Origin of the sequence: Paenibacillus chitinolyticus NBRC 15660 (genome assembly GCF_000739915.1) — a bacterium.
GTDB lineage: Bacteria > Bacillota > Bacilli > Paenibacillales > NBRC-103111 > Paenibacillus_F > Paenibacillus_F chitinolyticus.
Genome location: NZ_BBJT01000024.1, coordinates 1 through 42,910 on the forward strand (window position 1 = coordinate 1; position 42,910 = coordinate 42,910).

General features: G+C 54.6%; 41 protein-coding genes, 3 pseudogenes and 1 riboswitch. Of the genes and pseudogenes, 22 read left to right on the plus strand and 22 right to left on the minus strand.

Going from position 1 to position 42,910, the window contains the following annotated elements:
* Positions 1-158: 158 nt before the first annotated feature.
* A pseudogene (locus PCH01S_RS31575) lies at positions 159-311 on the minus strand (spore germination protein GerPB); the annotation flags it as partial.
* Complete coding sequence (locus tag PCH01S_RS28540; RefSeq protein ID WP_042235725.1) at positions 308-535, minus strand: spore germination protein; 228 nt, start codon at positions 533-535, stop codon at positions 308-310. The pseudogene PCH01S_RS31575 and the gene PCH01S_RS28540, both read right to left, overlap by 4 nt.
* 154 nt (positions 536-689) lie before the next feature.
* Between PCH01S_RS28540 and PCH01S_RS28545 the strand changes: the two genes are divergently transcribed.
* Positions 690-1,187, plus strand: a complete 498-nt coding sequence (locus PCH01S_RS28545) for an Hsp20/alpha crystallin family protein (RefSeq protein ID WP_042235728.1) — start codon at positions 690-692, stop codon at positions 1,185-1,187.
* 247 nt (positions 1,188-1,434) lie between these two features.
* Here the strand turns inward: PCH01S_RS28545 and PCH01S_RS28550 are convergent, their stop codons facing one another.
* Together PCH01S_RS28550 and PCH01S_RS28555 are read right to left on the minus strand one after the other, a co-directional pair.
* Positions 1,435-2,802, minus strand: a complete 1,368-nt coding sequence (locus tag PCH01S_RS28550) for a sensor histidine kinase (RefSeq protein WP_042235729.1) — start codon at positions 2,800-2,802, stop codon at positions 1,435-1,437.
* Entirely contained in the window at positions 2,792-3,493 is a 702-nt protein-coding gene (locus PCH01S_RS28555; protein WP_042235733.1) for a response regulator transcription factor, read from the minus strand. Before PCH01S_RS28555 ends, PCH01S_RS28550 begins: the two co-directional genes overlap by 11 nt.
* 232 nt (positions 3,494-3,725) lie before the next feature.
* Between PCH01S_RS28555 and PCH01S_RS28560 the strand changes: the two genes are divergently transcribed.
* The 4 genes from PCH01S_RS28560 to PCH01S_RS28575 all read left to right on the plus strand — a co-directional run bounded on the left by PCH01S_RS28560 (position 3,726) and on the right by PCH01S_RS28575 (position 8,409).
* Positions 3,726-4,295, plus strand: coding sequence for a TetR/AcrR family transcriptional regulator (locus PCH01S_RS28560; RefSeq protein WP_042235735.1), 570 nt, complete (start codon positions 3,726-3,728; stop codon positions 4,293-4,295).
* A 66-nt stretch (positions 4,296-4,361) separates the two neighbouring features.
* Positions 4,362-5,651 (plus strand): HlyD family secretion protein, encoded by a 1,290-nt coding sequence (locus PCH01S_RS28565; RefSeq protein WP_042235738.1) that lies wholly within the window; start codon positions 4,362-4,364, stop codon positions 5,649-5,651.
* Positions 5,632-6,858: an ABC transporter permease gene (locus PCH01S_RS28570; protein ID WP_042235741.1), complete on the plus strand. Its 1,227-nt coding sequence runs from the start codon at positions 5,632-5,634 to the stop codon at positions 6,856-6,858. Before PCH01S_RS28565 ends, PCH01S_RS28570 begins: the two co-directional genes overlap by 20 nt.
* A gap of 177 nt (positions 6,859-7,035) precedes the next feature.
* Positions 7,036-8,409 (plus strand): TolC family protein, encoded by a 1,374-nt coding sequence (locus PCH01S_RS28575; protein ID WP_042235744.1) that lies wholly within the window; start codon positions 7,036-7,038, stop codon positions 8,407-8,409.
* A 173-nt stretch (positions 8,410-8,582) separates the two neighbouring features.
* On the opposite strand, the gene PCH01S_RS28580 is transcribed toward PCH01S_RS28575, so the two are convergent.
* Positions 8,583-9,320, minus strand: a complete 738-nt coding sequence (locus PCH01S_RS28580) for an SDR family NAD(P)-dependent oxidoreductase (protein ID WP_042235746.1) — start codon at positions 9,318-9,320, stop codon at positions 8,583-8,585.
* 165 nt (positions 9,321-9,485) lie between these two features.
* Here PCH01S_RS28580 and PCH01S_RS28585 point away from each other — a divergent pair, with 165 nt between their 5' ends.
* Positions 9,486-10,343: a LysR family transcriptional regulator gene (locus PCH01S_RS28585; RefSeq protein ID WP_042235750.1), complete on the plus strand. Its 858-nt coding sequence runs from the start codon at positions 9,486-9,488 to the stop codon at positions 10,341-10,343.
* A gap of 313 nt (positions 10,344-10,656) precedes the next feature.
* Here the strand turns inward: PCH01S_RS28585 and PCH01S_RS28590 are convergent, their stop codons facing one another.
* On the minus strand, positions 10,657-11,241 hold the full coding sequence (locus PCH01S_RS28590) for a TetR/AcrR family transcriptional regulator (RefSeq protein WP_042235819.1): 585 nt from the start codon (positions 11,239-11,241) through the stop codon (positions 10,657-10,659).
* Between the two features lie 310 nt (positions 11,242-11,551).
* Between PCH01S_RS28590 and PCH01S_RS28595 the strand changes: the two genes are divergently transcribed.
* Together PCH01S_RS28595 and PCH01S_RS28600 are read left to right on the plus strand one after the other, a co-directional pair.
* Positions 11,552-12,454 (plus strand): SDR family oxidoreductase, encoded by a 903-nt coding sequence (locus tag PCH01S_RS28595; RefSeq protein ID WP_042235752.1) that lies wholly within the window; start codon positions 11,552-11,554, stop codon positions 12,452-12,454.
* 378 nt (positions 12,455-12,832) lie between these two features.
* Positions 12,833-13,240: a GNAT family N-acetyltransferase gene (locus PCH01S_RS28600; RefSeq protein WP_042235755.1), complete on the plus strand. Its 408-nt coding sequence runs from the start codon at positions 12,833-12,835 to the stop codon at positions 13,238-13,240.
* A 165-nt stretch (positions 13,241-13,405) separates the two neighbouring features.
* On the opposite strand, the gene nrdF is transcribed toward PCH01S_RS28600, so the two are convergent.
* The 8 genes from nrdF to PCH01S_RS28640 form a co-directional block, all read right to left on the minus strand.
* Complete coding sequence (gene nrdF / locus PCH01S_RS28605; RefSeq protein ID WP_042235758.1) at positions 13,406-14,365, minus strand: class 1b ribonucleoside-diphosphate reductase subunit beta; 960 nt, start codon at positions 14,363-14,365, stop codon at positions 13,406-13,408.
* 223 nt (positions 14,366-14,588) lie between these two features.
* Positions 14,589-16,673 (minus strand): class 1b ribonucleoside-diphosphate reductase subunit alpha, encoded by a 2,085-nt coding sequence (nrdE, locus tag PCH01S_RS28610; RefSeq protein ID WP_042235761.1) that lies wholly within the window; start codon positions 16,671-16,673, stop codon positions 14,589-14,591.
* Entirely contained in the window at positions 16,660-17,019 is a 360-nt protein-coding gene (gene nrdI / locus PCH01S_RS28615) for a class Ib ribonucleoside-diphosphate reductase assembly flavoprotein NrdI (RefSeq protein WP_009676335.1), read from the minus strand. The genes nrdE and nrdI overlap by 14 nt, the downstream gene beginning before the upstream one ends.
* 289 nt (positions 17,020-17,308) lie before the next feature.
* Positions 17,309-17,504: riboswitch (cobalamin riboswitch) on the minus strand.
* A 296-nt stretch (positions 17,505-17,800) separates the two neighbouring features.
* The gene (locus PCH01S_RS28620) at positions 17,801-18,352 is read right to left on the minus strand and encodes a hypothetical protein (RefSeq protein WP_042235763.1); all 552 of its coding nucleotides are present in this window, start codon (positions 18,350-18,352) and stop codon (positions 17,801-17,803) included.
* A gap of 96 nt (positions 18,353-18,448) precedes the next feature.
* On the minus strand, positions 18,449-18,862 hold the full coding sequence (locus PCH01S_RS29435) for a hypothetical protein (RefSeq protein ID WP_053228802.1): 414 nt from the start codon (positions 18,860-18,862) through the stop codon (positions 18,449-18,451).
* Positions 18,863-19,051: 189 nt separating this feature from the next.
* Complete coding sequence (locus PCH01S_RS28630; protein WP_042235765.1) at positions 19,052-21,148, minus strand: hypothetical protein; 2,097 nt, start codon at positions 21,146-21,148, stop codon at positions 19,052-19,054.
* 167 nt (positions 21,149-21,315) lie between these two features.
* Positions 21,316-22,269, minus strand: coding sequence for an aldolase catalytic domain-containing protein (locus PCH01S_RS28635; protein WP_042235768.1), 954 nt, complete (start codon positions 22,267-22,269; stop codon positions 21,316-21,318).
* A gap of 198 nt (positions 22,270-22,467) precedes the next feature.
* Positions 22,468-22,782, minus strand: a complete 315-nt coding sequence (locus PCH01S_RS28640; RefSeq protein WP_042235770.1) for a membrane protein — start codon at positions 22,780-22,782, stop codon at positions 22,468-22,470.
* A 132-nt stretch (positions 22,783-22,914) separates the two neighbouring features.
* Here PCH01S_RS28640 and PCH01S_RS28645 point away from each other — a divergent pair, with 132 nt between their 5' ends.
* The 3 genes from PCH01S_RS28645 to PCH01S_RS28655 all read left to right on the plus strand — a co-directional run bounded on the left by PCH01S_RS28645 (position 22,915) and on the right by PCH01S_RS28655 (position 25,430).
* Entirely contained in the window at positions 22,915-23,613 is a 699-nt protein-coding gene (locus PCH01S_RS28645) for an ABC transporter ATP-binding protein (RefSeq protein ID WP_042235773.1), read from the plus strand.
* A 19-nt stretch (positions 23,614-23,632) separates the two neighbouring features.
* Positions 23,633-24,847 (plus strand): ABC transporter permease, encoded by a 1,215-nt coding sequence (locus tag PCH01S_RS28650; RefSeq protein WP_241688923.1) that lies wholly within the window; start codon positions 23,633-23,635, stop codon positions 24,845-24,847.
* A 97-nt stretch (positions 24,848-24,944) separates the two neighbouring features.
* On the plus strand, positions 24,945-25,430 hold the full coding sequence (locus tag PCH01S_RS28655) for a hypothetical protein (protein ID WP_042235779.1): 486 nt from the start codon (positions 24,945-24,947) through the stop codon (positions 25,428-25,430).
* Between the two features lie 294 nt (positions 25,431-25,724).
* Here PCH01S_RS28655 and PCH01S_RS31020 read toward each other — a convergent pair whose 3' ends face one another.
* The 7 genes from PCH01S_RS31020 to PCH01S_RS28690 all read right to left on the minus strand — a co-directional run bounded on the left by PCH01S_RS31020 (position 25,725) and on the right by PCH01S_RS28690 (position 32,982).
* A complete protein-coding gene (locus tag PCH01S_RS31020; RefSeq protein WP_053228803.1) occupies positions 25,725-26,051 on the minus strand; it encodes a DUF3139 domain-containing protein in 327 nt (108 codons plus the stop codon).
* 184 nt (positions 26,052-26,235) lie between these two features.
* On the minus strand, positions 26,236-27,510 hold the full coding sequence (locus tag PCH01S_RS28665; protein WP_042235782.1) for a BaiN/RdsA family NAD(P)/FAD-dependent oxidoreductase: 1,275 nt from the start codon (positions 27,508-27,510) through the stop codon (positions 26,236-26,238).
* A 107-nt stretch (positions 27,511-27,617) separates the two neighbouring features.
* Positions 27,618-28,715 carry a GerAB/ArcD/ProY family transporter gene (locus tag PCH01S_RS28670; protein ID WP_042235784.1) on the minus strand — a complete coding sequence of 366 codons (1,098 nt, stop codon included), beginning with the start codon at positions 28,713-28,715 and terminating at the stop codon, positions 27,618-27,620.
* Positions 28,716-28,828: 113 nt separating this feature from the next.
* Complete coding sequence (locus PCH01S_RS28675; protein WP_042235786.1) at positions 28,829-29,035, minus strand: hypothetical protein; 207 nt, start codon at positions 29,033-29,035, stop codon at positions 28,829-28,831.
* A 2-nt stretch (positions 29,036-29,037) separates the two neighbouring features.
* Positions 29,038-30,234, minus strand: coding sequence for a Ger(x)C family spore germination protein (locus PCH01S_RS28680; protein ID WP_042235788.1), 1,197 nt, complete (start codon positions 30,232-30,234; stop codon positions 29,038-29,040).
* 15 nt (positions 30,235-30,249) lie between these two features.
* A complete protein-coding gene (locus PCH01S_RS28685; protein ID WP_053228804.1) occupies positions 30,250-31,812 on the minus strand; it encodes a spore germination protein in 1,563 nt (520 codons plus the stop codon).
* Positions 31,813-31,914: 102 nt separating this feature from the next.
* Complete coding sequence (locus PCH01S_RS28690; protein ID WP_042235791.1) at positions 31,915-32,982, minus strand: metallophosphoesterase family protein; 1,068 nt, start codon at positions 32,980-32,982, stop codon at positions 31,915-31,917.
* A gap of 225 nt (positions 32,983-33,207) precedes the next feature.
* Here PCH01S_RS28690 and PCH01S_RS28695 point away from each other — a divergent pair, with 225 nt between their 5' ends.
* The 10 genes and pseudogenes from PCH01S_RS28695 (at position 33,208) to acpS (ending at position 40,677) form a co-directional block, all read left to right on the plus strand.
* Entirely contained in the window at positions 33,208-33,501 is a 294-nt protein-coding gene (locus tag PCH01S_RS28695) for a LiaF transmembrane domain-containing protein (RefSeq protein WP_042235794.1), read from the plus strand.
* 35 nt (positions 33,502-33,536) lie between these two features.
* Positions 33,537-34,199, plus strand: a complete 663-nt coding sequence (locus tag PCH01S_RS28700) for a PspA/IM30 family protein (RefSeq protein WP_042235798.1) — start codon at positions 33,537-33,539, stop codon at positions 34,197-34,199.
* Between the two features lie 3 nt (positions 34,200-34,202).
* Positions 34,203-34,718: a PspC domain-containing protein gene (locus tag PCH01S_RS28705; RefSeq protein ID WP_042235801.1), complete on the plus strand. Its 516-nt coding sequence runs from the start codon at positions 34,203-34,205 to the stop codon at positions 34,716-34,718.
* A 2-nt stretch (positions 34,719-34,720) separates the two neighbouring features.
* A complete protein-coding gene (locus PCH01S_RS28710; RefSeq protein ID WP_009676348.1) occupies positions 34,721-35,419 on the plus strand; it encodes a PspA/IM30 family protein in 699 nt (232 codons plus the stop codon).
* 273 nt (positions 35,420-35,692) lie between these two features.
* Complete coding sequence (locus PCH01S_RS31580) at positions 35,693-35,821, plus strand: hypothetical protein (RefSeq protein ID WP_255246872.1); 129 nt, start codon at positions 35,693-35,695, stop codon at positions 35,819-35,821.
* 126 nt (positions 35,822-35,947) lie between these two features.
* On the plus strand, positions 35,948-36,382 hold the full coding sequence (locus PCH01S_RS28715; protein WP_042235804.1) for a BrxA/BrxB family bacilliredoxin: 435 nt from the start codon (positions 35,948-35,950) through the stop codon (positions 36,380-36,382).
* Between the two features lie 469 nt (positions 36,383-36,851).
* Positions 36,852-38,831: pseudogene (locus tag PCH01S_RS28720) on the plus strand (glycosyl hydrolase family 18 protein); the annotation flags it as partial.
* 27 nt (positions 38,832-38,858) lie between these two features.
* Positions 38,859-39,137, plus strand: a pseudogene (locus tag PCH01S_RS31800) (cellulose binding domain-containing protein); the annotation flags it as partial.
* A gap of 131 nt (positions 39,138-39,268) precedes the next feature.
* Positions 39,269-40,078, plus strand: a complete 810-nt coding sequence (gene nadE / locus PCH01S_RS28725) for an ammonia-dependent NAD(+) synthetase (protein ID WP_042235810.1) — start codon at positions 39,269-39,271, stop codon at positions 40,076-40,078.
* A gap of 212 nt (positions 40,079-40,290) precedes the next feature.
* Positions 40,291-40,677, plus strand: a complete 387-nt coding sequence (acpS, locus tag PCH01S_RS28730) for a holo-ACP synthase (protein WP_042235813.1) — start codon at positions 40,291-40,293, stop codon at positions 40,675-40,677.
* A gap of 449 nt (positions 40,678-41,126) precedes the next feature.
* Here acpS and PCH01S_RS28735 read toward each other — a convergent pair whose 3' ends face one another.
* Complete coding sequence (locus tag PCH01S_RS28735; RefSeq protein ID WP_042235814.1) at positions 41,127-41,681, minus strand: hypothetical protein; 555 nt, start codon at positions 41,679-41,681, stop codon at positions 41,127-41,129.
* Positions 41,682-41,977: 296 nt separating this feature from the next.
* Between PCH01S_RS28735 and mutY the strand changes: the two genes are divergently transcribed.
* The coding region (gene mutY / locus PCH01S_RS28740; RefSeq protein WP_255246873.1) for an A/G-specific adenine glycosylase at positions 41,978-42,910 on the plus strand (933 nt) is incomplete at its 3' end.

The following is a 42,910-nucleotide window of genomic DNA, read 5'->3' on the forward strand; positions in this document are numbered from 1 at the left end:
GCCTCCGCAGCGCCGATGGAGCCGGGACCCGGCGCCGGCTTGCCGGGCGCGCCCTGCCCGGCTGAACCGGCTGCCGTACCGGCCTCGCCGGCTTCCGCTGCCCCGGGCAGGCCCCCGCCTGCGGCCCCGCCGAAGCCGGCGAGGGGGCCTTTGCCGATTTCCGGAACGGGGCCGGTGAAGCCGCCCGTGTTGTACTGGTTCGAGAGCGCACGGATGCTGCCTGCGCTCCCGACCTGCAGAACGGAGGAGTTGGACACGGCATCGACCCGGAGCTGATGGATCGTAATCGTCTGGTGTATGGTCCAGTTCATGCCGTCGCCGTTTTATTTGCCTCGGCTTCGATGGCATCGCTGTCGTTCGTATTCGTGGCGCTGACGGCATTAAATACATGCGGCAAATCACCTGTATTAAAAGAACCTGCTCCTGCATAGCTTTTTGAACTGCTGTTTGGCGATATGACCAGGCAGTCCCCGAATTGAACGACAGAGCTGGGGCCTACGGTCAGTATTTTCACGTTTCCGACGATGGCCGGCATAGGCGTTCTCCTTTGCTGCGTCTTCTTTTATAGCTTATGTAGGGTAGCGCCCAGATGTTCATATTCCTTTCCCCGATTTAACGGATTCCGCAAAGAATGTTCACCACCGGGCGGTCTCCGTTCATATAATGCAGAAGAAGCGGGGGGAGCTGCGATGAATCAGCCGGACATGAATAAATGGCTTAAATGGGAGCATGTCGAAAAATTTCTCGATCAGCCCCAGAAATACATTGAGAATATCAAATGGATCGAAGGGTTCGTGCGCGACGTTTTCGACCGTACAATGCCGCCGCCCCAGATGAACGCGGACATTCAGCAGACGCAGCCCAGGTCCCAGCAGAAGGGCAAGCAGCAAACATCGTCCCAGCAGCCGAGGGAGAGCGTGAACGGCGATACGTTCGAAACGCATACGGACGTATTCGTCCGGTTAAAAATTCCGAAAAGCGAAGATCCGCGTTCGCTGCAGGTCATGGTGAAAACCAGCCACGTCAAAATTCTCGGGCTGACGGATGAACCGAGAAAACTCATTAAACTGCCCAGCCCGGTTTTGCCGAAAACGGCGAAGGCCACTTACAAGGAGGGCGTTCTGCAAATACAGGTGCGCAGGCGCAAGTATAAAGACAACTATCATGAAGCGTATATCGAGTATTGAAATGAAAAAGAAACCGGCCTTCAGCGGCCGGTTTCTTTTTATTGCGCTGGAGAGAGTGCCTTAGACCGGGACTCTTGTCTTCCGGCGGGAAGCGGTGGAACGAAAGAAGCGGAGGGGCGATCGCCCAAGAGGGGCTGGCCGGAAAACGTACCGCTCGCGATCGGAAGAAAGAAGGGGCCGTCCCACTGGTTTTGCGTCTCTAGGCGATGGTCCAAAAGCGGTTGGCCCGGTTCTCTCTCGGGCTTTCTTAATCCTTCGGCAGCCTGACATGAACTTCGGTGCCGATATCCGGCTCGCTTTGGATCTTGAGGGTTCCGGCATGGAGCTTGACGATGTTCTCGGCGATGGCGAGCCCCAGTCCGACGCCTCCGTTCTTGCGGCTGCGCGCTTTATCGACGCGGTAAAACCGGTTGAACAGCTGCGGGATGTCGTCCTTCTCGATGCCGATCCCTTTGTCCACGACGGAGATCTGCAGGTGACGGGGCTGCTCCCGGACGATGATGTTGATCGGCAGCTGGCTGTACTTAATCGCGTTGTCGAGCAGAATGATCAGCAGCTGACGGATTTTCTCGGGGTCGCCTTTCATCTTCAGAGGGGTGTCTTCTTCGGGAAGATCCAGACGCACCTCGCGGTCGAACGTCAGCTGAATGGACGCGGCCGTGGCCTGGACCAGGGGGCGCAGCTCGAATTCCTGCCATTCGGTCCGCTGCCGTTCGTCGGAATCCGCAAGAGTGAGCAGGCTCTTCGTCATTTCCCTCAGCCGGACCGATTCGCTCAGAATCGCTTCGATGGCTTCTTCGCGAATCTGGGGATCGTTGCTGGCCCAGCGCTTGAGCAGCCTCGCATAGCTCTCGATAATCGTGAGCGGGGTGCGCAGTTCATGGGAAGCATCCGCCAGGAACTGTTTCTGCTGCTCGAAATGCTGCTCCAGCCGGCCGATCATTTCATTGAAAGTCTGGCCGAGCTGAGCGATCTCGTCTTTTTTGCGCGTGGATTGGATTTCCAGCCGCCTGAATGTTCCGCTCCGTTCAATGCTTTCCATCGTCTGGGCCAGCCTGTGAATGGGGTTGAACACCAGACTCGCGTAGATATACCCGATGATAACGGATAGGACAAGCGCACCGAGCGTCGTATAAAAAAGAGCGAGAAACAGCACCTGCACGTTATCGTTCAGGGTGACCAGCTTGCGGGCGATTTCCAGCGAAGCGATCTGGCGCTCGTTTTCCATAACGGGCACTTGCACATACAGACAGAAGCCGTTGTCTGTGGAAACGAGCTTAGAGACGGTGCCTGTCGCGGGTATGAATTTGGCGGGACGCTGGAGGAGCGTTTCGTCCGTGTAGATTTCTTTTTGCACCGTGGAGTCCGGTCCGATGAGCCGGATCAGTTCGTTGGCTACGAGAAAGTCTTTGAGCAGAAAAGGATTTTCCCAATATTCAGGATGCTGCACCACATTTTCTTGAAGCAGCAGCTTGGCCGCTTTGCGTTCGATATTTTGAGTTTCATTGCGCGAATTGTTTTCGATAAAAAGATAGTAAATGAAGAAGTTGACGCCCAGAAGAATCAGAAAGAGCAGGGAAGTCTGAAGCAGAGCGAACCGCAGCTTAAGACTCATCGGGGCCACTTCCTTTTATGAGATAACCGACGCCGCGGATCGTATGGATCAGCTTGCCGGGGAAATTTTTTTCGAGCTTCTGCCGCAAATAACGGATGTAGACGTCCACAATGTTCGTATCGCCTACAAAATCGTAGCCCCATACATCGGAAATGATATCTTCCCGGGATTTCACTTCCCCCTTGTGCTGGAGCAGGTACTGGAGCAGATCGAACTCCTTGGGAGTAAGTTCGACGGATTTCCCCATGCGGGTAACCTCGCGGCTCTTCAGGTTCATGAGAATATCTTCCGCCTGAAGAATCTGATCGTTCTCCGCCTGGCTCTGCTGAGTCGTCAGCCGGAGCAGGTTGCGAATGCGGGCGAGCAGCTCTTCGATGGCGAACGGCTTCGTCACGTAGTCGTTCGCTCCCTGGTCCAGGCCGCTTACTCTGTCGGGCACCGCGTCCCTTGCGGTCAGGAGGATGACGGGGACCGCGGACTGCTGCCGCAGGCGGCGCAGCACTTCCAGCCCGCTCAGCTCGGGGAGCATGATGTCGAGCAGGATGAGATCCCACGGCTCCGCCAGAGCCATGTCGAGACCCTTGCGCCCGTCCTCGGCCAGGCTGACCTCGTAGCCCTCATGCTGCAGCTCCAGCTGCAGGACGCGTGCAATTTTACTCTCGTCTTCCACCAACAAAATTTTGCTGCTCATCCCGCACCTCCGCTTTTACAGATAGTGTTTGTGGAGGGGGCGGTTTCCATACGGAACAGATGAAAATTGAACGGCAATCCGGCAAAGGTTGAAAAAAGAGGCCCGTTTTTAGACAAAAGGGCTAAAATGTAAGGCTGTTTGGCCGGGGGGACCCGTTGATTTTGCCCCGTAAAGATGATATTGTTTTGACTACAGAACTAAAATAGGATTTTGGTCAAAACGGAGGTGCCGAATGGATCAGCGGCGCGAAAACATTCTCGATGCGGCGAAAAAATCGTTTGCTTTGTTCGGATACAAAGGAACGACGGTCGATCAGATCGCCAAAATCGCCAGCGTTGGGAAGGGAACGCTGTACCTGTATTTTGAGACAAAAGAAGATTTGCTAAACGAGATTGTCAAATCCCTGATCGCCGAGATGAGAAAACTGGCCGACGCCAGCATTTCCAAGGGCGGCACGATCATGGAGAAGCTGCATTCCGCTACATACAGCATTCTGGTTTACCGGAAGGAGCACGAGCTGCTGCTGAAATTGTCGCAGGAGGTGGCCCAGTTCGGTACGCCGGCGTCTCAGCACGCTCTGCGCGAGATCGAGGAAGGCGTCATCGGCTACATCAAGCAGCATCTGGAGATCGCCGTCGCGAACGGAAGCATCAAGCCGTGCGATCCCGAGATTACCGCGTTCGTGCTGGTGCGTATGTACCTGGTCCTGCTCGTCGACTGGGAAAGAAAGCATCCGCCTCTTACCAACGAGCAGATTTCGGATCTAATCCAGCTTTATATGATGGACGGAATCGCCCTCTAAGGGCGGTTTGTCCGTTTACACCCTAAATTATGAACTAGAGAAAGTATCCTGGGAGGGAAATGTTAGATGAAGTTTGTTAGACCTGTTGTATACGTAGTGATGGCCGGATTGATCGGCGGGGGAACTTTCCTGCTGTCTTCCAAAGAGGCCCTGAGCAGCACCCAGAACCGTCCGGCAAACCTGCCGACCGCTTATATCGAAGCAAATCAGGTGGCCGCGAGCTTTAAAGCCGGCGGCCGCGTGACTGAAATTCTCGTCAAAGAAGGGGACACCGTGAAGAAAGGCCAGGTGCTGGCCCGGATTCAAAGCCAGGAAATCGAGGCGAAAGTAGCCCAGGCCAAAGCGGCCGTAGCGCTCTCCCAAGGGAAAATCGCCGAAGCGAAGGGCGCGGAAGCGACAGCCCAGGCGAAAAAACAGCAGGGTCAGGAAGCGGTGACGCTTACCGCGGAAACGGCCGAGAAACAAGTGAAACAGGCCGAAGCGGTCGTGAAAGCCGCGCAGACGAAGGTGGACGCCTTGAAGAACGGGGCGAGACCGGAAGAGAAAAAGCAGGCGGAGATTCAGCTGAACGCAACCAAAGAGGTTTTCCAGACAGCGGAAGAAAGCTACAACCGTGTTAAAAAAATGAAGGAAGAGGGACTCGTCGCCCAGACGGACGTGGATAAAGCGAAAGTCAGCTACGAAGAAGCCAAAGCCAAATACGAAGTGGCGCAGCAGCAGTACGCGCTTGCCCAGCAGGGGCCGCGCGTGGAGGAAATCCAGGCCGCGGAGGCGCAGGTGGAACAGGCCAAAGCGGCCGTCGAGCTGGCTAAGGCGAACATGGATCAGGTGAAGATCCGCCAAGGTGACGTGAACGCCGCTCAGGCGTCGATCCAGCAGGCGCAGGGCGCCGTCAAATCCGCCCAGTCCGGACAGCAGCAGGCCCAAGCGGCCCAAAGCGAAGCCGAGACTTACCTGAGCTACACCGAACTGCTTGCTCCTTCCGACGGCATCATCATTTCCCAATCCGCTCAACTGGGCGAAATGGTAGGCTCCGGCTTCCCGGTGTTCACGATGGAAACTTCCGCGGACACGAAATGGGCGCGTTTCTATCTGAAAGAAACGGACGCGGCCGGTCTGAAAACGGGCGATACCGTGACCGTAAAAGTGACGGCTAACGGCGCCGCCGTGACCGGCAAAGTAAGCACGGTCGCTCCGGCCGCGGACTTCGCCGTGAAGAAAGCGACGCAGAACGCGTCCGATACCGATATCCGCTCGTTCGGCGTGAAAGTCGAGCTTTCTCAACTGCCGGAATCGGTTCTGACGGGAATGACCGTACAATGGGAAGGAAAAGCGGGTGATACCGTTGCCCCTTAAAGTCGGAAGCGTGATCGCCGAGGAATGGCGGCAAATTTTCAAGGACCGCCGGTTGATGGCGATTCTGTTCCTCGTGCCGATCCTTTACACAACCTTATTCGGATCGATTTATATCCAGCATAAAGTAACCGAAATGCAGACCGTCGTCTTCGACGAGGACAACAGCCAGCTCAGCCGCCAGATCGTGCAGGCGTTCGACCAGAGCGAAACGTTCCGGGTCGTGAACGCCTACCATTCGGAGGCGGAAGTGACGGAAGCCATCTCCCGCGGAGAAGCGAAGGTCGGGGTCATTATCCCGAAAGAATTCGAAGCCCGCATTAAACACGGCGATGTGCAGCCGGTCATGACGCTGATCGACGGCGCGAACATGATGATCTCCAACTCCGCGACGCGCGCGGCCAATGAGATCGTGACCACGTACAGCTACGGCGTCAGCGGCAAGAAGCTCCAGCAGCAGGGCCTTCAGGATGAACAGGTCAGCTCGACGTTCTCCGCCGTCCCGTTCCGCTACCGGGTGCTTTACAATCCGACGTTCAACTACAGCGATTTTATGATTTTCGGTCTGGCGGGCGCGATTTTACAGCAGGTGCTTCTGCTCGGCATCGCTTTGACCATCACCCGCGATAAGGAAAAAGGGATCTGGAGCCGTTTTGCGGAGTGGAAAAAGATGCCGTGGCGCCTCGCTTACGCGAAATCGGTCCCCTATTTTATCATCGGCATGCTGAATGCGGTCGTGGTGTTCACGATCATGCTGTTCGGCTTCGACCTTCCGATGCGCGGACAAATTCTGATGGCCATGCTGCTCTCGGCCTGCTTCAACTTTGCGGTGCTCGGCATCGGGTATTTCATCTCCCTGTTCTCGAGCGCGCAGCTCGGCTCCACTCAGATTGCGATGCTGATCGCGGTGCCGTCGTTCATGCTGTCCGGCTATACATGGCCGTTTGAAGCGATGCCGAAGGCGTTGAGCATCCTCGGCCATCTGCTGCCGCTTACTTACTTCCTGGAGGGCGTCCGCCACGTGTTCGTCAAAGGCAATGGCTACGACGTCATCGTCAAGGACTGCATCGCGCTTGTTCTGACGGGACTCATCACTTACTTTGCGGCATTCCTGCTCACCCGGTTCGCCATGTTCCGCAAGCAGACGGATGAGCCGGCTTCGGCCGGGCTGCCTGCTGTCCAGCAGGAGAGCACCTCCCTTACGGTGTAAGAGCCCTGTTCGACCGACACAGTGCCAAACAGCGTTTCACCGGCGCGCGAAAGCCATGCTTGTACAGTGCCAGCGCGCCGTTTACATAGTTTCAGTCATCAGCATCAGCGCTTTTGTTCCCATGTCCCTCAGCCTGCGTTTAGTTCTTATCATACCTTGGAAAAGAAGGGATTTTCGATGAAAAAAATCATAGCTACGCTGACGGCGTCCGCTTTTGTATTCGGCATGATGCCGGCCGCATGGGCGGCGGATACCCATTCGCCTTACTACGAAATCAAAGACGGCAACCTTGTTCAACTTCACGCGACAACCGATAAGCCTCTCAATAAAGATGAGATACGCCTGCCCGCGCTGGAGAAAGTCAGCAAGCTGACCCTGGACACCGTGCTGGAATGGACGCTTAACAACTCCTACAATATGAAATTGCTCTACCTGAAAACAGCCGCGCTCGGCAGCAAAAGCAGCGATCTCAAGAATCAGAGCGAAAACCTGTACGGAGGCAGCTTCGAAGGCTACAAGCTTCCGGCTTCCCCGCAGGATTACATGACGCCAGAGGCGATGAAGAAATACCAGATCGATCCGACCAAAGCGACTCCGGACAGCTTCTTCTGGATCGGTCCGGTTGTCGAAACCAACACGGTGCTGAACAAAGTCATCGAAGGGCAGGGGCAGATGGTTAATGGCATTAACCAGATTTTGCAGGCCCAGCGCGAACAGATGAAAACAACCTCGCATCAGCTCGACACGGACATGTGGAACAACCTGCTCCAGACCGACGAAGCGATTGAAGGCATCAAGCTTCAGGTGACGGCGCAGTACGTGCAGCTTCTCGGCTCCAAGAAGCAAATCGCCCTCATGCACGAGTACAAAGGTGTGGCGGAGAAAGAGATGAAACGCGCCCAGGTGCTGAGCGACGCGGGTCTCGCTTCTCCCGAGGACGTGGAAACCGCCCGCAAAGCGGTGAACAAAATCGGTGACGATATTCAAACCCTGGAGAACAACTACCGCCTAGGCCTCGTGCAGTTGTGCTTCGATATCGGCGTTGAATACACGCCGGACCTGCTGCTCGAAGAGCCTGCCGCCGTATCCGAAAATGTGCAGCCGGTTGTGAAGAAAGATACCGAAACGCTGCTCGCCAATTCTTTTAAGCTGAAAATGGATCACAACGGCATCGACGAAGCCATCTGGCAGCAGCAGAATACCGTGACCAAGAATACGTACGGCGGCCAGTATCAGAGCGTCAACACGGGAATCGCTTATCAGAAACAGGAACAGACGAAAGCCGAGCTGGTCAAAAAGATCTACGCGACTTACAGCGATGCCGAGAACGCTTATCAGATCGTGCTGAACGAGCAGCGCAACCTGAAAGACGCGCAGGCCGATGTCGCCAAAATGAAAATCCGCTACGAGAACGGGTTTGTCTCCAAGCATGATTTCGATAAATTTTCTTTTAAACTTCAACAGGCTCAAACCACGCTGGAGGGAGCCAGACTGAAATACTTCGCCTTGGTACGCAAGGCCGAAGCGATGGATAGAGGATTTATCTCGTAAAAGGCCTGTATTTCGAAAGTTTATGCAGACTGAATGTATATGGACTTTATTATTAGGCGAATGAATAAGAGAGACCGGTCCTTGGATCGGTCTCTTTTTTTGATAGCAACATTAAAAAAACCGTTGATCCTGTTATGGTCAACGGTCTGTTTTACACTTGCGAATAATAACTCTCAACCTTGATTTTCATTAACATTTTTACTTGCAGCGACTGCACACTCAAAACGATCTCTAGTGATATTGAGTTGGTATATTTTTTCTGCTACATCACTCGCAACAACTCTTTCATCCAGATGGAAACCTGCGGGAAGATCTGTTCGCTCCTTCTCTTTTTCTAGATCCGTATACAACGGAGGATTATGCAAAGGGAAATATCCAACAAATACACCATTTCCCTTTAATTCATTGTGTAAATGTTCGGAAAGAAGTCTCAGGGCCGCCTGGGGAGCTCCAATAGCAGCCGTATAAGGAAACGGATATCTATCAGACTGACCACTCGTATACAAAATAGATCCCTTTGATTCTTTAACATAAGGAAGGGCAGCTTGAGCAGATTTCAAGGCACTGACTACACGCATATTTAGAAATTCCGTTATAAGTTCAGTTGAAATCTCTGTTGCAGGTACATATGCCTTGCCTAGCGGTCCCGGGACATTATAAAATAACACATCAATTCCTGACATCTTATCGGCCAATAGTTTAATTGCTCTCTCTATTTGTTTGGGGTCATATGCGTCAGCGGGTTCGAAATAAGTATCTATTCCTTCAGCTGATAATTCAGCCGCCATTTCTTCAATTTGTTCTTGTCCTCTGCGAATTAACCCTACGGAGTACCCTTCTTTACCGAAACGTCGAGCTGTTTCAAGTCCGACTCCCTGTCCTGCACCTACAATGATAATATTTTTATTCATTTTATTTCTTCCTTTCCTAACAGTAATTAAATTTTATCCTTACAAAAAAAATTGTCTTGCATTGTTTTTCATATATCCATTGTAGTAGATCCATATATATTTGTATAATTGAAATGATTGAAGATTTGATTCAAAATAATTGAATCATAAGGAAGTGTAGACTACATGGAAATACGTCATTTATTAACATTCAAGACTGTTGTAGAAAAAGGCGGGTTTAAAAAGGCTGCTGAATATCTCGGATATGCTCAATCTTCTATAACCACTCATATTAAAGACTTAGAAAATGAAGTAGGTGCACCCCTATTTGATCGGATTGGTAAAAAAGTAATTTTGACTCACTATGGACAGCAGTTCCTTCCGTATGCCATAAAAATTATCGAATTGCATACTCAGGCTTTAAATATGGATGAAGAACCTATCGGCAATCTTAAAATCGGTATATCTGAATTGTTGACCGTTCAACGTATTCCCTCCATTTTGTTAGAATACAAAAAATTGTACCCCAAAGTTAATATTTCTCTTAAATCACTTGACCACTGTGATATTAGTTCTAATCTGCAAAATGGAGATATTGATATGGCATTGATTTTAGAAAAGGAAGATTGGCCTCTGCCTGAGCTCCATTGTGAAAAATTAAAAAGAGAAGAAATGGTTTTGATTAGCTCTCTCGAAAATAAAGAAGACTTAAAAACAATTCTTTATACAGAGGAAAGCTGCTGCTACAAATCTTTATTCGAAAACTATTTAGAAAGTAAACATATAGAGGTAGAACAAATTCTAAAATTTCAAAGTATTGAGGCCATAAAACAATGTGTCATTGGTGGTCTAGGCTGCTCATTGGTTCCTTACTTTTCTGTAAGAGAAGAAATAGAAGGAAATAAAATAAAGGGTGAAAGGGTGAGCCATGAACTTAATGCAAACATGTCCACCTACTTGGTCTATCACAAGGATAAATGGATCTCTCCCGCTATGCGTAGTATGATCACTCTGATCAGGACCCATGTTAAAACCTGGAGTTAACGTTCTATTTTACAAATACAGGGGAGCATTATTATCAAGCGTTTTTGACTTATTTCACCCTTAAAAAGCAAAAGAACCCTCATAAATTAATATACGGCTCCATTATTTTGTATTGGCAGCTGATAAATAAAATGCAGCGCGCATCCTAACGGATACGCGCTGCATTTTATTTATAAACTCATGTAGTCGGTTCTCTGAAGCCCTGTTTAACCCAAAAACAAGGGTTTTGCAGTGATCTCTCATCGTGCGTCTTTCTTCGTTTAACGTTCGGCTATGAAATTTTGGAGGCGCCGTCGCCGGGATGAGCCTTCGTTCACCGGGACTGTCGAGCCTGGAGGCCGTGAATAAAATTCTCGGCCAGCTCCCGCGGGACAAGTTGAGCGGGATCGCGTCCGCTCAAGATCCAGAAGAAGCTCGGTCCGATCAGCAAGGCAGTGGCCTGTTCGAGCGGGACTGGCAGCGTATCCTTCCCGAGCGCGCGCTCGATCACGACACGAGCGCTATCGCCGAGCGGGTCTTTCGCGGAGAGCAGCTCCGCCACGACGGAGTCATGCTGCGCTTCACCCAGGAGTGCCCGATAGGCGGCACCGGCCAGTGAGTGCGCGAGGAAGCGCAGAAGTGCTTCCAGGTAGGCCGTGATGTCGTCTAAAGGATCTCCCGAGAGACTAATCGCAAGCTCCTCCTCTGCATCGGCTGCGCTGGCCTCAAACAGGATCTCCGCTTTGTGTGACCACCATCGATACACGGTCTGTCTGGACACTCCGGCCCTCTCGGAAATGCCCTTCATCGTCATTGCCGCATACCCGACCTCGAACAAGAGGTCGTCAACTGCATTTAGAATAGCCGTCCTCGCTTGCTCGTTTCGGGGACGGCCGACGGGATTATGTTCTTTATTCATGTCACAATTATACAAGGGGACGTTGTTTCTTGTCCATTTTCTGATTATATGTGACTAATCCAAAGCCGTCGCCTTCACCTCGTCTGCGGCCCTGTTCGCCGGAGCTGTAAGCCCTCTTATCGCTAAGACGGCATTCACACAAGACTTTCTTCAAAAAAAAATTACTGGACACCATGCACCGTTTATAGTAAATTAAGTCACACGATGTCTCGTAATTAAAGAGGACGGATGTCGTCTCGTATTCTGAGGATGCGAGTTACCGCAAAAAATAGGCCGCAGCCCACAGAAGGGCTGCAAGGAGGTAACACGAATGAATGTATTTGTCACTGGAGCAACAGGGTGGATCGGATCGGTCACCGTAGATGAGCTGCTGAAAGCTGGACACAAGGTCGTCGGGTTGGTCCGTTCGGACGTCTCTGCTGCGTCGCTCGAGGCGAAAGGCGCGAAGGTTCTGCGCGGGGACCTCGATGATCTCGACTCCCTCCGCCGCGGGGCGTCCGATGCGGAGGCTGTCATTCACCTGGCGAACAAGCACGACTTTGCAAATCCGGCGGAGTCTGACCGTGCTGAGCGGGCTGCAGTCGAAACCCTTGCTGAGGCGCTGGTCGGTACCAACCGGCCTTTCATGGTCGCGACTGGATTGTCCGGCCTGTATCAGGGGCGGCCGATACTGGAGACGGACCCGTCGCCTGACGTGAGCCCGGACTCTCACCGAGGCGGTGCTGAGAACCTCGCTCTCGACTACGTTGATCGCGGAGTGCGGACTATGATCATCCGGTTCGCACCGACGGTTCACGGGGCCGGAGACTGGGGCTTTGTCAAATTCCTGGTGAGCGCTGCACGCAAACATGGCGTGTCCGGGTACATCGATGACGGCTCCCACGCATGGTCCGCGGTGCACCGTTCCGATGCCGCCAAGCTCATCCGGCTTGGAATCGAGAAAGCACCGGCCGGAGCACGCCTGCATGCCGTCGCAGAGGAAACCATCTCCACCCGGGCGATCGCCGAAGCCATCGGACGCGCTCTTGATATCCCGGTGGTGACGATCGCGCCGGAGGATGCAGTTGCGCACTTCGGTTTTGTCGGCAGTTTTTTCAAACTATCCATGAACGGCTCCAGCGAACGCACCCGTGAACTGCTCGAATGGGCGCCCGCCGGGCCGACTCTAATTGATGACATCTTGGCCGGTGCGTACAAGGAAGCCGGGAAATAAGGTGCGATCCACAGAACCAGGCCTGCTGCCCTGAACCCGTCACGGCAGCAGGGCCTGGTTCTGGCTTGCGTGTAGGCGTGTACCATCTTGGTCGTGGACCTTGTCGCCGCCATCCATTTGGCGGTTCCGAAACCCCTGCCTCCTTTACCACCGGAGCCATTCCCACGCTGCAGGTTGCGAGCGTCGTGACGCTCATGGCAGGTTTCCTCATCTTAGCGGCAGCATTCCAGGCGCACCGACGGGAGCGGAGCTCAGCCACTGTGGGCTCTGGAGCCCCCCGATTGATAAATACGAGCAGAGGAAATCGGAGTTGTATAAATATACATTATAATGCATGATTAATCTGTTGGATGTATACAAGTACCGGAGGTGAGAGCGATGACCTTTAAGATCCGCACGGATCTGCCGGCGAAAGCCGCTTATTACGAGCTGTTCCAATCGACAGGATGGGATGGGGACGGAATCTGGACGGAAGACATGCTGCACGAAGCGGTCCGGAACAGCTGGTACGTCGTTACGGTCTATAAGGGCGACAGGCTGGTAGCGTCAGGTCGTATGGTTTCGGACGGAGTTATTCAGTGTATCCTATGCGAAATGATGGTGCTGCCGGATTATCGGAATCGGGGCCTCGGCAGCCAAATCATGGATCATCTTTTGGACTACTGCAAGTCAAAAGGAATCCGCTGGGTCCAGCTTGCCTGCGCGAAAGGGAAGCAGGGCTTCTATGAACGCTACGGATTTCGCGAGCGGCCGGCCGATGCTCCGGGAATGGGCCTGTTCCTCTAACCGGCCATACGCTGCGAACAGCGAGCGCCCTCATCCGGCACAACCGCAGCCGGACGCAAAAAGACGCACAAAATTGTCTCCAATTTTGTACGTCTTTTTCGTTTAGGCGGCCGCTTATGCGGTCCGTCCTGCTCGGCCGGATGCCGGAGGCCGGAGGCGGCGGTCTTACAGCCCTTCGAAGCTGAAATCGTCGTCGCTAAGCGGTTCGACGCGGAGGGCGCGGACGTAGCCGTTGCCTTTTTTCGAGAAAAAGTCATGCTGCTTCGTCTGTGTCCGGATGCCGTTCAGAACGACCGGATGAACCGGCTCTTCCGGGAAATAAGGATCGCGTCCGAGGTTCATCAGCGCTTTGTTGGCGTTGTAGCGCACATAACGCAGCACATCGTCCTGCAGGCCGAGCGGAGTGTACAGCTCTTCCGTATAGAGCTTCTCGATCTCGTACAGCTCCAGAAGCAGCTTGATCTGCTCCTCGGCGGCTTCCTGCTGATCCGCTTCGCTCAGAGACGCGAACAGCTCCTGCGCCAGCGTGCCGACGTATAGGCCGTGGATGCTTTCGTCGCGCAGAATGAGGTCAATGATCTCGCCGCTGTTCGTCATTTTGCCTTGTCCCGCCAAATAGAGCGGGTAGAAGAAGCCGCTGTAGAACAGGTAGCTTTCGAGATAAACGGAAGCCGTCATCGCCAGATACAGGTCTTTCTCGGATTGGATGCTGTTGTAGTAGCGGTTAATGAGATCCGCTTTCTGCTGCAGGCGTCCGTTCTCTTCGACCCAGCGGAAAATGCCGTCGATCTCTTCGTTGCTCGCCAGCGTCGTGAAAATGCTGCTGTAGGACTTCGCATGGATCTGCTCCATCATGCCCATGAACGACAGCACGGCTTTGCGCTGGAGGCCGTCCATGTGCTCGACGAGTCTCGGCATGCCGACTCCGCCTTGAAGGGTATCCAGCAGCGTCAGGCCGCCCAGAACCTTCTTGTAGACGTCCTGCTCGTCCGGACTCATCTCGATCCAGACCATTTTATCGTCGGAAAGGGGAATTTCTTCTTCGGTCCAGAACTGCATTACGTTCTGCTGCCAAAACGACCAGGTGTAATCATCGTCGGGTTTATTCCAATTGACGGCTTTCATCGTTTTCTCTCCTTTGGATGGGGCGCGCTGCAAATCCGGCATCAGTCGCTGCCGTGCCTAACCATAGGCAGCTTTATACGGGGCTGACAAGTTCCGGCCCTGCATAAAGCTGCTTATCGGGATAGCGCCATACGGATGATTTGCGGCCTGCGCGGAGCGTTTTTACGCTCCTGTCGCGCAGCCGGTTTCTTTTACACGAATCTATACTTAACCTGGCCCTCTCTTAAACGGAGCAGCTCAGGCATTCTTCCATGGTCAACCGCTTAGTGCGGGTGTAGTAGAGCGATTTCAGGCCTTTTTTGGCGGCGTACAGGTAGTTGCGGGCCAGCTCGCGGGTCGAGATGTCGCTGTTTACGTGCAGCACCGTTGAAATTCCTTGATCCACGTGCTCCTGGATTTCCGCGATAAGATCAATGATCTTGAACGGGTCCATCCGGTAAGCCGACTTGTAGAAGAACATGTTCTCCTTGGACAGGTAAGGCATCGGATAGTAAGTCGTCGAGTTCGCATACGTGCGTGTCTCGATCTGATCGACGATCGGCATCACGCTGGAAGTCGCGTTTTGCACGTACGAGATGCTCTGCGTCGGCGCGATGGCCAGGCGGTAAGCATGGTACAGACCGTGCTTCATGACTTGTTCTTTCAAAGCTTTCCAGTCTTCCGGCGACGGAAGATCCATGCCCTCAAAGAGAGCACTGACTTTATCGGATTCCGGACGGTAGTCCTTCTCTTCGTACTTGGCGAAATAGGTGCCTTTCGCGTATTCGGAGCGTTCGAAATCGGCGAAAGTGATACCGCGATCGCGTGCGATTTCCATGCTCTTTTCCAGCGAGTAGAAGTTGATGGCCATGAAGAAGGCGCGCGCAAACTCTTTCGCTTCCGGGCTTTCGTAAGCGATCCGGTTCTTCGACAGATAGCCGTGCAGGTTCATCGCGCCGAGTCCGACGGAATGAAGCTCCTTGTTCGCTTTCACAACGCCCGGCGCGTTCGCGACCGTCGTGTTGTCGCTGACGGAAGTCAGCGCTTCGATGCCGCTGTGGACGGAATCGCGGATGCTCTTCGTTTCCATCACGTTCACGATGTTAAGCGACGCGAGGTTGCAGGAAATGTCCCGGCGGATAATATCGCCTTGGCCGTAATCGCCGATCTCCGTCGTCTCCTGGAGCTGGAAAATTTCCGTGCACAGGTTGGACATTTTCACTTTGCCGATGTCTTTCAGAGCATGTCCGCGGTTCGCGTTGGAACGGTTCATGATGTAAGGATAGCCGGATTCCAACTGGATAACGGCAATTTTGGTCAGCATGTCGCGGGCGCTCATCACGACTTTCTTCTTCACGTTCGGGTTGGCGAGCAGTTCTTCGTACATCTCGTCGATATTCATATCGTCGAGGTGACGGCCGTACTCCTTGTAGACGGAGAACGGGGCGAACACGTGCAGTGGCTTGTTCTGCTCGGCCAGCTCGTAAAACTTCTGCGGCACGATCAGGCCGATGGACAGCGTCTGGATGCGGGATTTCTCGTCCGCGTTGATCTTTTTGCAGTCGAGGAATTCGATGATGTCCCAGCCGAATACGGAGTAGTAGACCGCTCCGGAGCCCCGGCGCTGACCCATCTGGTCCGCATAGGAGAAGGCGTCCTCAAGGAGCTTCATGACGGGCATGATGCCCTTGGCGGCGCCTTCGACGCCTTTGATCGGCTCGCCGCGTCCGCGCAGCTTGGACATGTTCACGGCTACGCCGCCGCCGATTTTGGACAGCTGCATGCAGGTGCCGATGACGTACTGAATGGAGTTCAGGGAGTCGTCCATCTCCAGCAGGAAGCAGGAGACCATTTCGCCCCGGCGGCTGCGTCCGGCGTTCAGGAACGTCGGCGTTGCCGGCTGGACGCGCTGCTCGATGATCGCCTTGGCGATCCGCTGGGCTTTGCCGAAGTCGCCTTCACCGAGGTGGAGGGCGACGATGGCGGCACGGTCCTCGTACGATTCGAGGACTTGCTTTTTATCGTTGGTGCGCAGGGCGTAATCTTTATAAAATTTCGAAGCGGCCATGTAGGACTGGAACTTAAAGCCGCTTTCGCGGATGGTTTCGTGGATGGCTTCGATCTGCTCCAGCGTGTAGTGTTCGTATACGTTCTCGTAGAAATCTTCGCCGATCAGATAGTCGTAGCGTTCTTTGATACTGCCGAAAGGAACGGTCTGCCCTTGCACTTCCTCAAGGAAGGCGTCCAGCGCTTCGCGGTCTTTCTCCAGACGGTAAAATCCGTCTTCCCCCGGTATCATGAGTTCGTTGTTCAGTTCAATATGCTTCAAGATGGCGCACCCCTTTATGGAATCGTTCCACGTCGCTAGACGTGCCGGAAAGTTCGAATTTGGCAAGCACCGGAACACCGTATGCCGATGAAATGCGGTCGGCGCTCAGGGCAAAGGACTGTCCCCAGTTCTGATTGCCGCTTGCGGCTACGCCGCGCAGAAGGGAAGAGTGATGTTTCAGAAAGTCCAGCACTTTGCCGGGAATTTGACCGAATCCGGTCGTATAGGTAACAAGGACGAACGGCTCCTGGATCGTCAAATCCTCTTCGATCCGTACGGCCTTCAAATTCAGCTTGTTAATGAATCGTTGAACATTTCCCGTACGGGAATCGTAAACTACCAGCATGGAGGCATCTTCCTTTCCACTCTACCAAAAATACGGGGCGCGCCGACCACGGGAAGTAGTCGGCGCGCCCGGATGAAAGCCGCCCCTTGTGACAAAGAGCGGCTCTAAATTCACAGTCAGCTTCCAACCTCTTCGCGTGCCGCTGACGGCTCTGTAAAAAGGCTGGCTGAAGCCGCGCGTACAAAGCCGGCTGCCCGGCTCCCCGCCCGAAGGCGGAAGAGGGGGACAGCCGGGCTGGGCGGCTGGATGTGAAAAACGTCCGGACACCTCCCTATCTCCCGTAGGTTCAGCGGTGTCTTTCAGACAGGCAGGTCTCCTGGCTCCAGGTTCATTACGCCCCTCCGCGGCCTTCCCGACGGCATTCGTCAGTGGCGGTATGGGTGGGGCGCTCCCCGTTGACAGTGGCGGGACCGCGCCGGATTCTCACCGGACTTCCCTTTTGATTCCCGCCTGGTAGGCGGGAAACCTGTCCAATCCATATATAGTCTATATATAGTGAATATGTAGGTGATAGATATGAATTTACCTCAATATATTGTGGTTTGTCAACAGTGCGTAAGGACTCAACAAGGGGAGAAAAACCGAGATAAAAGGCGAAAAAGGTGTGATAACCTGCCCATAAACGGGCGAGATTTTATTTGGGGTTCTTTTTATTTCGACAAAGTTTGCAGGCGGTGCAGGGACGTGCAGCCAAGCTGATTTCCATGCGCTGAGCGGGGGTTTTCATGTGCATCAAAATAAAAAAAGGATCAAGCTCCTCAGGTTGGAGCTGGATCCTTTTTTACATGTTTAAATTCTTTTTGTTGTTCTTTTTATAAAGGATCATTATGCCTGCAAGTACCCATTCGATCACGTGCAGAGCGACAGACAAAGTGAGAGCGGACAAAAAATCCTTGATGTACACACCGGGAATCAGATGAGCAAAAACATAAATCAGAAGACAGTCTGCGATTATCGTGATGATTTGTCTGCTGTAAATAGAGGGAGGTCTTTTGAGACCGTAGCGAATCAGTGCATGGGTTAGAGGATGAATAAAGGTCTCGAAGAACAGGAAGCTCAGCAGAATGACCAGGGAAAAAGTGAAGAGATCCGCTTTGCCCGTAAAACTGATGAGTGAGCTGGTATGTTCAATCCCCCGGAAGAATGTCATATATAAGAAAGCAAACCCGATTACCGGCCCGATGATGAGCAAGGACAAAAGCGGAATTGCCCATATTTTCGTCTTCCATGACGGTGCAGGTTCATGGTCCCGGTGCGATAAATAATTCAGCAGGACGTTCAAACCAAAAAACAAAAGCAGCAGCAGTCCAAAGAGTAATACATAATTGTTCATGCAGGTCCTCCCTAATATGTACATGCCTATAAATACGACTCTACCCCCAAGCTCGTCTTGAGGGCAGAATCGTATTTCTATTGATATTATTATAAATTAAATTCCCGCTAACCAAACTATTGCTTTTGCAATTTCCCAAGCTTCAGCAGGGGGTATACCAAGAGATACAAGTCCGGTAGCAATAATATTTTCTTGCCAGTTTGTTATGGAGTCTAAGAAATCAGCAATCTTGCCTGAGTATTTTGTTAACCATTGTCCTGCTGATGGACTTAATTTTTCTAATAGTTTGCCTAAATAAGAACCCCCGTAACGAAGTGCGCTTGTGATTGCTTTTTTAATGATATTAGAAATTAATCCATCTGGTTGCACGGCTGTAGGAGCTACTGTTGTAGAGACACTGTTCGCTAGAGGGGGCGTTTTAAGTGCTGATGCGAATGAAGCACTTGGTGCGGCTAGGGCTCCTGCAACGATTGAGACAGCCAATACGGAACTTACCAAAGTTTTTTTCATACTAAACACCTCCCATTTATTTACAAAAATAGTTATATCACATGAGGGAAGGATAGTAAACTATAATTGTAAAAAATGGTACATGTGAACCATTTTATGATACAAAAAAGATGCAGCTTTAAAGTATCCGAATGTCCCAAACAATTCGTTGAGTAGGGAGACCCAGCCCTATCGTGCACTCAAATAAGCTTACTGACTGCTGCCCTGCCTAACCAGCTCATCCACCGACCACGCTACGCACCAGGGGAACTGGTTTTTCGTTTCCTGCGGAATCCAGTAGCAGCGGTCCGTTTTATTTTTATCGGGGTAAAACACATACATGAGCAGCTTCACTTCGCTGATATCATCGGTTTCGCCCGGACGGGGATTCGGGTAACGGACCGTACAGCCCATTTGAGATGAAAATTGGGTGGATACGTTCACTTCATACGTGTACATGAAGCTGGACCCTACACCGATCGAAAATATATCGCCGGGCGCCTCACCCGCAGGCTCGCATTCAACGGATACGCTGTTGGAAACGGAGGTGACGGTTTTGCTGACTTTAATAAAATTTTCTTCGATTTTCATGGATTCCGACCAATTCACCGGCATACTGAACGAAAGCTGTTTATCCGCATAATCGGGCAGCGCCGTAAACCTTTGCACATAATTCTCGATGCGGTTCGGATCGGGCTGTTTCGGAAACGTGCTCAAGGATCTGCCTTTGCGGGCTTCGATGCTAAGATCCGATACGGAGAAAAGACTGAGCTGCACGCCCAGGTCGTTCTCCTGCCAATCCGCCAGCTTGTAGGTATGCCTGGTTATGTTGGGCCGGATATACAAATGCGTAGCCGTTTTTTTGGTGGCAGACGGATACAGCTCGATCGAAAATTCCTTGATGCTCTTCATTTCCGAAGTGACGGACCGCGTCCGCTCATAAGCGATTTTCATTTCGCCTCCGAGTCCCACGACCGGAACTTTGCCGCTAAAGTTGAGAGAAGCGCCGAATTTGTACTTCGCGGATACCGCCGCCTGCTCTTCCTTCGACCACTTGAACCGGAAGGAACAGATGGAGTCTGTAAGCTCGGAGCCGTTCAGCACGTGGGGAGGGGGGCTTTCCACAACGCCCAGAAACGTAAGATGGTCATCGTTGGCCCAGTTCGTCAACGTGTCCGTCAAGGTAAGCCGGTCGGAGCGGTATCGGCCTATTCCGAGATGTTTTTTCATACCGGAGCCGTCGAACGTCTGCGTAAACCAGATTTCCGACCGGATATGTCCCTCGTCCGTAGGTTTGAAGAACTGGAATGCGTCGACATGATGTCCCGTAGGCGTCGACATATGCCCCCAGTTCCGGAGAATGGGGGGCGACCAGTGGCCCGAAGAGGCGGAGTATTCGTATCTCCTCGCTTTGATGTTTTTCTCGGCTTTGCCGCTGACGAACATCTGAAGGACGCTCCCTGTGCAGCCGTTCTCGATAGATCCCGGAACGATCGCGAAGTGGCTGACGTTTTCATCTTCCGCTATGGAGTGCGGTTCATTTACTTTCCGGGGCGGTGCGTTTTCTTCGTGGTGCAGGAGCCAAGTTTTTAAAGCTTCTTTTTTGCGGGGAATGACCGCCTTCTTATCCGGGCTTCTTTGAATATAGCCGACCATGATCCGCACTTCGCCGCCGGGCTCCCGGTAGCTGCACGCCGCCGTATGAGTGACGTCCGCGATGCCGACTTCCTCCGTCTTGCCGTCTTTCGCGGGGCGCTGCTCACGGGCGTCCGTCCGCTCCCACGTCTGCCCTCCGTCATCCGTCCAGTTCAGCGCCAGCTTGCTGTCCGCACCGGAGCCGATGAGATACAAGCGGGTTCCGGCCGACACGGCTGCGAACCGGGAGTCCGTCCGAAGGCGCATGCGCTCGCTTAAGGTAAGAGCCGATGACCATTCGGTTCCGTCCGGGGAAGTCATTTGATACAGCGTGCCCCGCTGATCCGCGTAAAACAAATACAAGACGCCTTCATGCGCGCAGGCGGCCAGTGCCGGTATATACCCTCCGGAGACTCCGTCGCCTCCGTACGCCACTTTGGTCAAATACTCGATCCCGAGCGGCCCTTTCTTTTTGCCGGGGCTCTTAGCGAGTCTGATCTTTTCCTGTTTATCGTCGGCGAGGTAAGTTTCCATACAAATGAGATCCAGCAGATTCCCGTTCGTGTAAAAAAGATAAGCTTTATCGTTGAAAAACGTACCGGCAGCCGGTCCGGTATTGGATGCTCTCGTATAAAACTCCTCAAAAGCATCGTGTTTGGTTTTGGCGGACATAATCTCACTCCAATAGATGTTAGGATCGATTGCTTTATTCACGGATCACTATATCAAAGGGGAATTATTAAGGATACTAACAAAAGTTAATGGAAATGAGTTCAAATTCACGGCGCCGGAAAACAAACAAAGATCCCTTCCCGGAGGAAAGGATCTTGTTAAGGCTATTAATTGTTGGCGATAGTTTCCGGCGTCGTCAGCTTGTCGTAGAACTCGACGTACTTGTCCTTGTCCGCGGTGTTGCGGACGGCCATGGCTACGCGAGGATGTTCGTTGAGCGTTCCGGCGACCATGTAAGGAATGATGTAGCCCCATTCCACTTTTTCGCGCATGGCGACCATGTGGCGTTCGATCAGGTCCAGGACGGGACGCACGTCGTAACGAGGGTTTTTCAGGTAGCTGACGAGCAGTTCGGTGGTGCAGTTGCCTGCCGCGCGTCCCATACCGAAGACGGAGGTGTCGAGGAACTCGACGCCTTTCTCGGCACCGATTACGGTGTTGGAGAATGCGAGCTGCATGTTGTTATGCATATGAAGGCCCAGTTTCTTCTCGGGAAGAAGACGCTGGAATTTATTGACCATATAGTCGATATCCTTATGGTTCATGCTGCCGTACGAATCGACGACGTATACCACGTCGACCGGGCTTCTGTTGATGAGCTCGAACGCTTCGTTGAGTTCGTTTTCCATCACGTGGGAGAGCGCCATGATGTTCAGCGTCGTTTCGTACCCCATGTCGTGGAACTTTTGTACGAGCTGCAGACCCTTGTCCACATCTTTGATGTAAGAAGCTACGCGGATCAGGTCCAGTTGGCTCTGCTCGCGGGGGAGAATGTCGTTCTCGTCGACGCGGCCGATATCCACAAGCGCGGAAAGCTTCGTATCGTTCTTGGTAGGGATAACCTCACGCAGGAAATCCTCATTCAGAAAGCGCCAAGGGCCCGCATTGTCGCTTTTCAGGAGCTTAGCCGAGTTTTTGTAACCGATCTCCATATATTCAACGCCGGCTGCATTTAAGCCGCGATACATATCCTGAACAAATTCCACGCTAAAATCCCAATTGTTGACGAGACCTCCGTCGCGTATCGTACAATCGAGAATTTTATGCTGATCGTGTTTCATTTCGGTACCCTCCAAAAGCCGCATACCGGCTCATATTTTGCTATATTATCACGCATCTGATAAGGGATGTCAATCAATCGGCGCAATTGTCGGACAAATGAAAGAACTGACAGACGGTCAAATAAAAAAGCGGTTCCCTGAAGGGATTCCGCCTTTTTATACGTTCCGGCACGCATATCGCCTTTTGTAAGTCCGGATTTACCGGACAAGAACCAATTTACCAATGAGTGGAAGTGGTTTCATTCTGCCGTCATGGGCGTTCCGTATCCCGATAAAAGCCAGCGCGAAGACGGAGATGTCCAGGGGAGGCATTAGCAAGTTCTCCACACCCGGAAGCAGCACGAGCAGCAGATGCGCGAAAACCGCGTAGAGCAGGAGCAGCAGCCCCTGGTTCGCATGGTACATCGCGAATCTGGAATGCCTGGCAACCATCAGCGGCAGACAAAAAATCAGGTAAGCGGACATGGCGGCGGATTTGTTGCTGTCGATATCAGAGGAATTGTGATTGTGCATACGCGGACACCTCACACTCAGAATCGAAAACATGAAGCCGGATTAATTTCTGCTATACTTCTACTATAGAATATGCATACCCCGTTTGAAAAGGGATAGACACAGGCTGGATGCGGAAATGGAGGAATTTATTTGGAAAAAGCTTCGATTCATATAAAAAAGGCGGGATACGGCGATTCCGGGGCGATTTTGAGGGATATCGACTTCCGTATCCTGGAGGGCCAGCTCATCGGTCTGATCGGACCCAACGGCGCCGGCAAAAGCACGACCATCAAGAGTATGCTCGGCCTGTTGAAGGATGTCGAGGGGAATATCGAATTTGCCGACGGACGGGCTTCAGTGGCTTATGTGCCGGAGCATCCGGTGCTGTACGAGGAGCTCACGCTGTGGGAGCACATGGAGCTTGCGGCGGCGGCCTACGGGCTGGAGCGCCCGGTTTTCGAGGAACGGGCGGAGGCGCTGCTGGCCCAGTTCAAGCTGTCGGCTGACCGGCACCGGCTGCCGGTGGCCTTCTCCAAAGGCATGCAGCAGAAGGTGATGCTCATCATCGGCTTCCTTAACCGGCCCTCCTTATACATCGTAGACGAGCCGTTCATCGGACTGGATCCGAGGGCGACGAAGGATTTCCTGGAGCTGCTGCGGAAAGAGCGGGAGAGGGGAGCGGGCATTCTGATGAGCACTCACGTGCTCGATACCGCGGAGCGCATTTGCGACTCTTTCCTGCTGCTCAGCGAAGGGCGGATCGTGGCGCAGGGGACGCTGGACGAAGTGCGGCAGGAGTCGGGGCTGCCGGACGGCACTCTCTTCGACTGCTTCCATGCGCTGGTCTGAGGAGGGGGAGAAGGTGAACATGACACCGGCAAAATTATTCAAACGACGGCTGCTCGATGACTGGACCTACCAGTATCGTATTTTGCGTACGGCGGTAGACTGGACGGTGGCCGTGTATCTAATCGTTCCGGCCCTGATCTTCGCCTCCATCTATTATTCGGCGTGGTTGCGGACGCCGCCCGAATGGTTCGGCTATATCCCGGCATCGCTGGTCGCCGTTTTCTTGTATCTGTTCGCCTGGTCCGGCACCGTCCGCTTCTTCATCGAGGAAGCGGACCAGCTCTTCCTCGTCCGCAGCGAAGGCTGGATGCCCGCGATCAAGCGCCGCGGGCTCCTGTACTCGCTCGCGCTGCAGGCGCTGACGACGGCCCTGCTGGCCGGCGCTCTGCTGCCCCTGCTGCGCGCGGAAGGCTCGGGCGGCGCGCTGAAGCTTGCAGCCCTGTTCCTGGCCGTCTACGCGGCCAAGGTCAACCTGGGTCTGCTGCGCCAGCTTGCGGCGCTCGCCTGGGCGGGATGGAAGCGCGTGGCCGTTTCCATCGCGTTGTTCGCGGCAGGCTTTCTTATCTACTGGGCCTGCGTCCAGTTGATACTGGCGGATACTGCCGCGGGCTATCTCGCCGGGCCGCTGCTGCTTGCGGCCGCGGTTCCGCTTGGCCGCCGCCGTCTGCGGGCGGCGGGCGCGTTCCACGCCGACGTGCAGCGGGAGCGGGAGGCGAGGCTGAAGCTCGCCTCGCTGATGCTCCGGGGCATCGTCGAGGGCAAGAAGCCGCGCCAGCGCCGGGTTCCGCTGCTGCTGGGCCGCTCGCAGCGGGTGGTCCGCGGGACGGGCGCTTCGGCGGTTCTGGCCGATTCGCTCGTCAAGTCGGTCCTCCGCCGGCCCGGCCAGTGGAAGCTGTACGCCCAGCTGACGGCTGTGCTCGCGTTCGCCGCATGGCGGCTTCCCGGTCCGATGCACGTCGTCCTGTGGGCCGTCGCCGCTTTCGTGCTGGCCTACTGGATGAAGTCGGTCGCGCGGGAGACGCTGGGCGCTTCCTTCTTCCGCATGTTCGCCTGGAGCGAAATCAACAAGCAGGAGGCGCTCCGCAAAGCGTCGTTCGCTCTGGCCGTGCCCGGACTTGCGCTGATCGGGCTTATCGCGGGCGGGAGCATCTCGCTGCCGCTGGGGATTGCCGCTCTTGTGCTTTCCGTGCCCGCCGCGTATGCGGCCGCTTTTCTGGTCACCATCTGGTATTAAACGCCAGGTTTTGGCGGACACTAAGGGCGACCGGCCAGCGTGCGCGATGGATACGAAAGGCGCACGGCGGATCTGACAGCACCGGAAAGGAAACCTTATGAGCGACACACCGATATTTTTCGAATTTACGCAGGAACGGGATATGCGGCTTGCTTACGACACGCTGTTTGAGCTGGGTTACCGGCCGGGCGTCAGCGCTTCGGAAGGGAAGCCTACGCTGCACATTCATGTGGAAGGGCAGGACCTCGCTTCCGCGATGCAGATCGCTCAAGCCCATGCGGGGGAGCTGATCGACGCGCCGCCTGCCGGCGCGGTGGGCTGCAGCGAACCGGAGGCTTATGCGGCGGCGTACGATCTCGACACGATCCGGATCCCCGCCCACCTGATCCAGGACCCGGAGGAGGACGCGTCTGAAGGCACCCTGGCTGCCGCGGGCGGAGGGGACGGACTTGGCGCCGCCTATGACGCTTATTCCGGAGCCGCGGGCGCTGCGGGTGCCGACGGTTCGTACGAAGAGCCGCAGCGGCAGTTTGATCCGTCCGAGGACGACCTGGACCAGTTCTCGGCAGGGATTCATTTGTAAGTGGAGGGCTCGGGATGTCCGCTCAGCGCCTCTCGTGAACCGGCAGTCGGGGCAGGCTGCGAGAAGGGACAATCACTTGTCTCGTTAACGCGTTGTCCCCCAGCCGGGCTTAGCGGGGAACCGGGCCTGTCGGCGGCAGCTTGGCCAGCCGATACCACTCCGGGTGACTAAAACCGCCCAGTCAAAAAGCTGCTTCCGATATTTTAATGGAGGCAGCTTTTTGACTTTTTCCAGCGGTTATATAACTCACTTCATTACAGGTGTCCGTTTCGTGTAGGTTTACAGGGCTTGGGGTTAATGTGCTCTATCATCTATATGTTTAAATGTTTTGCCGGATAGAATTTCAGCATCACTGGGCCCCAACTGAATCCATTTATCTTTTTTTACATAAGAATAAGTAACTTCCGGCTCATCTTTAAAACTAACAAATACGGCATATTGAGGCATCTTTCCAAATTTCGAGCTTACTTGTTCTATGTCGTCTTCCCGGTATCGTTTTTCTTGGATGAGGTAGTTTTTTAATTCTTTCGCTAAGCTTCTTTCATTTATACGTATGACAACCAAAATAACAAGTACAAGAAAGACTAGCCCCGTTCCGCCAATAACTAGCAGCTTTTTCAAACCGCTCCCTCCTTTCTTTCTTGTAATTCTCAGGGAATCAATCACATATTGTACACGCTGACTTGATGAAAAGTTTCTCGTTAAGCTTCCTTCGTCTGTTATTAGGAAGAACAAAAAAACCAGCACTCCGAAAAGAGGAGCTGGTTTTCTCGTTTTCTTTGTTCTCACATCTATCTTCGTACCTCTAAACGGCCGCTTCCCCCGCCCGCATAGCCGCATGCTTGCCGGCCGTATAGCCTGTGGCGAAAGCCGCCGTAATGTTGTAGCCGCCGGTATACCCGTGAATGTCAAGCACCTCGCCGCAAAAAAACAGGCCCTCCGTCAGCTTGGACTCCATCGTCCGCGGATCGATTTCTTTCAGGTTCACGCCTCCGCCGGTGACGAAGGCCTCCTCGATGGATAAGGTGCCGTTGATGAGGATCAGAAAAGCTTTCAGGAGCTTGCTGAGCTCCATCCACTCCTGTTTGGGTAGATTGGCGTGGGTAAGATTTTCGTCCAGCCCCGCATTCCGAAGCAGAAGGGGAATGAGCCGCTCGGAGACGGCGCCCTTCAGCACGTTCTTGATCGCGCGTTTCGGTTCGGCCGCGGCCAATGCCAGGGTATGCTCGTACACTTCCTCGGTACTCTGGTCTGGAAACAGGTCTATAGTCAGCCCGACGCTGCCCTTTTGCGATTTCCGGAGTTCCTTGACGACGAACTGGCTGCACCGCAGGGAAATGGGGCCGGAGATCCCGAAATGCGTAAAAATCATATCGCCCTGATGAGTAATCAGCTTCTTGCCCTTGGCATTCCATACGGTAAGTGCCGCATTGCGCAGCGACAAGCCTTGCAGCTCTCGGCTTTTGATAAAAGGCTCGGCCGAAGTGAGAGGCACTTCCGTGGGAAAAAGCTCGGTAATGGTATGACCGGCCGCCTCAGCCCAAGCGTAGCCATCACCCGTCGAGCCTGTGTGCGGCACGGACTTGCCGCCGGAAGCGACGATGACGCTTTTGCCGTGCAGCGTCTCCCCGTTCTGCAGCCGCACGCCGGTCGTCCGGCCATCCTCGTAAAGCACGCGGTCCACGGAGCAGTTGGTGCGGATGGTCACGCCCTGGCTCCGCACTTGGCGGATCAGCGTATCGACCACCGTTTTGGCTTTGTCCGAAACGGGGAACATGCGCCCGTTGTCTTCCTCTTTCAGCCGGATGCCGAGATTTTCAAAGAAAGCGATAATATCTTGGTTGTTGAAATGAGAGAAGGCGCTGTATAAAAAACGGCCATTGCCGGGAATGTGCCGGATCAGCTCGTCCATTTCCTTATTGTTCGTGACGTTGCACCGTCCGCCGCCCGAAATGCCAAGCTTCCGGCCCAATTTGTCGCCTTTGTCCAGTAGAAGCACACGGGCTCCGTTCGCGCTTGCGGCAACGCCGGCCATGAGGCCCGCCGAACCGCCGCCGATAATAATGACATCGTAAATCATGTAGTTGTTAACTCCCTGAACCTTCGAATTTTATTCGATCATATCACGGATCGTCCGCTTTTCAAACCGGAAGGGGATGCTCCGCCGGAGGGACTCTATACCGAATTTCACGGGGGTTTCGGACCCCGGAACATTTTTTGAACCGCGGAACCCCCAAGCAGCAGGATCGGAAGTCCGAGCCCGGACAAAAGCGTGATATAGGTCCACATTTTCGAAAAATTGTTGAGCTCGGTAATATTGGGGTACCACAGGAGCGCCAGGGCGCCCGAAATAACGGCCACCGGGAACGTAATGACGCGGTAATCGTGAAGCTTCAGCAGATAAGAAAGGCCCGTCACCATGGAATAAAGGACAAACGAGACCCGGAAAAAGATCGTAAAAAACCAGATAAAAGCGACGATAACCTCAATACGGCGGACAAACTGGCCGAATTCGATCAGCTTGCCGAGCTCGTAAGTCGGAAACACGTAAGTGGCCGTTTTGCCGGGATTCAGCACAGCCAGACACATGAATACAACGAGCACGATGAGCAGTCCCGATATAAGCGTTCCTTTGCCCAGTTGCAGCGCGAGGGAAGACTTTCCTTTTACATTCGCAAATACCGTCATAAACAGACAGTGTTCCATAAAAGGAAAACCGGCCAGCGACAGCGAGGCGGCCATGACCGGCTGCCAGCCGGAAGCGAGAACGGGCTCTATGTTCTCGATATCGGCTTTGGGCGCGACGAACACAAGCAGCAGCAGGATGAGCAGGATTACCCACGGAAAAAAAAGCTCCGCAGTCCGGCTTATCGTGCCGATGCCAAGGCGTACGGCGATGCTGATGACGACAAGCGTAAATAAAATCAGAACCTCAAGAGGTGTATCCCGAAGCAGCGAAGTGGTCAGAAAATCTCCGATGTCCCGGAGAGAAAGCGTAATGATTCCCATCGGGTAGGTTAAAAAATACGCAAACCCGATGATTCTGCCCGTCAGTTTGCCGAGCGCGGATTCGAAAATTTGGCCCAGGTGCTTGCCGGGATACGATTTTTCCAGCGCATAGATCAACAGCAGCGGCAGGAAGCCGATCATCAGGCCGAGAAGACCCGAAATCCATGCGTCATTGCCGGCTCGTTCCGCCAAATAGGCGGGGCTGACCAAAATGGAGCTTCCTATATAATACATGGTCGCGAGCATGGTCAGTTGTCTGGGATTCAGCCGGTCCAATAGGCACAGCTCCTCTCGGCTACAGCCGTATCTCGGGCTGAATTTCGGTTTCGCGTTAATAAGGGCGGGTCAGACGCCGGTAAAGGAACCCGGGCCATCGCGCAAGAACGGGGTTATTTGCGGCCGATCAGAAAGTTAACCACATCCAGCGGCTTCGGAATAGGAACGGACAAGGCCAGGAAAGTGGACAGGACCAGTCCCGACAGAAGCAGGACGGCGAACGCCGCCAAATCTTTCAGCAGTCTTCGTTTCCAAAGCGTCGGGACCTGGAACGCCCCCAGCGCGATGCCCGCCAGCCAGATAATCGTAACGGCCAGCATTGTTAATCCTCCAACCGGTTGATGAACGAGTTATTGGACCGTCCGAGCTGCCGGATATTCACCTGGATGTCATACTCGATCGGAAGCTCCCGGAAGACCGACGTCCATTCTTCTTTGGCCTGTTTCCAGTAGGCCGGGTATTTCTGGTACACTTTTTTGCCGAAGCCGAATATATCGCTCCCCAAATCCCTTGCCCTGCCGATGGAGTCCTGCATTCGTCTGCGGATATCGTCGGCCACGGATTTTTCGAGGTATCGAATGTTCTCTCTCTTACGAAGATCTATGACGCATCTCATTTCTCCTATGTTCTCTTCGGAACGGAGCGAAATCAGGATGACGGGCTTTCCGTTTTTCATCCGGGCTTTAACGTTGGTCTTGCTGCGGATAAGATCGAGAACGGCGATGCCACCGCCTGGACAGGCCGCTTTGTGAACGGTGCTGTGTATGTTATCTGTTATGTAATTATATCCTTTGCTCTCCGACTCATTCATCCACCCCAGCAGTTTGTCTTTTTTAAATACGCTTAAGCCGGCGTACTGCAAATAAGTTTCGGGTTTGATTTGATCGATATTGTTCCGCTCTTGCCCCTTATCGGCAGGACCTTTCAATATAACGGCCGAGAGGACGCTCTCCTTGCCCGTCTCCGTCATGTTGTTAATCAGCTTATCCAGGGTCACGACGGACACGGGAGCCCACTTCTTCTCCGCCGTTTCCAGTGAGCTGTACAGCTCGTTCGCCGGAATTTTATCGATCGGAGTAAGGACCTTTAATATTTCACCGGCCGGGCTTCCTTTGGACACGAGAGCGATAAAGTCGGACCGGTGCTCCCAGTCTCTCGTAAAAATATCGAGTATTTCGGAGAGGCCCTCTCTGGCGATGGATTCTCCGATCACCAGCACACGCAGATGCGAGGGATACATCTGGCGCGGACTCTTGGTTGTGATTTTTCGCATGGCCTCAAGGTATGTGTCTCCCTTCGATTCATAAACGGTAATGGGAGAGCGGCCTCCTGAGCTCTTCTTGGGAGCGACTTCGCCCGGATCGACGACCTGGAAGGTGACTTTAATCTGCGAATCGATCTTATCCACGCCGATGCCGACCACGATGGCCAGCTCGTTCATCTCCCTTTTGCTCCAGCAGCCGGTCACGATGCACAAAGCCAGAAGCGGAGCAAGCAAACCGGTTAGTCGTTTAAGCATAGCGAGCAGCCTCCTTTACTTGCGGGGTGCGGGATTTTTATCGGGAGGGGGCTGCCGCCACGTATTGCGGCTGAGCAGTCTCGGCCGTTTGTTCAGCAGCCACTGTGGCATCCGGATCAGCGTGTCCTTCTGCTCGTTCAGCTGGAAAGGCGCGAACGGTGCCATATAAGGGACTCCGAAGGAGGACATATGGCAGAGATGAAGGGCGAGCAGAATCAGTCCCGTCGAAACGCCGAACAGCCCGAAGGTAGCGGCGAGCAGCATGAACAGAAAGCGCAGAATCCGCACGGAAATCGATAAATTGTAGGCGGGAATAACGAAGCTTGAGATCGCCGTGATAGAGACGACGATAACCATGGCGGCCGACACGATTCCCGCATCTACGGCGGCCTGGCCGATAACGAGCGTTCCGACGATCGAAACCGCTTGTCCGATCGCCCGGGGCATGCGGATACCGGCCTCGCGGATAATTTCGAAGGTGATTTCCATTAAATAAGCCTCCAACAGAGCGGGGAACGGCACTCCCTCTCTCTGGGAAGCCAGAGAAAACAGCAGGTCCGTGGGCAGCATTTCCTGATGAAAGGTCGTAATGGCGATATATATGGAGGGTCCCAGCAAAGCGATCAGAAAGCTGACGAACCGCAGCAGCCGAAGCAGCGAGCTGATATCCGCCCGGTTATAATAATCTTCGGGGGAATGAAAGAATTCCCCGAACAGAGCTGGCGCCACCAGCACAAAAGGAGTGCCGTCGACAAACACGGCTACCCGGCCCTCCAGCAGTTGTGCGGCGACGACATCAGGACGCTCGCTTGAATACAAAGTAGGGAACGGACTCCAGCTCGTTTCCTGGATGAATTCCTCCACATATCCGCTTTCGAGGATCGAATCGGTTTGGATCAGGCTCAGCCGGCGCTTCAGCTCCGCCAGAACATCCTCGTTCACGATTCCGTTGATATAAGCGACAACGATGCTCGTCTTGGTAATCTCGCCGATTTTCTGGCCGTCGTACCGGAGGCTGGCGTCGTTGATTCTCCGGCGCACGAGCGACAGGTTCGTCTTGATGGACTCCGTGAACCCGGCCTTCGGCCCGCGAATGACTCCTTGGCTGGACGGTTCCTCGATGGCCCGTTCTTTCCAGCCGGTAAGATCGACCGCCAGCGCCGTATCGACGCCGTCCAGGTAAAGGATGGTGCTGCCGCTGTTAAGCAGTTCAATGACGCGTCCCATATTTTCGACGCGCTGAACGCCCGATGCGGGGATATAGTAGTCCTCCAGCAGCGTCATGAGGTCTGCCGCATGCCCGGTTTCGGTATCCAGGCTTTTCATCTGCATCATGATCGGCTGGAGGACGAACTGGTCTATCGCCCGATTCTCCACCAAGCCTTCCGTATAGAAGAGAGCCGCCTTGATCCCGTTTTGCCCGGCTGCCCCCGCCCGGAATTCGCGATGCTGGATGTCCGCGCTCTCCCCCGTAACCTGTCGCGTCCGGAGAATATTAAACGGGAGACTGCGGCTTAATCGTTCCTGGTACAACTCCGAATAGCCGGGGCGGGGAAAGGGAGTAAACGAAGAGGCCACGCGGATTTCCTTCCTTTCATATTAAATGGAGCAGGATTAATTAACGGGCGGCGGCTGCGCCGAAGCGGCGGCCAAAAGCGCCGCCGCATGTTCATAGATGTTTCATCGCAGCTCGTGAACGTAGGTACCGATCCACGACCGGCTGTAATGCTCCCGGACCCGGATGACCAGCTTGTCCGGATATACCTGGACAAGAAGACTTTCGCTTTTAGCCGGATTTACCGGCTTTTGATCGAAATTCAACACTCTCCGTACCGAGGAAGATCCGACGGAAAGAAAGTCGGTCCGGACCGCCTGGCCGCCCAGACTCCAGTCGAGATGGGAGTGGCCGGAGAAAAGAACGGCCTGCGGATAATCCGCCAATACGCGGCGGAAAGCCTTATAGTCCGTTACGCCCCGCTCCTGCCCGGAGCCTTTCAGCGTATGGACCAGCGGCTGGTGCAGGAAGACGAAGACCGGCCTGCCGGGGTGCGTCCTGGAAGCCTCGGACAAGCGTCCGCCGAGCCAGTTCATCTGCTCTGCCGACAAGTAAGCGTCCTCCCGGGCATCTTTGACGACGTCCCGGTAGCCTTCCCCGCTGAGGAAGATGAACGTGTAACCGGCCATCTCCGCCGCATGGTAGGGCTTCTCGTAGCCGAAGCAGCGCGTGAACAGCCCGACCGCCTCGCGTGTGGACCAGAACGGATTGAGCCGGCTCGTATCGACAGAGCCGAACGGCGTACGCCACATCCGGTAATACTCGTGATTGCCCATTGTCGCATGAAGGGGCGGATGGGGCATGGCGTTCAGCACTGCTGCCAGCGCGTTATAATCCCCCGGATTGCCGTCGGTCAAGTCGCCGTTCAGCACCATCATGCCGCTGTCCGGCGCCAGAGCCGCATGATCCAGCAAAGCCTTCCGCAGGAGATCCTGCGAGAGCTTGTCGTGCGCCTCGATATGAATGTCGCTCAGCACGGAAAACGTCAGCAGCGCCCGGTTCGTCTCTTCCGGAGAAGCCGTCCGTCCGCCGTCCGCACCGGCTTCGGCTCCGGTTTGCTGCCCGGAGTCCTGCGGTGGCGCTGCGGCAAGCAAAGCTTCTGCCGCAGGGATCGTCTGCCGGCCCAGAGGCAGAAGGCAGACGGCTGTGCAGCAGGCCAGCAAAACCGCGGCGGCACGCTGAAAATGTTTCACGGCCCAACACCTCCGTCTCCATAGTCAGGGTCATTTGGGCTAGTGTTCCTTGGTGCCTGTTTTTTATGCGTACGACCCGGGCCGGAGCCCGCTTATCCTGAGGTCGGATAACGGCCCCGACTTAGGTCCAGGACCAAAAACCGCCGCGAGTCCGTTTTGGCGAATGCCGCTGTCGACTAGAATAAAGACATAAGATAACGACAACGAAAGGCGGTGACGCAAAAGATGAAACGCAATCCTAACATGGGCCTCGCGATCGTGCTGATCGCATTCGGAGCCTGGCTGATTCTCGGCAAACTGGGTATTCACCTGGGACCGATTATGAGTTACCTGATTCCGATCGGAATGGTCGTGGTCGGCTACTTCGGGATTCAGAGAGGCAGCAAGCTGGGCTGGGTAATCGCCCTCCTCGGTATCTTCGCCCTTCTAGGCAAAATGACGACATTGTTCATTATCCTGATCGCTGTCGCCATGATCGCGTTCGGTGTATCGATGCTGAAAGGCACGTCCAATTCCTAAGACCAAGACGCTGATAAAAGAAGGTGGTAAATACAATGAGCATTCTGAAACGAATTCGTGATATAACGGTAGCAACGCTGAACGAGCGGCTGGAAGAAAGCGAAGATCCCATCCGCCTGATCGACCAATATCTCTCCGCCAAGAGAGAACAGCTCATGCAAAGCGAGCGTTTGTATCAGCAGTGTACGGCGCATGCCTCCTCGCTGAGACAACAATACTTAAGCGCACTGGAAACGAAAGAGAAACGCGAGCAGCAGGCCGCACTCGCCCTGAAAGCGGGCGAAGAGAACATGGCCCGCCTGATCCTTCACGAGAAGCTTCAGGCCGAAGAGCGCAGCGATCAGTATCGCGGCCTCTACGAGCAGGCCGGACAGTCGGCCGCCGAGCTGGAAGAAGAGCTTCAGGCCATGCGCGCCGATTATCAGGAAGTGCTCGACAAGCGGGGCTACTACATGGCCCGCATGGAGTCGGCGAGACTGCAGCAGCGGCTGAACTCACGCACGGGTTACGGAGACGGTTCCTCGTCGCCCCGCATGTTTTACCGGATGGAAGAGCACGTATCCGATATGGAGATGCAGGCACACGTCCTTCGCGACCTGCGCCGTACAACCCGGGAGGGCGGCTCCCAGAACTCGAATCCGGCTTTAGAGAAGGAGCTTGAGGCGCTGCGCCGCAAGATTAACCGGGAGGAGTCATAATACATGAAAAAACTATACCGCTCGCGTACCGACAAGAAAGTAACGGGACTTTGCGGCGGACTTGCGGAAGTGTTGAACGTCGATGCAACCCTGCTGCGGCTGCTCACAGTCGTCGCGGTGTTCATCACCAGCGGTTCGCTGATCCTGCTTTACTTCATCGCCAGCTTTATCGTTCCGAAGGAACCGGGCTTCGACCCACCGCGCGGTCCTTACGGACCGGGCCCGTACGGCGGAGACTCCTACGGCCCTTACGGCAACAACAACAACAATAACTACGGCGGCTCTTACGGCGGCAACCAAGCTTACAACGGCTGGAACGGCAAAGAAGCCAGAAACGGCAGACAGCAGTCCGCCGCGGGTTCCTCTTTCGGATCGCCTAAGGCTGACAATATTGATGAAATGATGAAAGATATCGAGAAAAAAGCGATGCAGCGCGAAATCGAGGAGCTTCGCGGCAAACTCGACCGCCTGGAAAAGCATCAAAAACCAACTAATAACGATTCCAAAGGAGATGTATAAACATGGGAGTTTTTTCGAGAATTAAAGATATGACTAAGGCGTCTATTCACGAGGTATTGGATAAAGTCGAAGATCCGGTCGTTATGCTCAACCAGTATATCCGCGACATGGAAGAAGAAATCGCGAAAGCGGAAGTGACCGTGGCGAAGCAAATCGCCAACGAGCGCAAGCTGAAACAGCGCCTGGAAGAAAGCGTACGCCTGTCCGCCGACCGTGAAGGCAGAGCGGCAGCCGCGCTGAAAGACGGCGAGGAGCAAGCGGCACGCCAAGCGCTTGAAGAAAAACTGTACCACGACGAGAAAATCGCCGAGTATACCGATCTTCACGAAGCTTCCAAAGGTCATGCGTCTGAACTGACCCAACAGCTTCACGACATGAAAGACGAGTATTACAAGCTGCGCAACAAGCGCAACGAGCTTGTGGCCCGCACCCAGCTGGCCAAAGCGAAAAAGCAAATGGCGCAAGTGAGCTACAACGGCGTGATCGAAAGCGGCAATGCTTCCAGAGGCTTCCAGCGCATTGAGGAGAAAATCATCCAGCTGGAAGTGGAAGCGGAAATCGCCCGCAAGCCTTACGTACCGGCATCCGGTTACAGCAGCGTGTCCAGCTACAACCCGTCCGATTCCGCCAAGCAGGCCAAAGTCGACGAGCAGCTCCAGCAGTTGAAAAACAAAATCGGCGGTACGAAAGCCGAGAAGTAATCGGCTTCGCGACAGCCTAATGACTGACCGGCAGGCGCCGGAATTCAGAGCAGGAATTCCGCCCGCCTCCGGCCGGTTCTTACCGCTAGTAAGCGGCACCTCTTGCACAGTTATACCTGCCATGCCTTCGGAGATCGGACTCCGGAGGCTTTTTTTCTGCCCGCTCCCTGGTTGGTTGACCGATCATGCGACGCGGTTCCGCACAGGCGATAAGAGCGAATTGCCCTCCAATGCGGTGCGCATACTACGGAAAAGAAAGGAGATGAACCTCGAATGGCTAAATCCAACAATTCCAAAGAGCAGGATATTCACGAAAAGGAAAACAAGCAGCGCAAAAGCACCCCGTCCGAATCCGGCGGTGTCGACAAAAAACTAAGCGGGCCGAATTTTCCCGCGACTTAGCGGCATTTAGAGCCTTGCGGATGCGATGGATCTTATCCAGCCCCTTTGCTTTCTTTTCCACCGATTGTATAATAGGAATGGAAAAGAAAATGTCCATGACATTGATCACAGGGGAGTGAACCGATTATGGTGATGTCTTTTGACTCATATATGAGAGACATGGTACAACCAATGCGTGAGGATTTAACCCGCATCGGCGTAAAGGAGCTTTTGACGCCCGAGCAGGCAGCGGAAGCGCTGGAGAATTCGGAAGGAACACTGCTGCTCGTTATCAACTCCGTTTGCGGCTGCGCGGCTGGACAGTGCCGTCCCGGCGTTGCCAAAGCTCTGCAGAACGAAGTGAAGCCGGATCACCTGTACACGGTTTTTGCCGGTCAGGAGAAAGAAGCGACGGCTAAAGCCCGCGAATATTTGGCGCCTTATCCGCCTTCGTCGCCTTCGATCGCGCTTTTTAAAGACGGTCAGCTGGTCCACTTTATCCAGCGCCACCAAATCGAAGACCGTTCCGCCGACATGATTGCCGGCGATCTGACGGATGCCTTCGAAAAGTACTGCAAATAAGAACGGGACCCGTTAACCGGTTCGTTCCGAATAGAGCAAGCTCCCGCGGCCGTCTTTTGACGGAAGCGGGGGCTTTTTTCTTGTCCGAGGGAGGGCTTCGCGCGGCGTACGGCTTAAATTAGTCATGTGGCCCTAACACGTTGAGCATATCAGACTATAGCCCAGCCCGGAGGAATTGAGTAAAGTTTTAATATAAAGAGAGCGTTTCCAAGATGTGGGGATCGGGAAACGTCCGTGGACGTGAGTGTAAAATGAACAGCCTGAATCCGGAGGTGGCATGATTTTTTTTCATGCGGCCCGGAGGAGGTGAATGAGCGGATAAAAATCGGAATGAGCGGAGCAAGTACGAACGGCGGGATGACGCTGATTAACAAAGCTTCAGGACGAAGCAATCAAAAGGAGGTTTTTTGAAAGCGTTTACTAAAATTCGAAAAAGATCGTCCACTAAAACGAGAAAGAAGGGAAATAAATGAAAAGCAACAAAAGAATAAAAATGACCTGGCTGGGCTTCTTTGCGCTGCTTCTGGCGCTGCTCCCCTTGTTCAATACGGGCGCGGGCACAGCTTCGGCGGCCGAACCGGCCAAAATCGTCGGGTATTTCACCTCTTGGGGAATATACGGACGCAATTATCAGGTCAAGGATATCGACGGCTCCAAAATGACTCATTTGAATTATGCTTTCGCCGACATTTGCTGGGGAGGCGTGCACGGCAACAACTCGACCGACAGCCCTAACAAACAGACCTGGTCCTGCACGGATTCCCACGTGCCTCTCCAGTCCAAGTCCGTTCCGAACGGAACGATCGTGCTCGGAGAGCCTTGGGCGGACGTGAACACGCCGTACAGCGGTTATTCGTACGAAGAGTGCGACCAGAAGGCGCTTTGCGGCAATTTTGCGGGTCTGCGCGACCTGAAGAAAAAGAACCCGTCGCTCAAAACGCTCATCTCCGTGGGCGGATGGACCTGGTCCAACCGTTTCTCCGACGTGGCGGCCAACGCTGCCACGCGTGAAACGTTCGCCAACTCCGCAGTCGAATTTATCCGCACCTACGGTTTTGACGGTGTGGATTTGGACTGGGAGTATCCCGTAGCGGGCGGCCTGTCCGGCAACACGTACAGCCCTGCGGATAAGCAGAACTACACACTTCTGCTCAAAAAAGTCCGTGAGAAGCTGGACGCGGCCGGAACTGCGGACGGCAAGAAATATCTCTTGACCATCGCGTCCGGCGCCAGTCAGAAGTTTGCCAACAATACGGAGCTTTCCGAAATCGCCAAAACGGTCGACTGGATCAATATCATGACCTATGATTTCCACGGCGGCTGGGAAAAATCAACCAATCACAACGCTGCGCTTTACCCGGACCCGAACGATCCGTCCACGGGTGACATCAAGAAGTACAACACGAGCGACGCGATCGATATTTACTTCCAGTCGGGCGTCCCGGCCAACAAGCTGGTGCTCGGTCTTCCTTTCTACGGCAAGGGCTGGAAGGGCTGCCCTCCCGGACCGAACAATGACGGCCAGTACCAGACCTGCGTAGGGGGCTGGGACGGTAACGTTCTGCCGACCGGCACATGGGACGACTGGGCGTCCGGCAACAGCGGCACGTTCGATTACGGCGATATCATGGCCAATTACGTGAACAAGAACGGCTTCACCCGTTACTGGAACGACACGACCAAAACGCCGTATCTGTTCAACCCGACGAGCGGCACGTTCATCTCCTATGAAGATACGCAATCCATTGCCGCCAAAACGGCTTATATCAAAAGCAAAGGCCTGGCCGGCGCGATGTTCTGGGAGACCAGCTCCGACTGCCGTACCAGCCCTAAGTTCTCCTGTACGATAAAGCTTCTCGACAAAGTGGCGGCCGACCTTATGAGCCCTGCCGTACCGGACACCCAGGCTCCGACGGCGGTTACGAATCTGGTCTCCACGGGCAAAACATCCACGAGCGTCACCTTGAGCTGGACCGCATCGACGGATAACGTCGGCGTTGCCGGTTATGAAGTGTCCTACGGCACGACGAAAGTCAACGTGCCGGGAACGACCGCCAACATTACGGGCCTGACGGCCAATACCGCTTATACGTTCACGGTAAAAGCGAAAGACGCGGCGGGCAACGTATCTGCCCCGGCCTCCGTAACCGTCACGACGGACGGCGGAACGACAACCCCGGATACCCAGGCTCCGACAGCGGTCACGAATCTGGTCTCCACCGGCAAAACATCGACCAGCGTGGCACTGAGCTGGACGGCCGCGACGGATAACATCGGCGTTACGGGCTATGATGTCACTTACGGCACGAAAACCGTCTCCACGACGGCGACAAGCCTGAACGTGACTGACCTTACGCCGAGCACGGCCTACACGTTCACGGTCAAAGCGAAGGATGCGGCGGGCAACGTATCTGCCCCGGCTTCCGTAACCGTTACGACGGACGCGGCGACGAACCCGGGCTCTCCGGTTCAGCCGACCTTCACGGTCACGAGCGATTGGGGAACGGGCTACAACTTCAGCTTCTCCATCAAGAACACGGGAACGACCCCGATCACGAACTGGAAGCTGGAATTCGACTATACGGGAAGCATCACATCCGTCTGGGATGCATCCATCGTCAGTTCCGCCAATAACCATTTCGTGATCAAAGGCGCAGGCTGGAACAACACGCTTCAGCCCGGAGCTACCGTTACTTTCGGAGGAGCGGGACTTGTCAAAGCCCAGCCGACGAATATTGTGGTAACAGGCAGCTAATCCGCTGCGGATTTTGAAGTGAGGTAATCTGACATCAAAAACCGTCCCGGCCATCCTTTTGGTGGTTGGGGCGGTTTTCTTTGTGGTAAGATAAGTTCAAACCTTAGGTGTGGAGAAGGAGGATTTTTTTAATGAGCCTGCAGCAGGAGATTATCCGGGAACTTGGCGTTAAACCGCAGATCGACGTTCAGGAAGAAATCCGCAGTCGCGTAGATTTCCTGAAACAGTATGTAAAATCGGCCGGCGTATCCGGTCTGCTGATTGCCATCAGCGGGGGCATCGACAGCGCCGTTGCCGCCGGCCTGTGCAAAATAGCGACGGACGAGCTGACGAAAGAGAGCGGCAAAGAGTATAAGACAGTCGGCGTCTTCCAGCCGTACGGCACACAAGAGGATATTCATGACAGCTATGCGACGGCAGAAGCGTTCAATCTCAAATACCGCATGGAAACCAATATCGAAGAAACGGTGAACGAGATCGCGCTCGAAGTCGAATTCAGCCTGAAAAATGCGGGAGACTCCCGTCATATGAGCAAAGAAGGCAAAGGTAACGTGAAGGCGAGAACACGGATGGTCGTCCAGTACGCCATCGCCTTCGAAATGAACCTGCTCGTCGTGGGTACGGATCATGCTTCCGAGGCGATTACGGGTTTCTTTACGAAGTGGGGCGACGGCGCCGTCGATATCACTCCGCTCAGCTCCCTCAACAAGCGTCAGGTACGCGCTCTGGCGGCCGAACTGGGCGTTCCGGACAGCGTCCTTCATAAAGCGCCGACTGCAGGACTGTGGGAAGGGCAGACGGACGAGAAGGAGCTTGGAGTCAGCTACGAGGACAACAGCGACTATCTGGAAGGCAAAGAGATCAATCCGGCCGCCGCGGAGAAACTCGAGAAGCATTATATGAAAACGAGACATAAGCGCGGCCGCATTCCCGGCATCTAAATCCGCGTTCAGTCGGAAATTTGCCCGGTATGTTCGTTTCGTTTGGAGACATGTCCTTTTTCGGGGAAAAGATAAAGAAGCGGAGGAGCGGAGCTCTTTCGCTTCTTTGGCGTATGCGAGTGGCCGCGTCCCGGCTTGACCTTGCGGAATGGCCGTGCCACAATCAGGCAAGGTGAACGAAACGGAAAAAAATGAGTAACGGAGGCGTGCACATGATTATCGGAGTCGGAATGGACATGGTTGACATCGCCCGTGTAGCGGGATTACTGCGGGAAAAGAGCGGAGATCGGTTCATGCGGAGGATTTTAACCGAAGAAGAGCAGCAGCTTGCGGCCGGAAAAAGAGGCAGGCTGGCCGAGTTTACGGCAGGACGTTTTGCCGCGAAAGAGGCCGTAGTGAAGGCGCTGGGATGCGGAATCGGCCGCCAGGCGGGCTTTCATGACGTCAGCGTCCTTCCGGACGAGGCGGGCAAGCCTCATTGCTTCTTATCCGAGGGAGCCAGGCAGCGTCTGGGGCTCGGACAGGATGTTGTCGTTCATTTGAGCATCACGCACACGGATACGATGGCGGCGGCCTACGCGGTTGTCGAGCGGCCTTAGCCAGAGAAAAGGTTGAAGGCGGGATACTGACGGTAATGGGCGTATATGAAGGCATAGGAGAGGCTTAGCGGGCCTCGGCAAGCGAAACGGAGAGCCATAATCGGGCGTTCTCCTGATTACAGTCCGTGTGTGCTGCCATAGCGGGCCGACGGAGCACTGTACAAGAGGCGACCACCGTCATGTGACGCCGAGCACCGCGCGATACGTAAGGGCGTTGTGTAAACTCCCCACGCAAAAAAAGACAGCCCGTTTCCGAAGCTGTCCGAGCTGCCTGATTCTGTGCCCACAGGGCCGTGCGGTTGACTGCCGTAAGCGAGGCGAGCGCCGCACCACGCTCCGGGAGCCGCGCCTCGAAGAGGAGCGCCGTCTGCGCCGGGCCTGCGGCCAAGCGGACAGTTCGGCACGTGAGGCAAGGCATACGAGCCAGGCGGCCGCAAAAACTTGCGGCGCTATCTCGTCACAGGCGTCAGCGGCCTTGTCAGGGACCAGGCGCAAACGAGCAGGCTGAGGCCGCTCATTCCCTGCAAAATGACGACGGAGTAGCCCAAATACCAGAGGGCCATCACGATCGTAAGCGCGAAGAGCCACAGACCGAGCCAGAAAAGCCGGCGGTCGGCGGCCGCTCCGAGCAGAACGAAAACGACCGAGAGCAGGAACGCTCTCAGAAGCGCGACGAAATAAGGGCCGACCGCCTGCACATATTCGAGCACGGCTACGGCGCCGATCAGCATAACGGCGGGAAAGGCGAGCATAACGAGGGAAATGGAACCTTCGCGCGCGGCGCCGGCTTTGCGGCGCATTTTTACCCAAATCACAATGCTGGCAAGCACGGCCGCCGCGAATATTCCCTGCGCGAGCCAATCTAAATCAATCCATTCCTGAAAGAAATCGACCGCCGCCGCGACGATTCCCTGAATGCCCCATACAGCCAGATAAGGCGCAAGCCAGCGAAAGCCGGAAGGAATCACGGCCGGTCTGCCGGGTGCCGTTCGGGCTTCTTTCATTTTGTACAACCTCCGTTCCCGAATCCAATCATCCGAAAAAGTCCGAATACGACAAGAATACCCAATTCAGCCCGCAAAAACAAGCAAAGGCCGCACGGTTCCATCCTCCCCTCTTTTGCTTTATAATAAAAGGTTGTGGGTGTTCAAAACGTGAGCCCCGGAGAGGAGAGGGAATCCAGGTGGCAGAGCTTGAACGGCAGCAGGAACCCAATGAGCCGGTACCGGCTGAAGAAGGACGAGTTCCGGAAAAGCCGAAGAAAACTAAATCGGCATCCAAAACGGATAAAACACCGCCGGTGGAATACCCGACGGAACAAAAACGATTTTTCTCCGCCAATTTGTTGGCGTGGTATTTGATACATCGCCGCGATCTCCCATGGAGACGCAGTCGCAACCCGTATTATATCTGGATTTCGGAAGTAATGCTCCAGCAGACGAGAGTGGACACGGTGATTCCGTATTTCCACCGGTTCGTCGATTTGTTCCCGACGGTAGAGGCGTTGGCCGAAGCCCCCGAGGATGAGGTTCTGAAAGCGTGGGAAGGGCTGGGTTACTATTCCCGCGCGAGAAACCTCCAGCAGGCCGTACGCGAGGTTCACGAGCGCTACGGGGGCATCGTGCCGGACACGAAGGAGGACATCTCCTCCCTCAGAGGGGTAGGCCCGTATACGTCGGGCGCGATTCTCAGCATCGCGTACAACAAGCCGGAGCCCGCCGTCGACGGCAACGTCATGCGGGTGCTTTCGCGCTACTTCCTCATCGAGGACGATATCGCGAAGCCCGCCGCAAGAGTGGGGATGGAGCGGCTGGCCCGCGATCTCATCCCCGAAGGCTCCGCGGGGGATTTCAACCAGGCGCTGATGGAACTCGGCGCCATGGTCTGCACCCCGCGCTCGCCGCAGTGCCTGACCTGCCCGGTCATGGACCACTGCTCGGGCAGGCTGGCCGGCAGGGAAGAGACCCTGCCGGTGAAGAGCAAGGCCAAGCCGCCGAAGCCGGAGCGGCGGCTTGTGGCCCTGATCGAGGGCGAGGGCGAGAACGCCGGACGGATTCTTATCCGTCAGCGGCCCCAGGAGGGCCTCCTCGCCCGCATGTGGGAGCTGCCGCACGTAGAGCTGCGGGCAGCCGCCTCCGGCGGCGCCCGCGGCTCCCTCGCGGCAGCGGAACCTCCCGGCCCAGCGGGTGGGCCGGGGCTGCTTCTCGCGGCGGCGGATGAAGCCGCCGCCGCT

What these genes read in the sequence shown, in the direction of transcription:
- acpS (WP_042235813.1), top strand. Translation starts at nt 40,291, where the DNA reads ATGATTATCGGAGTCGGAATGGACATGGTTGACATCGCCCGTGTAGCG.
- PCH01S_RS28600 (WP_042235755.1), top strand. Translation starts at nt 12,833, where the DNA reads ATGACCTTTAAGATCCGCACGGATCTGCCGGCGAAAGCCGCTTATTAC.
- PCH01S_RS28540 (WP_042235725.1), bottom strand. Translation starts at nt 535, where the DNA reads ATGCCGGCCATCGTCGGAAACGTGAAAATACTGACCGTAGGCCCCAGC.
- PCH01S_RS28680 (WP_042235788.1), bottom strand. Translation starts at nt 30,234, where the DNA reads ATGCTTAAACGACTAACCGGTTTGCTTGCTCCGCTTCTGGCTTTGTGC.
- PCH01S_RS28640 (WP_042235770.1), bottom strand. Translation starts at nt 22,782, where the DNA reads ATGCACAATCACAATTCCTCTGATATCGACAGCAACAAATCCGCCGCC.
- PCH01S_RS28620 (WP_042235763.1), bottom strand. Translation starts at nt 18,352, where the DNA reads ATGAACAATTATGTATTACTCTTTGGACTGCTGCTGCTTTTGTTTTTT.
- PCH01S_RS28575 (WP_042235744.1), top strand. Translation starts at nt 7,036, where the DNA reads ATGAAAAAAATCATAGCTACGCTGACGGCGTCCGCTTTTGTATTCGGC.
- PCH01S_RS28550 (WP_042235729.1), bottom strand. Translation starts at nt 2,802, where the DNA reads ATGAGTCTTAAGCTGCGGTTCGCTCTGCTTCAGACTTCCCTGCTCTTT.
- nrdF (WP_042235758.1), bottom strand. Translation starts at nt 14,365, where the DNA reads ATGAAAGCCGTCAATTGGAATAAACCCGACGATGATTACACCTGGTCG.
- nrdI (WP_009676335.1), bottom strand. Translation starts at nt 17,019, where the DNA reads ATGCTGGTAGTTTACGATTCCCGTACGGGAAATGTTCAACGATTCATT.
- PCH01S_RS28650 (WP_241688923.1), top strand. Translation starts at nt 23,633, where the DNA reads ATGACACCGGCAAAATTATTCAAACGACGGCTGCTCGATGACTGGACC.
- PCH01S_RS28560 (WP_042235735.1), top strand. Translation starts at nt 3,726, where the DNA reads ATGGATCAGCGGCGCGAAAACATTCTCGATGCGGCGAAAAAATCGTTT.
- PCH01S_RS28665 (WP_042235782.1), bottom strand. Translation starts at nt 27,510, where the DNA reads ATGATTTACGATGTCATTATTATCGGCGGCGGTTCGGCGGGCCTCATG.
- PCH01S_RS28705 (WP_042235801.1), top strand. Translation starts at nt 34,203, where the DNA reads ATGAAAAAACTATACCGCTCGCGTACCGACAAGAAAGTAACGGGACTT.
- PCH01S_RS28695 (WP_042235794.1), top strand. Translation starts at nt 33,208, where the DNA reads ATGAAACGCAATCCTAACATGGGCCTCGCGATCGTGCTGATCGCATTC.
- PCH01S_RS28595 (WP_042235752.1), top strand. Translation starts at nt 11,552, where the DNA reads ATGAATGTATTTGTCACTGGAGCAACAGGGTGGATCGGATCGGTCACC.
- PCH01S_RS28585 (WP_042235750.1), top strand. Translation starts at nt 9,486, where the DNA reads ATGGAAATACGTCATTTATTAACATTCAAGACTGTTGTAGAAAAAGGC.
- nadE (WP_042235810.1), top strand. Translation starts at nt 39,269, where the DNA reads ATGAGCCTGCAGCAGGAGATTATCCGGGAACTTGGCGTTAAACCGCAG.
- PCH01S_RS28555 (WP_042235733.1), bottom strand. Translation starts at nt 3,493, where the DNA reads ATGAGCAGCAAAATTTTGTTGGTGGAAGACGAGAGTAAAATTGCACGC.
- PCH01S_RS28710 (WP_009676348.1), top strand. Translation starts at nt 34,721, where the DNA reads ATGGGAGTTTTTTCGAGAATTAAAGATATGACTAAGGCGTCTATTCAC.
- PCH01S_RS28545 (WP_042235728.1), top strand. Translation starts at nt 690, where the DNA reads ATGAATCAGCCGGACATGAATAAATGGCTTAAATGGGAGCATGTCGAA.
- PCH01S_RS28565 (WP_042235738.1), top strand. Translation starts at nt 4,362, where the DNA reads ATGAAGTTTGTTAGACCTGTTGTATACGTAGTGATGGCCGGATTGATC.
- PCH01S_RS29435 (WP_053228802.1), bottom strand. Translation starts at nt 18,862, where the DNA reads ATGAAAAAAACTTTGGTAAGTTCCGTATTGGCTGTCTCAATCGTTGCA.
- PCH01S_RS28675 (WP_042235786.1), bottom strand. Translation starts at nt 29,035, where the DNA reads ATGCTGGCCGTTACGATTATCTGGCTGGCGGGCATCGCGCTGGGGGCG.
- PCH01S_RS28700 (WP_042235798.1), top strand. Translation starts at nt 33,537, where the DNA reads ATGAGCATTCTGAAACGAATTCGTGATATAACGGTAGCAACGCTGAAC.
- PCH01S_RS31580 (WP_255246872.1), top strand. Translation starts at nt 35,693, where the DNA reads ATGGCTAAATCCAACAATTCCAAAGAGCAGGATATTCACGAAAAGGAA.
- PCH01S_RS28580 (WP_042235746.1), bottom strand. Translation starts at nt 9,320, where the DNA reads ATGAATAAAAATATTATCATTGTAGGTGCAGGACAGGGAGTCGGACTT.
- PCH01S_RS28735 (WP_042235814.1), bottom strand. Translation starts at nt 41,681, where the DNA reads ATGAAAGAAGCCCGAACGGCACCCGGCAGACCGGCCGTGATTCCTTCC.
- PCH01S_RS28590 (WP_042235819.1), bottom strand. Translation starts at nt 11,241, where the DNA reads ATGAATAAAGAACATAATCCCGTCGGCCGTCCCCGAAACGAGCAAGCG.
- PCH01S_RS28630 (WP_042235765.1), bottom strand. Translation starts at nt 21,148, where the DNA reads ATGTCCGCCAAAACCAAACACGATGCTTTTGAGGAGTTTTATACGAGA.
- PCH01S_RS28655 (WP_042235779.1), top strand. Translation starts at nt 24,945, where the DNA reads ATGAGCGACACACCGATATTTTTCGAATTTACGCAGGAACGGGATATG.
- PCH01S_RS28715 (WP_042235804.1), top strand. Translation starts at nt 35,948, where the DNA reads ATGGTGATGTCTTTTGACTCATATATGAGAGACATGGTACAACCAATG.
- PCH01S_RS28635 (WP_042235768.1), bottom strand. Translation starts at nt 22,269, where the DNA reads ATGAAACACGATCAGCATAAAATTCTCGATTGTACGATACGCGACGGA.